Here is a 53,193-nt window from a genome sequence, read left to right as displayed (position 1 = left end):
GTTCAGGGGGCCGGTTTGAGCCGGACGCGGACGGCCGCAGCGGCACAGAGGATCACGGCGAGGGCGCCGATCAGGGTGGTCCAGGTGAGCGCCTCCCCCAGCAGCAGCGCGGCCCAGCCGATGCTGAGGACGGGCTGGAGCAGCTGGATCTGGCTCACCTGCGCCATGGGGCCAATGGCCAGCCCCCGGTACCAGGCGAAGAAGCCAAGGAACATGCTGACCACGGCGAGGTAGGCGAAGGCAGCCCACTGGACGGGTGTGGCCGACGGCGGCTGGTCCAGGACCGACACTACGGCGAGGACCAGCATGGCCGGCGCGGCAAGGACCAGCGCCCAGGCGATGGTCTGCCACGAGCCCAGCGTGCGCGCCAGCAGGCCGCCCTCCGCGTACCCCACCGCGGCGCAGGCCACGGCGCCGAGCAGCAGGAGGTCCGCCCAGTACAGGTGCCCCACGCCGTCTGACTGGAGGAAGGCGAAGGAGATGGCGGCCAGCGAGCCGAGCGCCATCACCACCCAGAAGGCGGCCGGGGGCCGCTCTCCGGCGCGCAGGACCGCCACCGTTGCGGTGGCGGCCGGCAGGAGGGCGATCACCACGGCTCCATGTCCCGCCGGTACGGCAGTGAGGGCATAGGACGTCAGCAGCGGAAAGCCGACGACGACGCCGCCCGCCACGAGCGACAGGCGCAGCCAGGTGCGGGGCGGGGGCAGCCGCTGGCGGGTGATGGCAAGTGATGCGATGGCGAGGGCAGCGGCCACGACGGCCCGGCCGGAACCGATGAGCAGCGGCGGGATGCCTGCCACGGCCACGCGGGTGAACGGAACGGTGAAGGAGAAGGCCGCCACGCCGAGCAGGCCCCACCAGATTCCGGTGGCCTTTCGCGGCGATATCACTGGGCGATTCAGGACAGTAGCGCTACTATGCTCTTTCATGAATAACGATAGCAGTTCGCGGATCGTTGCGGCACTCCGGCAATGGGTCGGCGGCGCGTCTCCGGGGGCCCGGCTGCCGTCCACCCGGCAGCTCGTTGCCGAGTACCAGGCCAGCCCGGTGACAGTGCAGAAGGCGCTGCAGGCGCTGACCGCCCAGGGGCTGATTGAAAGCCGGCCCGGCGTTGGAACGTTCGTCCGTGCCGTGCGCACCGCCCGTCCGTCGGACTATGGCTGGCAGACGGCTGCGCTGCGGTCGCCGTCGTCCCCGCTGCCGTCGTCGTCGGGCACCATGCGCAACGTTCCCGGCGATGCCATTTGGTTCCATTCCGGCTACCCGGACCGCGAACTGCTGCCGGAACGGCTGGTCCGCGCCGCGCTGGCCCGGGCTGCCCGGGGCGACGCCGCACTGTCGCGGCCGCCGGCGGCGGGCATGCCGGAGCTGCAGCAATGGTTCGCGCAGGAACTGGGGTCGGCCACCCCGGTGGGCATCACGCCTCCCACCCCGAATGATGTGGTTGTGCTGCCCGGAAGCCAGAGCGGGCTCAGCTCCATCTTCCGTGCGCTGGTGGGCGCGGGACAGCCGCTGCTGATGGAGTCGCCGTCGTACTGGGGCGCCATCCTTGCCGCCGCGCAGACCGGGGTGCGGGTGGTTCCGGTGCCCACCGGCCCGGACGGGCCGGATCCCGCGGACGTGGACCGCGCCTTTGCCGAGACCGCGGCGCGGGCGTTCTACGTGCAGCCCAACTATTCGAATCCCACGGGCGGGCAGTGGGCGGCAGGGCGCGGCGACGAGATCCTGGACGTGGCCCGCCGGCACGGCGCCTTCCTGGTGGAGGACGACTGGGCACACGATTTCGGCATCACCTCCGACCCCGTTCCGCTGGCAACCCGCGATGATTCCGGCCACGTGGTGTACATCAGGTCCCTGACCAAGAGCGTGTCCACCGCCATCCGGATTGCTGCCGTGATCGTCCGGGGACCGGCGCGCGAACGCATCCTGGGCCAGCGCGCCGCCGAGTCGATGTACGTCAGCGGGCTCCTGCAGGCCGCCGCGCTGGACGTGGTGACGCAACCCGGGTGGCAGACCCACCTGCGGAGCCTCCGGCAGCAGCTCCAGTCACGCCGCGACCTGCTGGCCACCAGCATCCGGGAGCACCTCCCCCAGGCGCACCTCGATGTCCTGCCGAAGGGCGGCCTGAACCTGTGGCTGCGCCTGCCCGACGCCACGGATCTGCCGCGCCTGGTGCGGGACTGCGAGGATGCCGGCGTGATCATAGCCGCCGGCACGGAGTGGTTCCCGGCCGAACCCGCCGGAGCCTTCATCCGGCTCAACTACTCGGGTCCGAATCCGGGCGCCTACCCGGAGGGTGCGCGGCTGATCGGTGGGGCGCTGGCCAGGCAGGGCTGACCTCCGCACAACCGGGAGCTTCAAGGTTGGTGCAGGAATACATCAAGATTTGCGCTTAAACCGTTCCGGCCATCCCGGCGTAGCTACGCTGGCCGTGCACATCGCATCCAGCACACGCACTTGGGGGAACCATGCCTGCCGTCCAACGCTTTTCCGCGCCCCGCACCCGCCGTCGGGAACCCGCGCTGACCCCAGGAGCCGCCGGGCGGAAGGGCCCGCACAAGGTGCTGGGCGCCGGGGCCGCCGCCGTCGTGCTTCTGCTGACCGGGTGCGGTGCACCCCAGGCCTCCCTGAGCGCCGCTGCCGGACCCGCCAGCGAATCCGCCACCGCAACGCCCATTGCCGGTACACCGTGCACCGCCGCAAACGGGCAGCAGGTTTCGGCCGGCACCACCTACGTCTGTACCAAGGACGGGTCGGGCAGGCTGGTGTGGCTGGAAGCCGCGGAGTCCAAGCGCGTCACGGAGAAGCTGGCAGCCGCTGCCGCAGCGAAGGCGGCCGCCGACCAGGCCGCGGCGGAAAAGGCAGCCGCCGAGAAGGCGGCAGCTGACAAGGCCGCTGCCGACAAGGCCGCCGCTGACGCAGCCGCTGCAGAAGCTGCCGCCCGGCAGGCCGCCGAGGCGAAGGCGGCACAGGATGCTGCGGCAGCAAAGGCCGCCGCCGAAGCAGCCGCGAAGGCGGCAGCGCCGCCCGCTCCCGTTGCGCCTCCGGCCCCTGTTGCCCCGGCCATTCCGGGCACCAATCCCGGCTGCGACCCGAACTACTCAGGGTGCGTCCCCATTGCCTCGGACGTGGACTGCGCCGGCGGAAGCGGCAACGGACCGGCCTACGTCAGTGGCCCCCTCCAGGTTATTGGCAGGGACATCTACGGGCTGGACGCCGACCACGACGGCGTTGCCTGTGAGCGTTAGGGCTGGACGAAGGCCTTGACCAGCTCATCACTCTTGTCCCACAGCCCGCGCGCCAGTTCGGCGTCGTAAGCCTGCGGGTTGGCCTTGGCCAGGGCGCGCTTGGCGTAGTAGGCCCCGGAGATCCAGTCCGTGCCGGGGGTGCCGTTGATGAGCCACAGCATGGTGTCGGCACCCTGGTCCGGGCTGAGCATGAAGCGGTTCAGCAGGGTCTTGTAGGCATGCCGGAAGGGGCTGGTGGAATCTGCCGCGAAGTTGGTGCGGACAACGCCGGGGTGGAACGCCGCCGTCGTGATTCCCCGGTCATGGAAGCGGCGGTGCAGCTCGGACGTGAAGAGGATGTTGGCGAGCTTGCCCGTCCCGTAGGCGCGGTAGGTGCGGTACCCCTGCTCGGCCTTGAGGTCGAAGAGGTCCATCTTTCCCGAGTAGTTTGCGGCGCTGGCGGTGTTGATGATCTTCGCGTTGCTGGCCGCCAGCGTGTCCATCAGCAGGGTGGTGAGCAGGAACGGCGCCAGGTGGTTGACCTGGAACGTCAGTTCGTTCCCGTCCACCGTGAGCGTTCGCTTGCCCATCATGCCGCCGGCGTTGTTCGCCAGGACGTCAATGCGGGGGTACTTTTCCTCAAGTTCCGTGGCCAGGGTCCGGACCTGCGAAAGGTCGGCGAAGTCGGCGAGGTAAAAGTCTGCACCAATCTCCTCCGCCAGGGCGCGGGTCTTTTCAGCGGAACGTCCGACGACGACCACCTGCTCCCCCGCCTTTGCCAGTGTCCGGGCGGCCGCAGCGCCGATGCCGTCGCTGGCGCCGGTGATCACGATGGTGCGAGGAGTCAAGGGGTGTCCTTCGGTTGGCGGGTGGCGCGCATGGAATGCACGCCATGGGGAACAACGACGGCGGGGCGGCCGGTGTTCCCACCAGGGGCGGACCTGACGCATAAAGGGGCCCGGACGCGTTCCGCTCCGCAAAGAACTGGACTGGGTCCGGGCCCAATTTATTATGGGGGTGCCGATGGGCACCCTGCCGAATTACGCCTTAGCAGGAAAGTGCTACTGTCCCGGTGAGCCCGTTCGGGTCGGTAGCGGTGCAGCGGAAGATCACTGTACCTACCGGTTGCTCGATCACGAGCGTGATGGACGTGACCGTCAGAACCGGGTTGATGCCTTTCCAGTTGCTGTTCGGGCATCCCGCTTCAGCCGCAGTGACCTCGTTCTTGGCGGTCAGGTCGACCGGGTTGGTCACGAGGGTCAGGTTACCGTTCTTGATCGCCGAACTATCGATGAAGGTGGGTTCGCTGACAGGCCCTTCCAGGACCTTGTTCTGACCCGGGGCAACGTTGCCGCCCTGGTTCTGGCACTGGTAGACGGCGAAACCGGAAACGGTGACCGTGGCCTTGAGATCGGAATTTCCGAGGCCCGCGAGCACGGCGCGACAAGTGGTGGTGGATGTTGACCCGTTGGCGGTCACGGTACAGACCGGTTCGCCGCCTTTTTTGAAGTGTGGACTGGCGGCTTGGGCGGAAAGCCCGGTCGTGAACACGATGACGATTGCTGCGAACAGCATGAACAGTGGTCGGAGATAAGATCTCATGATTGCCTCTAGGGTGGCGGTCCGTCTCCGAACGATCATCGAAGGCGGGACTTTAGTTGATGGCCATCGGACTCTTCGCTGATGGCGAGATGAGCCGCTCTGTTGACCCCCAGCTACCATGGGCAAAGCCCTGCGCCCCGCGTTACGCGGGGTCCCCGAAACGGCAACAGCAGCATCCTAGGCCCTGCATGGATCTGCAATTGCAGCTAAAGGATACTGCCCTCGGCGGACAGCGTCCATGGCCCGGACTCCCCTACAATCCCCCTTTTTTGGCGGATATTCCCCCTGTTAAGCCACTCGGATGGCCACCCGAAGCAAGCGCATTCGATTCAGGCTCCCGCCAGCTTCTCGCCTGAATGCAAGAAGCGCCAGCCTCCGGTCAGAGGCATCTGACCGGAGGCTGGCGCCACATGTTTGGTGGGTTGCTTAGCCCCCTATACCGGCCACCATGAATATGACCGCGGCGACGGCGAAGCCCATCACGCCGATCAGCGTTTCCATCACGGTCCAGGTCTTCAGGGTGGTCTTGACGTCCATGCCGAAGAAGCGGCCAACCAGCCAGAAGCCGGAGTCGTTGACGTGTGAGACCACCACTGAGCCCGCAGCCACGGCGATGACCAGCGCCGCCACCTGCATGCCGGTCAGCCCCGCGGTGGCCACTGCCGGGGCGATGAGGCCCGCGGTGGTGGTCAATGCGACGGTGGCCGAACCCTGGGCGATGCGCAGGATGGCGGAGATGAGGAAGCCGGCCAGGATCAGCGGGATGCCCAGGTTGCCCAGGACAGAAGCCAGCGCCGCGCCGATGCCCGAGGTGCGCAGGACGCCGCCGAACATGCCGCCGGCGCCGGTAATAAGGATGACAGAGCAGACCGGGCCCAGCGAGGACTCAAGCAGCTTCTCCAGGGCACCGGCGTGGGTTCCGCGGCGGGCTCCGAGGACATACATGGCCACCAGCACGGCGATCAGCAGCGCCACCGGCGTTTCACCCACGGTGCGAAGGAGCTGGAACCACTGTTCCTTCTTCACGGCGTCGGACAGCACGCCGGAGGAGGCCAGGGTGTTCAGGCCGGTGTTGAGGAAGATCAGGACCAGTGGCAGGAGCAGCAGGCCAATGATGGTGCGGAACCGGGGCGGGTGGGACTCGGCCTCCGCGCTGGCGTGGCCCAGGATTTCCGGCACGGGCAGGACCAGCTTCTTGCCGGTCCAGAGGCCATACAGGTAGGCCGTGACGTACCAGGTGGGAATGGCGGTGATGAGGCCGGCGATCAGCACCAGGCCGATGTTGGCGTCAAAGAATGCAGCGGCCGAGACCGGCCCCGGGTGCGGCGGCAGGAAGATGTGCATGACCGAGAACGCGCCGGCGGCCGGAAGTCCATACCGCAGCACGCCGCCGCCAAGTCGGTGGGCTACGGCGAAGACGACGGGCAGCATGACCACCAGGCCGGCGTCGAAGAAGATGGGGAAGCCGAAGATCAGGGAGGCCAGGCCCAGGGCGAACGGTGCCCGTTTCTCGCCAAAGACGCCGATCAGGTAATCGGCCAGGACTTTGGCGCCGCCGCTGGTTTCCACGATGCGGCCGAGCATGGCGCCGAGGCCGACGAGCAGTGCCACGGTACCCAGGGTGGTGCCGAAGCCGTTGATCAGGACCGGAACCACCTGGTTGGCGGGGATTCCGGTGGCGAAGGCGGTGGCGAGGCTGATGAGGATCAGTGCCACCAGCGCGTGCATCTTCAGCCGGATGATGAGGAACAGCAGCACAAGAATTGCCGCCGCGGCGATGAGCAGCAGGGGGCCTGCACCCATCGTCTGGGTCCATCCTTCGATGGTCATGGTTCTCCTTTGAAACAGGGTTGGGGACTACGGGGTCAGGACGCTTTGGGCGCCTGGCCGGCGGGGAGGTTCAGGGCCCGGACGACGGCGGCGACCAGCTCTTCGGGTGAGTGCGAGATATCGAGGCGGAGGCTGCCGGCGTCGAGCTCTTCCTGGCTGAGCGGTTCAAGGGTGGCCAGCTGGCTGGGCAGCAGGGCGGGCGGCATGAAGTGGCCCACCCGGCCCTGCATCCGCTGGCTGATCAGGTCCGCGCCGCCGTCGAGGTGGAGGAAGATGACACGGCCTTCGGCGCCGGCGAGCAGCTCCCGGTAGCCGCGCTTGAGCGCGGAGCAGGTGAGGACGGTGCTCTTGCCGGCGGCGGCCTGCGCGGTCATCCAGCTGCGGATCTCATCGAGCCAGGGCCAGCGGTCCTCGTCCTGGAGCGGAATCCCCTGGCTCATCTTGGTGATGTTCGCTTCTGGATGGAACTCATCCGCTTCGGCGCAGGCCCATCCCAGCTGCTGGGACAGGGCGGCCGCCAGGGTGGATTTGCCGGAACCGGCAACGCCCATGACCACCAGGTGCGTGGCTGGATACTGCATGTCATACCTCCGGAGAAGACGTCTTTGGCTTTCGAAGAAGCTCGCTGCGGGCCCGGTGTTCATCGAACCAAGCGATAAGGTATCACCTTTTTGAGCAATAGATACTATCTATTCGTGTCACAAGTCATACCTTTGGTGGTTAGGGGGCTATTCTTGAGGGGCGCACCGGCGCGTAAGGGAACGGGGAAAAGAATGTCGACGGCGACAGTCCAGGACGGCGATGAAGTGCACGACGGCGGGCCTGCCCCAGCCACGCAGGGCCGGGTTATTGAGGCAGTGGGGGTAGCCATAGCCTCCGGGAAGCTGGCCCCGGGCACCCGCCTCACCCTTGAAGGGCTGCAGCACGACTACGGCATCTCCCGGACCGTTGCCCGGGACACCATGAAGGTCCTGGAATCGATGAACTTGGTCTATTCGCGGCGTCGCGTGGGCATCGTGGTGGAGGAACCGTCCCTGTGGAATGTGTTTGACCCCAACCTGGTGCGCTGGCGGCTGGCCTCGGATCGGCGGGACCTGCAGTACAGCAGCCTGACCGAGCTGCGCATCGCCGTCGAACCCATCGCGGCCGCCGGGGCGGCACGCCGGGCCAGCGCAGCAGAACGTGCCCAGCTCGTGGCCCTGGCCGCTAACCTCCGCAAGCTGGGCGAGGCTGGTGATCTTCAGGCCTTCCTGGCCGCCGACATCGCCTTCCACCAGCTGCTGCTGCGAAGCTGCGGCAATGAAATGTTCCGTGCGCTGGAAGGAATGATCGCAGAGGTCCTGACCAGCCGGACCCGGCAGGGGCTCATGCCGTTCAAGCCGAGGAACGAGGCGCTGAAGGCGCACGAGGACGTGGCCTCAGCCGTGGCCGGCGGTGACACGGCGGAGGCTGAACGGGCCATGCACCACATCCTCGATGAGGTGCGGGAGGCCATGGGGCTGCACTGACCCGGAAAACGCAGGTCCGGCCGGGGCAACCGCCCCGGCCGGACCGTGTAGCCGGCGTTAGTCGACCACTCTCACCTTGCCCACCATGCCCATGTAGTCATGGAGTGCGCAGATGTACTCGAACGTTCCTTTGGACTTGAACGTTACTTCGAATGTGCCGCCACCGGGCGGGATGATGCCCGAACTAAGGTCGCCGCCGGTGAAATGCTCCGGGTCGCCGGACGGGGCGAAAATGTTCGCCGGTTCAGTGCCGAAGGTGACCGTGTGGGGTGCGCCCATGCCATCATTGACGAACTCCACCGTCTCGCCCACGTGCACCGTCACGGTGGGCCGCACGAACCGCATGACCATGGCCACGCCGTCGTCACCGCCTGCCATCACCTTGTGGTTGGATGCCTCCTGTGCCAGGGATGCGTCCAGTTGGTGCCCGTCCCGGAGGATGGCCCGCTCCTGCGCCCGTGATGCCTTGTCGTAGTCAGCTTGGCTGTACGGGTAGTCGGTGCCCCGGTCGCGCACGTGCACGGTCCCCTTCATCATCGTGCCGTGGACCAGGCAGTAGTAGGTGAAGTTTCCTTCCCGGGGGAAGGACAGGGTGTAGCTCCTCGCATCCGGGAAGCCAGGGACGTCCACGTTGGCCAGGATGCCGGAGTTGTAGTACGACTTTCCGTCGTAATAATCCTTTCCGCGCTTCTGCAGCTCATCGTCGCTGAACGGATTGAACGGCTGCAGCGACTGGCCTGCCGCTAGGAACGTCACGGTATGTATTTCTGCGGAGTTTGCCTGCCAGGTGATGGTGTCCCGCTCATTGATGTAGATCTCTGAGGGAAGGAAGGCCATCCCCTGGATCTCCTGGTCGCTGGACTCAGAGCCCACCTGTACCTGCCAGGTCCGGTGGCCCCCTCCGTCGGCTGACGCGGGGCCGGCTGCAGCCAGGGAGGCGAGCAATGCGACAGCGAATGCCACAATCAATGCCAGCTTGTTGGATCTCGGTTTGATTCCCCGATAGTGCTTCATGGCGATGCTTTCTTGAACGGCGATCTGTTAAATGCCGATTTGCAGCTGCGGCCGATTCAAACCCATTGCATGACTGGCCCAACCGGCCACTGTTTTTTCGGAGTGAAGGTGCCGGCTGCCGATGCCGGGGAGCGCGGGCAGCCAGTGCCGGCCGGTGATCGGGGCCGGATATGCACCACCCCAACTGGTGCCGCGCAGGTTCAATTCTCTTCCCAGCCAAGGCGCTGGTTCCGCACGTCAGAGGCGTGCGCAGTACAAGAGTGCTCCTGCAATTCACATTTGTCGAGACGGTTCTTCCAAGGAAGATGCTCGCCCAACGCTCAGCCCTGGGGCAGGCCCAACCCGGGGAACTGGCACACATGGGTTAAACAAAAAGCAGGGCCTGCCGATAAACGGCAGGCCCTGCTTGGAAACCTAACGGTCCCGGAACTCTAAGGAATTAGAGAGCCTGGATGTTGGTGGCCTGGGGACCCTTGGGGCCCTGCTCGGTGTCGAAGGAAACCTTCTGGTTCTCTTCGAGGGAGCGGAAGCCGTTGGAGTTGATCGCGGAGTAGTGCGCGAAAACGTCCTGCGAGGAGTCGTCCGGGGAAATGAAGCCGAAGCCCTTTTCAGCGTTAAACCATTTGACGGTACCAGTAGCCATTATTTTTGTCCTTCGTGAAGGTGGAGGGAAAATCCCGACTTTCGGGCCCTCCGGCGTGGGGTGTTCAAAAACCGCTACTTCAGAAGAACACGGACTTTCGACCGCGCGTACTGCCTGAACTACCAACTGCATAAACACAACAACAGTCTCAACACTACAGGAGTTTCCGCCCACACCTAATCCCGCACCGGTTGGGCGCCGCTAAACCTGGCCGCCGCCGTCCAACGCCGTGCTGTAGCGGGTGTATCCCGGCCGGAGCCGGACTGAGTGCGGCCCCACCATCGATATGTCCTCCCACAGCACCAGGAACGAGCCGCGGTGCCGCCACCGGAGGATCCGGGCCAGCAGCCAGGGCCGGGTGAGGCCGTTCCGCTCGTAGCCCAGGAACGATGCGACACTGTGCGGGCTGACCACCAGCCCCAGCAGCCGCGGCTCCGCCATCAGCTGGTGCGGGGCTCCGTCCAGCACGAAACGGGCGTCGGCAACGCGGCCCAGCCGTCCGCCGTCGGCATCGTGGACCGGTGTGCCCAGCAGGTCACCGAGGATCATGGCGGCCTCCCGGTATCCGCGCAATGATCTTGTCCCGCACCCACCGTTCCACCCAGCCGGCGTCCAGCGGCTCCCCGCTCACGCCAAGGCGCACCACCACACCCACTTCCGCCACGTCCTTCCACGGGATGCGGATCAGCCGGGACGACGGCGGCCTGCCGCCAAAGATCCGCGTGCCCAGGACCGCGCCGGTCAGCAGGGCGGTGATGGCCGGCGGTGCCGTCCCCGCCGGAATCTCCACGTCCAAATCAGGCCCGCCCACCTCAAGGTCGTCCACGGTGGTGACCGGGACGCCGTCGTGGTCCAGGACCTGCCGGTCCATGAGGTGCAGTTGCGCGTCCAGGATGCGGCCGCTTACGCGCGGAACCGGCGGCAAAGGACCGGATGGCGATGTCATGAGCCGGCTCCTGTCACAATCATGAGCGGGATGGCGGCAAGCGAGGCCACCAGGATGATCACCAGGTAAACCATTCCCAGCACGTTCACGGCCCGCCCGTTCACATGCTCGCCCATGTACTGGGGATCATTGGCCACGATGAGGACCGGCAGGTACGTGAGCGGCAGGGCGATGGCGGAGAACACCACCGAGTATTCGGTCACCAGCACCGGGTCCACGCCGGTGGCCAGGACGGCCATGCCCACCAGGAGGCACACCATCATCGACAGGTGGAACCGCGCGGCCTCCGCCGGCCGGCGGAACTTCCCCCAGGACCAGCCAAAAAACTGGGCCAGGGTGTATCCGGACGAGAGGGTGGTCTCCAGGGCGGCGCCGAACGTGGCGGCCACAATGCCCACCAGCACAAACGCCAGCCCGACCTTCCCGCCACCCTCCGCCACGGGCAGGACCACCTGGGACAGCGACGTCACCGAAATACCGGCGGGCAGGAGGACGACGGCGGCGCACCCGGCGATCGCCACGGACAGCAGGCCGCCCAGCGGGAAGCCGACCAGGACGTTGATGCGCTCCTGCAGCAGGTCCTTCACGGTCCAGCCTTCCTCGACGGCCCCGGAGGAGAAGAAGAAGACCTCATAGGGGGTCATGGCAGCGCCGAACAGCGCGATCGCGTAGTAGCTGTAGGTCCATACCGTTTCCTGCTCCGGCACGGCCGGCGCCAGCTGCCCGGCGAGCGCACCCCAGTCCGGCTTGAGCAGGAACAGCGCCACCGCAAAGACAATCAGCGTCAGCCCCAGCAGGCCCGTGACGTTCTCCATGATGGAGAACCGCACCCGCCAGATCACCAGCCACACTGCCACCGCGGCCACGGGAATCCACAACAGGTAATACACACTGCTGGCCAATTGCAGGGCCAGGGCCACGCCGCCGATCTCCGCCGTGACCGTCATGAGGTTGATTAGGAACGACGCCGAGAGGTTGGCCAGCCCGGCCCGGGGCCCCAGGCGTTCGCGGATCACTTCGAACGTGGCGCGGCCGGATGCGGCCGCCACCCGGCCGGACATGTTGGCGAAGAGGCAGATGCCCAGTACGCCGACGGCCACCACCCACACCAGCGACAGGCCGAAGCGGGAACCGACAACGGCGTTGGTCACCAGGTCCCCGATGTCCACGAACCCGCCGATGGCGGTGAGGATCCCGAGCGCGACGCCGAGGAGCCGCTTCACGGTTCCGCCCTCATTGTGACCCCACCTTGCCTTCGAGCTGCTTCAGGGCGTCCTGCGCGTCCGCGAGCGCCTTGTCACCGTCCGCGAGGGAGGGGGCGCCGCCGTCGTTCCCTGCCAGGGCGGCGCGCGCCACGGCGAACCCCGCGGCGCAGTTGTCCAGCACGTCCAGTGCCCGCTTCTGGGTTTCGCGGTCCTCCTGCGTTGCCGGCGAGAGGTTGAGGACGGTGTTCCGGCTCCCCTGGACTTCTTTTAGCTCATCGTCGAGGGCGGTGGAGGTGGCGGCGCGGGTCAGCTTGCCGTCCATATCCTGCCGGAGCGCGATCCGGGCTGTGGCCACCGCGGAGGAGCTGTCCTTCACGGCGGTGGCCACCGACTGGCTGGTGCCGCCGCTGCAGCCGGTGAGGAGGGCGAGCGCGGCGAGGGCAACGAACGCGAGCCGGGGTGCGGCGGCGGGACGGTTGGCCGGGCGGCACCGGCTTCCTGCAGCCGGGGCGGAGGCCGGCGTGTTCAGCACCGTTGCCTCCAGCCCCCGGGACAATCCCGGATCCATGCGACCTGGCGGGGCAGCCACAAAATAGTTGCCTTGAGCTATATATAGCACTCCGCCGGGAAGTTTGACCTGCTCAGGACGGGATTTATTGCCGGCTGGGCGCATGCATCCCGGACCCTCGACCCCGCCTCCGAATAGGCATATCCTGCATCCAGATCCTGCGGATACACCCTGCCACCGGGAGATGAAGCCATGGAGATGCCCAAAGCCACCGAGGAAGACAAAGAGCGGTTCCGGCGCGTGGTTCCCGACCATCCGGGGGTGGTGGTGAAGCCGATGTTCGGCAACCTTGGCGCGTTCGTCAACGGCAACATGTTCGCCGGGCTGTTCGGTTCCACCATCGGCGTGAAGCTCTCCCCGAAGGACAAGGAGGTGCTGGAGTCGTCCGAGCGGACCGTGCCGTTCGGGCCGGCCGAGCGGCCCATGGGCGGTTACACCGGGCTGCCGGAAATGTGGAATGAAGAGGGCGACGGCGATGACACCCGGGCGCGGGCCTGGGCCGGGAAGGCGCTGGACTACGTCGCGTCCCTGCCGCCCAAAGGGCCCAAGGAACCTAAAGCCCGTGCCTCCAGGACCTCAAAGGCGGCGCAGTAGCCATGTCCGCCCCCGCGGTTTCCCGCCATGAGACCAACACGGTGGTAGTGGGCGCCGGACAGGCAGGCCTGGCCACGAGCTACTGGCTGTCGCAGCGTGGCGTGGAACACCGGATCCTGGAGCAGCGGCCCGGCCTGGGCGGCGCCTGGCAGGACCGGTGGGATTCCTTCTACCTGAACACCCCCAACTTTTCAGTCTCCCTGCCGGGGAAGCCCTACGACGGACCGGAACCGGACGGGTTCATCGCCCGGGACGCCACCATCGACTTCTTCCGCCGCTACGCCCGGGACATCCATGCCCCGGTGGAGCTGGACACGACGGTGACCCGGATCGCCCCGGCGGATGCCGGGTTCACCCTCGAAACGGACCGGGGCACGTGGGCCGCCCGGAACGTGGTGCTGGCCAGCGGCGCCTTCCAGCGCCCACGGACCCCGCCTGCCGCCGTCGGCCTCTCCCCCGAAGTCCTGCAGCTGCACAGCCACGACTACCGCAACCCCGCCCAGCTCCCGCAGGGTGCGGTGCTGGTGGTGGGCACCGGGCAATCGGGCGGCCAGATTACCGAGGACCTGCTGGACGCCGGCCGCACCGTGCACCTGTCCGTGTCCAGCTGCCCGGAGGCGCCCCGGCGGTACCGGGGGCAGGACATCTTCCACTGGATCGTGGAGGTGAACGTCCACGGCCCGGAGTACGGCATCAACGCGCTCCAGGTGGACGGGCTGCCCTCCCCCGCCGGGCGCTTCATGTGCAATCCGCTGCTGTCCGGCAACGACGGCGGCCACAGCGTGCACCTGCGTGAACTGGGACGCCGCGGCGTCCGGCTGCACGGCCGGTTCGAGGGAATCGACGACGGTGTCCTCGTCTTCACCGACGACCTCGCCGAGCGCCTGGCACTGGTTGAGGCAGGGTTCGGGCAGCGGCTGGGACGGCTGTCCGATGCGTACATCAAGGCTGCCGGGATCGACGCTCCGGAGGCGGACGTGCCGGAGGAAGACCACTGGCTGCCCGCAGAGCCAGGCGCCCGGCTGGACCTTAAGGCGGAAGGGATCACCTCCATCATCTGGTGCACGGGCTACGCGCTGGACTTCAGCATGCTGGACCTTCCCCTCCTGGACGAATGGAACTACCCGCGCCACACGAAAGGCGTGACGGAGCACCCGGGCCTGTACGCCGTCGGGCTCCCCTGGCTCACGCGCCATATCTCCGCCACCCTCGTGGGGGCGGGCCCGGACGCCGAGTACGTGACCGGACATCTGGCAGCGCGCCGCTGACCGGCGCCGGCGAAAGACAATGCCATGGAACCGCTCCGCGTGATCCTGCTTCCCGGCAGCGTCCTTCCCGCCGGCCCCGCCTACGGCGCGCTGCTGCAGGTCCTGGGACCCGGAGTGGACGCCATCGCCAAGGACCTGGAGCTCTACGCCGGGGATACGCCGCCGCCGGGATGGAGCCTGGATGCAGAGGCGGACGGCGTGCTCCGCGAGGCCGACGCCCATGGCTGGGACACCTTCCACCTGGTGGGGTATTCCGGCGGCGGAGCTGCCGCGTTGGCCCTCGCCGCCTCACATCCCGGACGGCTCCGCAGCCTGGCGCTGCTTGAGCCGGCCTGGGCGGGAAACTGGGACTGGAGCCCTGCCCACACCGAACTGTGGCAGCGTTACGGCCAGTTGTCCGCCCTGCCGCAGGACGAGTTCATGCCGGCCTTCATGAGGCTGCAGGTAAAGCCCGACGCCGTCCTGCCGGCACCGCCGCCCGGCCCGCCGCCGCCGTGGATGGCCAAGCGGCCGGCAGGCATCAACGCCTTCCTCCAGGCGTTCAACACCTATAACCTGGACCGCGGCCGCCTTGCCTCCTTCACGAAACCTGTGCTGTTTGTGCTGGGCGGCATGAGCAGTCCGGACGAGCAGGGCGACAACGCCGCCCGGCTGGCCCGCGTCTTTTCCGATTACCGGCTGGAAGTCTTCCCGGGCCGCCACCATTTCGACCCCCCGCACCGGGCTGAGCCGCAGAGGGTCGCCGCACTGCTGCGTGGGCACTGGACCCGGGCGGAGGCGGCCTCCTAGCTGCAGACGGGGACCTTTTCCCCTGTTTCTGCCCTCCCCCAGGGACTGCACTGGAGAGACAAGTGCAGGGCACCCCGGCGCTTGCCGAAAAGGAGATGGAAAATGACCAGGAACGTTATTTGGAGCATTAGGATCCAGGCCCCCGTGGACAGGGTGTTCTCCTTCCTGAGCGACCCCGCGAACTGGATGAAGGCCTTCCCCGGGGACAGCGACGTCACCCAGCTGGACATCAAACCCGAGGGCAACGGCACCTCGGCGCGCTGGTCCGCCAAGATGTGGGGCCTGCCCATGCACGTGACCCACGAGTACCGGGAAGTGGTTCCGAACAAGCGCATCGTTTCCGGAACGTCCGTGGGGCCCACCCTCACCTTCACGCTGGAGCCGGTGGATGACGGAACCGAACTGACGGTCGAGGAGAGCCTGGACATCCCGGCGCCCGTGGTCCGGGTGCCGGCCCAGGCCCTGTTTGCGCGGTGGACGGAGGCCGACATCAAGGGTATGGCGGCAAACGTCAAAAGCCTGGTGGAAACAGGGATGAAGACGACCCCCGAAAGCGAGGCAAAATTCACCCAGAACCTGACGTGGTCCGGGTCCGTCATCATCGATGCCCCGCTGCCGGCGGTCTTCGAACTGGTCCGCGACCCAAGTGTCTGGCTGGGCCCGGATGTGCAGATCACGGATTTGAAGACCACCCCCGAGGGCGTGGGAACCACCTTCCAGGCGGCCTGGAAAGTCCTTGGCATCCCGCTGAAGACAACGCACGAGTACACCGAGTTCACCCGGAATGAGCACTTCACTTCCAAGGCCGCCCTTGGCCCGGTGTTCACGGTGGAAGTGGCCCCTGCCAACGGCTGGACCCGGCTCAGCATGCGATCGGACGTGGTTCCGCGGAACATGGCGGAAGCGGCAGTTGACGCCCTGGTCATGAAGATGGGCGAGCGCGGCCAGACCGAACTCCTGGCCAGCATCAAGGCGACGGCGGAAGCCCAGGCCGGGGCACGGTAGCCCGACCAGGGAACGGCGCTGACCGGCAGGTGCGAACCGGCGGGGGCTAGGGCGGCAGGTCCGCCAGCACCTGCCGCTTCGTTTGCCTGGGCCCCTTAGCCTGCCCGGGGCCCGGGGCCGTGCGTCTTCTGCCGTCCGTCGCGGTGGGCGACGTAGGCGTAGACCATCAGCGTGATTCCCGCCAGGATCATGATGGCCGGGAAGGCGAAGTCCAGGGAAATGAACACCACCGTGGCCTGGAGCGCAAAGATCAAACCCATGACCGTCAGGACCGCCGCGGGGATCAGCGGCCAACTCATCCTTTCGCTGGGGTGGTCGGCAGCGTGCCCGGAGCTACGGACCGGGACCAGGGAGAGCGCGCCGAAGGTGGCTGCCAGGCCCAGGAACAGGACGGCCGCGGTCGGCATGCCCTGCAGTTCCTGCGGGAGTGCCACGATGACAGCAAGCGTCAACATGACGCCCGCCGGGATCAGGGCCCACCAGTTGGTGCGCTCGCGGAGGAACACGGCGGCGAACCCGCCACCCATGAAGAGGAAGAGGAAAGATGCACCCCATGCGCCGTTGGTGAGCTGCGTGGTGGTGATGACCGCTGCCAGGCCCAGGAACACGGACCCGGGGATGGCCGCCCACCAGTTCTCCCGGCGCTGGACGAACAGGGACAGGAACAAAACCCCTATGGCCGCGAAGATCAGCGGTGCGACAAAAGCTGCCGTGTCCATGACGCCGAGCCGGTCCAGCAGTAAGAGCCCACCCAGCCCAATAAGGACAAGGCCTGCAATAATGCTTGCGTTCGCCGATTTCACCGTGTGCCTCCCGGATCCGGCAGGCGGCCTTACGCCGCCCTGCTGATTTCAGGCTAGGGCCGGCCCCGCAACCGGAAACAGGGCACAAAGCCCCCGCCTTCCAAGGGAACCAAACCTCCAAACCTTCCACGCGGGAATCCGTACCCGTCCTCCCCCATGCCGGGACTTTCAGCCCTACAGCGGGAGCCCAGACCCTTGGCATCCTTGTAGGGGCGCCGTCCGGGTCCTCAGGTTTGCGAGGCCGGAGTGGCTTTCCCCCTGACGCCCCTCCCCTGAGACCCAGTTCCCTTGCACACAGTTCACTTGCACACACTTCCCTTGCCGCTGAGGCATTACCGCATGTCACCGCAGATGATGCCCCCGCAGGCACATGCTGCAAGCTCGCTGCATTTTGAAAGGACCAGCATGCCTGACATCCGCACGCTCCGTCCCGCCCTGAAAGCGCCACTGGGGCCCGCGCGGCTGTCGCGGGAGGACGCCTCCCGCCGTCGGGCGATGCTCCTGCATCCTGCCAATTTCAAACCCTCAACATCCCCGGGCAGCGAAGCCGGCGGGAGGGCCGGGGAACTCAGCAGCAGGTTCGAATGCCTTCATGCGGACCTGGTGGGCCGCGGTTTGGCGGAGAAGGATGCGCGGACGGAAGTGGCCCGGATTGCGGCCCGGGAGGTTTGGGACGGGTTTGCCGCCCAGCTGCGCCGTCACCGGGCCGCGGGCCGGCAGCTGGACGCAAACGTGCTTGCTGTCGCACTGGCATCAATGCAGGGCATGACGCTCGCGCTGCTCCGGCACCGGGGCGACCTGGGATACGCCATCCGTGCCGTGTCCACCGCCCTCCGCCGCCTCCGCTACAACGGTGGCCTGCTGGAGCGCCTGCACCCGCATGGCAGCCCGGCCTTCACTGACGCAACCATCACCCTCCAGTCATTGGAGGCGTTTCTCGCCCGCCCGCAAACCAAAGCTGCCTGATCAGGGAGGCACCGTGGCAACTTCTGAAGAGTACAGGGCCGTGTACGGTCAGGAAGCGCCTGGCGGCCAGGCCCCAGCGGAAATTGGCGATGGGGGGTGCAACATCATTTTCAAGGACAACGGTGCCGTCGTGGGACGCTGGAGTTCCTGGGAGAAAGCCAGCGTGGCACTCAACCGGCTGCAAAAGCTTTCGGGCTGGCTCGAGTACCGGCTGGAGGAATCGCACCGGTGGGTCAGGGCAAAGGGGGCCGGAGACACCATGAGGTGCTCTGGCTGCAGCGCCCTTCGCCAACTTCAGGAGGCAGCCGGGCCATTGGCTCCCCGTGGCTTCGGCTGGTGACGAATCAGGAACGGACTTTTGGCCCTGCTGGCACAGCAGAGGGACGCGAAATGATTGAACGAGGATCCTTCCGACCGGGGCGGCTGCATCAGACGGGCAGCCGGGGAGGGCGTCGAATCAATGAGAGCGTCGTCATGGAAACACCCGCAGAACCCCGGGATGTCTTTCAGTCCCCAGCCGGGACCGCCCGGATCTTCATCCTCAATGACCATGAACTGGTGCGGCGGGGCCTGAAGGACCTGCTCGAAAATGATGGGTTCACGATTGCCGGAGAGAGCGGATCGGCCGCAGAGGCCCGGCGCCTGATCCCCAGCCTGAAACCCGATATCGCTGTGTTGGACGACAGGCTGCCGGACGGAACCGGGATCGAGGTCTGCCGCGACCTCCGCGCCACGGCCCCCGGGGTCCGATGCCTGATCCTGACCGGCTGGGACGAACAGCATGCCGTGCGGGCGGCGGTGCTGGCGGGCGCGTCCGGGTACGTCCTCAAGCAGGTGAGCAACAACAAAGATCTGGTGGACAGCATCCGCTGTGCCGCCGCCGGCGCATCACTGTTCCGGCCGGAGGTCCGGGAAAGGGTTGCCGAAAGCCTGTACGCAGCCGCCTCTGCCTCCTGGCTGCAAGGCCTCACAGGGAGGGAGCGGAACGTGCTTGCCTTCATGGCCCGCGGCCTGACAAACCGGCAGATCGGCCAGGAGCTGGTGCTCCCCGAAGATGCGGTGGTTGGCACTGTGTCCTCGGTACTGCAAAAGTTGGGATTCCGACGCCGCAGCCCGTTGATCCCGGCTCCCATCCCGCGCGCGTGGGAAATGCTGTCCTGAGAGGGCACGCCGCCGTCAGGCCGGAAGGGGCACCCGCCAGGTCACGCTGGTGCCTTGGCCGGGGGCGCTCTCAATGGTGCAGGTCCCGCCCAGCCGGCTGGCCCGGCTCTTCATGTTGTTCAATCCGCTGATCCGGCCGGGATCGGCAAATCCGCAGCCATGGTCCTGGACGGTGAGGACCACGTCGCCGTCCTGAACGGCGAGGAGGACGTAAATTTCTTCAGAGCCCGAGTGCCGCACGGCGTTGCTGACGCTTTCAGACAGCACCGGCAACAATTGTTCGGCCACGTCCTCGTCCACGATGTCATCCACTGGGCCCGAGAGCTGGATCCTTGGCAGGAAGCCACCGGCGTTGGCTGCTTCCTGCACGGCGCGCAGGACGCGGCCGCTGAGGAGCTCCCGGTCGGGTTTCCTGGCCTGCAGTGAGTAAATCGTGTCGCGGAGCTGGTGGATGCAGTCATCCAGTTCAGTGGTGATATCGGCGATGCGGCGCTCATGGGCAACGGTGTCGGAGGTGTAGCGGCGCAGGCCTTGGATACTCAACCCGGCTGCGAACAGCCGCTGGATGACCAGGTCGTGCAGGTCCGCCGCAATCCGCTCGCGGTCGATGAACAACGCGTGCTCTTCCCGCAGCTGGTTTGCCTTGAGCAGGTCCAGCGTCAGGCCGATCCGCGAGGCAAACACGGCGCTCTGCTCAACATCCACGTCCGTGTAGCGGCTTCCAACGGTCCCCCGGGCCAGGATCAGCACACTGTCCCGGTGTCCGTCACTGTTGCTTCCCAGGGCGGCAACCAGGACCGGCCCGAGTTTCTCTGCCAGCTCATGGTCGAATACCAGGGACGGGTCTGCCAGCGCCCTGGACTCCCCGCTTTCCAGGACTTCGGATAACACGTCAGAGGCTGGCAATTCCTGCCCGCCAGGCATCGATTGCACGCCCACCGATGTACGGCACCTGACGGTTCCGTCCCCGCCCGCGGATGCGATTACCCCCAGGACCGAAGCGGAGGCTTTAACGGCCCGTTCCGCGATCATGTCCAGGTTTTCGGTATCCGAGCGTGGCCGGTCCTTCAGGCAGTCACTGACCTCCATGCCCGCCTCAAGCCATTTTTGGCGCCGCTTGCTGTCATCAAACAACTTAGCGTTCTGGATGGCCACGCCGGCAGCAGAAGCCAGGGCTACTGCCAGGTCTTCGTCTTCACCCGAAAAATCCTGGCCGCCGATTTTTTCCGTCAGGTACAGGTTCCCGAAGACCTCGTCCCGGACACGGACCGGAACACCCAGGAACGTGCTCATCGGCGGGTGGTTGGCGGGGAAACCGACGGCAATGGGAAGCTCGCCGAGATCGTGGAGCCGCAGCGGTTTGGGTTCGCGGATCAGTTCGCCAAGCACTCCGTGGCCGGTTGGAAGGTCACCGATGAGGCGGGCTCCCTCGTCATCAATGCCTACGGTGATGAAGTGGCTGAGCTGCTGGTCATCACCGATGACGCCCAGAGCCCCGTAGCGCGCTCCCACCAGTTCGCAAGCAGACTGCACCACCCGGTCAAGCACCGCTTCCAGGCTGAGGTCTTCGGTCAGGGACACCACTGCACCGAGCAGGCCTTCAACGTGTTCCTGTGCCCGGACAAGGTCATCAGCCCGTTCTACGAACTCCCGCAGAAGTTCCCGGGTCCGCCGCCTGATCGGTTCACGCCACATGAGAGTACACCCCAAAGTTCGAACAGCATGATCCAAGGCGGCCTTCATCACCCTGCTTTGAACATCTCAGCGAAAGCCCCAGCTTCTCTCTCCTCCATGCTAACCCCGGCGTCGCCACAAGGGTTATGGGTTACGGACAGATCTCTCCTGCCGCGCCTTGCTCCGCCCAAGCCTGGGCACGCCTGAGGGGACCGCGGGCTTGGGGACCTTGACCGGGATGCTGTACCTCGAGGCCCTGCGGGCGATGTGGTGCGTGGCGTGCCGGCGCTTGACGGGAGGTGGCGGGGCGGGCAGCTGCTGGGCGCTGCGGGCAAAGAACCATCGTTTGGCCAGTTCCACCAGGACCAGATACACCACCACCATGCCCAGCAGGGCCAGGAAGAACGGCACAGGCAGCGGGTCGAAGCCGAGCAGGCCGGCCAACGGCGAGAGCGGCAGGAAGATCCCCAGCGCCACCACGCCGAGCGACGCGGCAATCAGGCCGGCTGACGGCCGGCTGCGCAGGAAGGGAACACGCCGTGTGCGGATGGCGAAGATGATCAGCGTCTGGGTGGCAATGGATTCGATGAACCAGCCGGCCCGGAACTCCCCCGGCGCAGCGGTGAACACGAACAGCATCAGGGCGAAGGTGGCGAAGTCGAACAGCGAACTGATGGGCCCGAAGAGAAGCATGAACCGGCGGATGAAGGCGATGTCCCAGTGGGACGGCGCCCGCAGCTGCTCCTTGTCCACCCGGTCCCCCGGAATAGCCAGCTGCCCGGAGTCATACAGCAGGTTGTTCAGCAGGATCTGGCCCGGCAGCATGGGCAGGAAGCTCAGTACCACGGAGGCTGCTGCCGCGCTGAACATGTTGCCGAAGTTGCTGGACGTGCCCATCAGCACGTACTTGATGGTGTTGGCGAAGATCCGCCGCCCCTCCATCACGCCGTCCGCCAGCACTCCCAGGTCCTTGTCCAGGAGGACGACGTCGGCCGCGTCCTTGGCAACGTCCGTTGCCGTGTCGACGGAGATGCCGATGTCCGCCTTGTGCAGTGCCAGGGCATCGTTCACGCCATCGCCCATGAAGCCCACGGAGCCGCCGCTGAGGCGCAGCAGGCCGATGATGCGCGCTTTCTGTTCGGGCGAGACGCGCGCAAAGATAGTGGCTGTCCGCACGGCGGCGGCAAGGTCGGCGTCGGACATCTGCTCAACCTGGGCACCGGTGAGGGTGCCGCCGGAGATCACGTCCAGGTCGGCACAGACTTTCTCCGCCACCTTGGCGTTGTCCCCGGTGGCGATCTTTACCGAAATACCCAGGGCCTCCAGCAGGTCCAGGGACTGCCTGGCGTTGGTTTTGGGCCGGTCCAGGAAAACGAGGAACCCGGCCAGCGTCAGCCCATGCTCATCAGCCGGGGCCAGCTTCTCCAGGTCTGCAGCCGGACGGGTTGCCACGGCGACCACCCGGGAGCCGGCGTCGAACTGATCGTCCAATAGCGCCTGCACCGCGGGTGGGGTTGGCCCACACAGGGCGAGGACGTCCTCGGGGGCGCCCTTGGTCACCAGGCGGGCGGGGCCGCCGTCTTCACGGACCAGAGCGGTGGTGCGGCGGCGCTGGTGATCGAAGCCGATCATGTCCAGGCGCTGATGACGCTTCGGTTCAAAGGCGGCGGCGCCGGGGCTGTCCCAGAGGGCGGCGTCCAGCGGGTTCTGCCCTGCCGGGGCTGCATTTCCTTCCGAGTAGTCGGCCTCCGTGGCGAGCAGGCCCAAAGTGAGCAGGTCGTCTTCGGAAACGTCCTGCGTCACCGGAAGCGCGCTGGTGAAACTGATCCGCCCCTCCGTCAGGGTGCCGGTCTTGTCCGTGACCAGGATGTCCATGTCCCCCAGGTCCTCGATGCACACCAGCCGCTTGACCAGCACTTTCCGCTTGGCCAGCTGCCGGGTACCGGTGGCCAGGGACGTGCTCACCACGGCGGGAAGCAGCTGCGGGGTGATGCCTACGGCGATTGCCAGCGAGAACAGCAGGGATTCAATGAGCGGGCGTTGCAGCAACAGGTTGGCCACGAAAATCAGCGTGGTGAGCACCATCGCCACCTGCAGCAGCAGGAATGAAAAGCGCCTGAGTCCCAGCTGGAACTCGGTTTGCGGCTGCCTCTCCCCCAGGCCCAGCGCGATGCGGCCGAACTCAGCCCGGCCACCGGTGGCCACCACAACCCCGGTGCAGCTGCCGGACTGGATCACCGTGCCCATGAACACGCAGGAGGCGAGGTCGCCCAGTGCCGCGCCTGCGGCCACGGGAGCGGGGTCCTTGGCGGCGGGCTGGGACTCGCCCGTGAGGATGCTTTCATCGCAGAGCAGGTTGTTGGTGGCGAGGAGCCGGATGTCGGCGGGGATGATGGCACCCAGGGAGAGATGGACGACGTCGCCCGGCACCAGGGCGGTAACGTCCACTTCCCTGGTGGTTCCGCCCCGAAGGACCACGGCGCGGTGGGTGACACGGTCGTGCAGCGCCTCGGACGCCCGCTCCGCGCGGAATTCGTTCGTGAAGCCAAGGCCCACGCTGACCAGCAGGATCACGCCGATGACGATCGAGTTGGTTGCGTCACCCAGGAACAGGGACAGCCCGGCGGTGACCAGCAGAAGGATGAGGATGGGGCTGGCGAACTGCCGGCCCAGCACGGCCCAGGCGTTGGCGCGGTGCGTGCGGACGGCATTGGGGCCAAGGCTGCCAAAGCGGGCGGCGGCTTCCTCCTCCGGCAGGCCGTCCGGGCCGGAGGCCAGGCGCGCAAGCGTCTGTCCGGATGTCAGGCTCGCGGCGTCAGTGATCGGCAGCTGGAGGGAGCTCCGCTCCCGGACATTGAGCTCTGTCATGCCGCATCCGTTCGGACGTTTTGCTTTCGTGGCGTTAGCTTAGGGCAAGGGTACGACGGCGTGGCCTCGCCAAGGGCCCAGGGTCGAGGTTGGCCAGGCGGACCGGGGCGTTCAGACGCTCAATGACATATCAGTGCGGCGCGCCAGCGGGGCGCGTCAGCCCGGCGGTCCGGGGCTGGTGGCCGTGCCCAGGATGTGGGCAAGCCGAGGGTTCAGCCGCTGCACGGCGAAGCCGAAGCGCTGGTTGTCCTGGATCGTGAAGCCTGCTGCGGTGATGGCGGCGAGGGTGTCCCGGTTGAGGTGGCATCCGCCCATGAACCGGCCCCAAAGCGGAGTCAGGAGGTCTTCTGCCCTGGCCAGGACCGGGTGCCGGGACCGGACATGCTCGTAGTAGGCCAGTGTTCCGCCGGGTCTCAGGACGCGGCGGATCTCCGCAAGCACGGCGGCCTGGTCCTTGACGCTGCAGAGAACCAGGCTGGCCACCACGGCGTCGGCGCTGCCGGTCTCCGCGGGGATGTTCTCTGCGGCGGCGGCAACCACCGTTACGGGGACGCTGGCCGTGGCGGCCTGTTTCTGCGCCAGGGCCCGGAGGTAGTCATCGGGTTCCAGGGCCAGGACGCGGGTGACGGCGGGAGGGTACAGCGGGAAGGAGGAGCCGGCCCCGGCCCCGATTTCGATGACTGATCCACGCAGGCCGGCCAGGGCGCGGCGGCGGTGGTCGGCTGCCCCGCGGCGGTCCATGCCGCCCACGGCCCGGGCAAATGCCCGGGCAAAGAATGGATGCTGCAGCGGGCCCGGCCCCACCCCGCCCTCCGTGCCGCCAGGTGTGCGGTCCATCCGGATACCTCCTTGGGACTGTCTGGCTCTCATCATGGCACGGCGCGTGGGTGCCGGGGCCGGGCGCGGCTGGTCAAGGCGGTCCGGGCTACAGGCAGCTGGGCTGGTACGCGGGGTCCGCAGGGCCGGAGGCCTGGCCCAGCGCGTTCGCCACAAACTGGTGCACCACGGGATCGTTGGGTGTCTGGTCGTGTTCGAAGACATCGGCAGGACACTTGTCCTGGATGGTGACGTTGGTGACCTGCCTGGCCGGTCCCGCCAGGAACTGGCTGTTGTAGGGAATCACCACTTCGTCATAAACGGTGGAGATCACGGTGTACGACGGGCCGGCGACGGTATCGCCCTTGGCGTTGAGTTCCTGCATGAACGCCGACCCGGCCTGCTGGTCCGCGCATGCTGCGCAGCCCAGGGTGGTGTAGGCGGGATCCGGGACGGCATCCGGCGGCGGCACGATCAGGCCCTGGGTGCCGTGGTTGGATGGCGCAATGCCCACCAGGTGGTGGACGTACTTGGCGCCGCCCAGCAGGTGCATGTAGTAGCGCGGCATCATGCCGCCCTGGCTGTGGCCCACCAGGTCCACTTTCGGCGCACCCGTGGCGGCGCGGACGGCATCAACAAACGGGGCGAGTTCCTTCGCGGAGTCGGCCACCGGGGCGGTTGCGTAGACGCCGTTGGTCTCGCCGTAATTGAGGGCGAAGACGCAGTATCCGGCGCTCTTGAGGTAGGGCGAAAGCGTGGACCAGTTTTTCGCCATGCTTTCGAAGGTTCCGGGCACCAGGACCACGGGGTACGGGTGTTCGGCGGAGGGCTTGCAGGACCAGTCGTTGGCGCCCGGCGGCGCGATGTCCAGGGTGTCGGCCTGGGCGGGAGCCGCGGAGAGCGAGCCTGCCAGGACGGCGGCTGCGGCAACGGACAGGGCGCGTTTCAGCAGTGACATATAAACCTCTTTGTTCGCGTGTCAGCAGGGGTTCCGCGGCCCGAGGTGCCAGCGGCGGTGTGCCTGCCGGTGCCCGGGGTGCGGTCCTAGAAATGCTAGGCAGCCTGGACCCGCAGGTGGACCCGCCTGCACGAACGTGCGGGGAATTGGTCCGCGTCCGGCCCACCGCAACCCGGCCGGCCCCAGCACGCCGGGATATTCATTGTTACTGGTGAGTAGCTATAAAGCGCGGCCGAGGCCCCCGTGGCCTTTGGAGCCGGCACCGTTCCGACAGCACCGCCCTAACTGCACGAATGTGCAGATGGCGTGAGACTCTCGGCCGGGCGTACAGGTCTGCTGCCGTACGTTCTGCCCAGGATCGCTACTTGAGGCTCAGTACCTCGTCGATGGGACGGCCGTTGACGAACACCTGCGCGCTGGTGGCACCGGATGCCGTCATGGCCGTGTATTCCAGTTGGGCCTTGGCGCGTGGGATGTCGCACACGCCGCCGAGCATGAACTGCCCGGAAAGCCAGATGGTGATGGTGCTGCCGTTCAACTCGCCACCAAGATAGGTCAAGCTCGACTGGTACAGGACGTTGATGAGGCCGGACAGGCCGATGTCGCGGCTCTTGTTGGCCAGCAGGGTGTTGATGCTGGGGCCCACCTGGTCGGTGAAGCGGACGGGGGCCGTGGTGGTGGCCACCAGGCTGTCACCGCAGCCGATCGCGGGCCCGGAGACGCCGTTGTCACCCACGGCCACGTAGTAGATGGTCAGCGGGGCCACCTGCTCGGGCAGCCCGGTGGGCGTCGGTTCCGCCGTGGGCGGCGGGCTGGCAGGAGCGGACGACGGCGGAGCGGCGGCTGACGTGGTGGGCGCGGCTGAGGTGCTGGCAGGGGTGGTGGGGGTGGCCGATGCGGTGGGGCTCGCCGTCGTGCTTGGGGACGCGCTGCTGGGGCTGGCGCTGCTGGCGGTGGGGCTGGGGGCCGGGGAACTGCTGGAAGGGGCCGGGGCGGGAGGGCCGAAGCACCCCGTGAGGAGCAGCAGGCTGCTGAACCCGAGAATGCTGAGTGCCGAATGCCTGGGCCTGGTCATGACGCCCCCTTGACTGCTCGCCCCGCGGTTGCGGGAACCACTTTCAAGCTACGCCTGAGGGTTAGTCCAGAACAGGGACTAAAGTCCGAGTCCCCGGAGACTCACCATACCGAGTCGCCGCGCAGGACAACATCGCTGCCGCCGTCGACATAGACGATCTGCCCGCAGAGGTGCGTGTTCTCCTCGCTGTTGAGCCAGGCCAGCAGGCGGGCCACCACAATGGGCTCGGCGATGCCGTTCAGCGGCATCGGGACCACTTCCAGCAGCGACCTTCGTTCCTCTTCGGTATCGATCAGGTCCGCCGTCATTGGGGTGGCGATGACGCCCGGCGCCACCGCGTTCAGGGGGATCCCGGTGCCGGCCCACTCTGCCGTTGCGGCCTGGCGGCGGACCCAGCGGGAGAGCGCCAGCTTGGTGGAGGCGTAGATGAGCTGGCCCGTGGTCGCTGGTTCCTTGGCCATGACCTCGGCGCGGGCCATGGCCGCCGGTTCATCCCCGGCGGCCAGGAGTGCAACAAGCTCGCTGTCGCTGGCCAGGAGGGCGGCCATCGATGAGACCGCGACGGCGCGTGGCGCGTCCGACCCCGCCAGAAGGGGCCGGAGCCTTTCCAGCGTTGCCACCGTCCCGAAAAAATTGACGGCCACGGTGGCGGGGGCCGGAACGGCGAGGCCGGCATTGGCGTAGATGGCATCGATCCTGCCGCCGCTGACCTTCCTCACCGCATCCGGCAACGCGTCGCGTCCCTCGGCGGTGGACAGGTCGGCCACCACCTCGGCATCGTGGAGATCCACCCCGATGACGCGTTCGCCGCGCTGCTCAAGCAGTTCCCTGGTGGCTTTGCCAATGCCGGAGGCTGCGCCGGTGACGACGGAGGTGCGGGGCATGATGTCCTCTTTCCCTGGCTTCTTAGGGTTGTGAGCCATTCTGCCTGCGACCCCGCGTCGGGGCCAGAGTCCAAAGGCCCTGCGCCGCATCCCGCTCTGGCTCCAGCGTCGGCGGATCCATCAACAGGTTTTGTCACGCCGTTAACCGGCCATTCATATCCTCCTCGAAACCTGTCCAACAGCTGGAAATAGCGTGGAAGCCATGGACAACATCTCCCGCAGAACCCTCATCTCCGCCGGCATCGGAGCCGGCATCGTCGCCGCACTGCCAAGTGCCGCCGTCGCCGTTTCCACCGCGGACGACGCCGGTCTTCGCACCGATCCCTTCATGCTCGGCATCGCGTCGGGTGAGCCGTGGCCGGACGGCTTCGTCCTGTGGACCCGCCTGGCCGTGAACCCGGTGGCCGAGGACGGGCTGGGCGGCATGCCGTCGCGCCCGGTGGCCGTGCAGTGGGAAGTGGCCGAGGACCAGGGCATGCGGAAGGTGGTGGCCCGCGGCGTGGAGCAGACACGCACCGAGACCGCGCACTCGGTGCACGTGGAGCTGCGCGGCCTGCAGCCGGGCCGCGAGTACTTCTACCGGTTCCGCACCGGCAAGTACATCAGCCCCGTGGGCCGCACCCTCACCAGCCCTGCCCTGCACGAGACGCCCGCCGCGCTGGCCATGGCGTTCGCCAGCTGCGCGCAGTATGAGCACGGCTACTTCACCGCGTACCGGCGCCTGGCAGAGGACCACCCGGACCTGGTACTGCACCTGGGCGACTACCTTTATGAATACAAGAAGGGCAGCTACGTGATCGGCGGAGGGAACCCCCGTGACCACGAGGGCCCGGAGACCGTCACACTGGAGACGTACCGGCAGCGCCACGCCCAGTACAAGGCCGACGCCGACCTGCAGGCAGCGCACGCAGTCGCACCCTGGGCGGTGGTGTGGGATGACCACGAGGTGGACAACAACTGGGCGGACGACGTTCCGGAGAACCACGACGCCGCCCAGCTGAACGACAGCGTGGAGCACTTCCGGCAGCGCCGCGCCGCAGCCTTCCAGGCCTACTACGAGAACATGCCGCTGCGCCCGTCCTCGCTCCCCGCCGGGCCGGACATGAAGATCTACCGCCGCATCCAGTGGGGCCAGCTCGCCAACTTCCACATGATGGATACACGGCAGTACCGGGACGACCAGCTTGCCGGCGACGGCTGGAAGAAGAACGTCACAGAGCGGCTCGCCGAAAACCGGACCATCACCGGCGCCGAGCAGGAGAAGTGGCTGCTGGACGGATTCAGGAACTCCACGCAGCGGTGGGACATCCTGGGCCAGCAGGTCTTCTTCGCCGAGCGCGACCGGAACAAGGCACCGGAGATCGACGACGTTTCCATGGACGGCTGGGACGGGTACGCGGCCTCCCGCCGCCGCATCACCCAGGGATGGACCGACGCGAAGGTGCGCAACGCCGTCGTCCTCACCGGCGATGTGCACCGCCACTGGGCCAACGACGTGAAGGTGGACTACAAGGACCCCGCCTCCCCCGTAGTGGGCTCGGAACTGGTGTGCACGTCCATCACCTCCACGGGTGACGGCACGGGCTCCACCACGGACGCCACCATGGCCTGGAACCCGCACCTGAAGTTCTACAACGACAACCGCGGCTATGTGAACACGCGCATCACCAGGGACTCCATGACGGCGGACTTCCGCGTGCTGGACCACGTGACGACGCCGGGCGCACCCGTTGCCACGAAGGCCTCCTTTGAGATCCGCGACGGCGTGCCGGGGCTGCAGGCGCGGGCCTGACGCCTCGCGGCGGGCGTTTGCGTGACTTTTCTGCGTGGCCCGGGCGGCGGGACCTTCGGCACTTTGCGTGCCGGGGGTCCCGTGGCATGTTGCGGCTATGGCCGGACTGCGATATTTGCGACGGACGGACGGCGGAGCTAATCGGCGCAGGCGCCTGCAGCTCCTGGCGGCGTCGCTCGGCGTACAGATCACGGCATATCTGCTGTGGCGTCCGGCCATGCTGCGCTGGGGAACCGAGGGCACGGAAGCCGTGGAGCGGCTGCCCGGCGACGAGCTTGAGCCCCAACCGGTGATCCAGAGCACCAGGGCCATCAGCATCGACGCCCCGCCCGAGCGCGTGTGGCCGTGGATCGTGCAGATGGGAATCTACCGCGCCGGGTTCTACACGCATGACCGGGTCGAGCGTGCCCTGTTCCATGCCCGGTACGTCGAGGGCAAACAGTCTGCAACCCGAATCCACCCGGAACTGCAGGACCTCAAGGTGGGCGACAAGGTACCGTATGGCGGGGGCGTGTACGCGACCGTCACCGCGCTTGAGCCCAAGCGGCACCTGGTGGCGGGAGAACAGTTCATCCTGCGGCCCCTGCCGGGGAACCGCACCCGGTTGATCATCCGGTACCGCGGCAAGGGGTACCTGAGCGCCGCGGCGCGCGGTGCCGGGCCCGACGCTCCCATGGCCACCCGGGCTTTGGCCTTCACCCTCCAAAACGTTCCGGGCGCGATGCTGCTGGCACGCGCCGTCGACCTTTTCATTGGCGACCCGCTGCACCACTACATGGAAGTTGGCGTGCTCCGCGGGGTCAAGCAGCGCGCGGAGTCCTGAAGAACTCCATAGCTCTGCCGGAGACCAGTTCCGGCCGGTGGTCGGCGATGAAGTGCCCCTCACCCGGCACGATCTCGGTGGTGACGTTGCCGCCCCGGCCGCGGCGGTGGCCCATCCGTTGCAGGGTGGCCGATGGTTCCATGGATCCGACAAGGACGAGGGTGGGGACCGTGAAGTCGCGCCGGCCGTACACCCCGAAAATGATCTTCAGGAAGGCTGGCAGGATGGTGCCGCGGTAGAGTGCCGAGCCCGCTCTTGCCCTGGCAGGCTTTGCGGCTGCTGCGCTGTAGAGGTTCATGTCCGCCTCGGATACCCCCCCTGCGGGTTCAAATGCTGTGAAGAGGTGCTGCATCACCTTCCGGCTCCGCTGAATCCGCGGGCCGATAAATGGAACGGCCAGGGCGAAGGCGTGCCACAGCTTGGGAAAGACCAAAACCAGCCGGGCATTGGGCCTGATGTGGACGTCGGGGGCACCTGTAACGATGAGTGCCTCAACAAGATCAGGCCGCTGCATGGCGAGTAGCTGCCCCACGATGGCACCCCAGTCGTGGGTGAGGAAGCGGGCTCGGCTGATGCCAAGCTTTGCCATGAGTCCGATGACGTCCTCCACCAGCAACCCGGCTGAGTATCGGCCCTGTGGTGCATCACTCCAGCCGAAACCCCGCTGGTCCGGCGCGATCACCCGGTAATGTCTGGCCAGCAAGGGCATCACGCCGTGCCATTCCCACCAGTTCTGCGGGAAGCCGTGCAGGAGAACCAGGGGATCCCCGCTACCTGCCTCAGCGATATGCAATCGGATGCCGCGGATGTTCATCCATCTGTGGGTGACGCCATCAAGCTCCGGCATCGCAGCGACCTTGCCTTCCATGAACCTAATTTACTACTTAAGTAGTACCGGTGTCAGGACCTGCCGCGCAGCCCCTCCGGGTGCACCGGGCCCTGCACGCATTAAGGCCTGGTCCGTCGCCGTCGTACTTCTGCAAAGCCGTTGTGCGCCGTGGAGCCCGGGGCTACGATGCTCCCGGGGAGAGGTCCTTTGTCTCGCGAGACTGGAAAGGGCCACGCACATGACCGACTTCTTCACAATGCAGCCCGGCGAGACGGCGCCTCCCCTGCCGGCGGGACCCGTCCTGTGCGCGGGGACGGCAGCGATGCGGCGCATCCACCGGTTCTTCCTCTGGGCCTACGGCGAGGCGCCGGGACTGGTGCGCTCCGCCGCCGCCGGCGACACTGCCCGGGCAGCCTACGTGGGCGAAGTGCTGGGCAACTTCGACAAGGTGCTGCATATCCACCACGAAGGCGAAGACCTCCTGATGTACCCGCAACTGAAGGAGCGGGCACCGGCATGCGCGCTGCATGTGGGGCAGATGCTTGAGCAGCACAGGCAGGTCACGCAGAGACTGGAGGCCATCGAGCCGGTCCGGCTGCGCTGGATGCAGACGGCGGATGAGGAGTCCGGCGCGGAACTCGCCGCCCGCTATGAAGACCTGTCCGGCGTCCTCAACGTACATCTGCGCCGCGAGGTCACGGAGATGATGCCGGTTGCTGACAGGGTGATGACGGAGAAGGAAGCTGCCGCGGTGGGGCAGCACGGGATCCAGGAACTCGACAAGAAATTCCTGGTGGGCTACCTCGGCATGGTGCTGGCTACCAACCCGCCGGCGGACCGGAAAGAACTGTTCAAGGAAATCCCTCCCCCGGTGCGGCTCGCCTACCGCCTGGTGGGACGGCGGATGTACCGGAAACAGTACTTAACGCTGTTTCCCGGACGCCCGGTTCCCGAGACGCTGTAGGCGTTCTGTTGCGGCGCCAAGCTGCGGTGGCGGCGGTCAGGGCCGTCCACACGCTGGCGTGGTTCTCCATCGAGTCCTGCGTCATCTACGTGCTCTACACCGGCCTGGCCGGCCGCACGGACAGGCGGGTGGGGTGGGCGGCCGCCGTGGTTGCCGCCGAATCACTGGTGTTCGCCGGAAACGGGTTCCGCTGTCCGCTCACCGGACTCGCGGAGCGCTACGGCGCCGAGCGCGGCTCCGTCACCGACATCTACCTGCCGCGATGGTTCGCGCACAACCTGCCCGCCATCCACGTTCCGCTCCTGGTGCTGATGGTGTACCTCCATGCCCGGAACCTCCGGCACGGGCGCCCGCCGGGCTGAAGTAAGCCGCACTGCCTCCACGACGTCGCTGGCCCGCAGCAGATGCGTCGTTGCCTGGACCGCATCCCAGCGTCCGAAATTTGCCGGATCCAGGAAGTGCTCCCAACTCCGCTCGAGATCCCTCCGTACGTCTGCCGGCCACTCCCTGAATCCCTTGCCCAGAACACCTGCACCATCGGCGCCGGGGACGCGTTCTGCGCCGCCCTGGTCCTGGCGCTGCAGCGGGGCCTGGACTACACCTCGGCACTTTCTGTTGCCAACCTGGTGGGTGCCGACGCTGTCGGCGACCCTTCCTCCCAGCCCGATTTGGCACGGCTGGGCTACTATCTGGAGCGGATTGCCCCGGCCGTGGACGCACGGTGAGCGTGGCACTGCGGCGGGCGGCGCCGTCGGACCTTCCCGAGGTCATGCGCATCACCCGGGACGCGTACCTCCGGGCCGGGCACTTCGCGGCAGACCATCCCTACATGGGCGTGCTGGAAGACGTGGAGCACCGCGCCGCCCATGCCGAGGTGTGGGTGGCGGAGTCCGCCGGGAAGGTGGTGGCAGCGGTGACGCTGACATTCGCCGGCCAGCCGTACATCGAGGCCATCAGCATCACCAGCGCCACTTTCATGGAGCGCGCGCACGCCCTGTACGGGTCACTGGGCTTCCGCCGTGCGCCGGAACGGGATTGGCATGTGCCCGGCGAGGACGTGCTGCTGTGGGTGTTTACGCTGGAACTCGGCGGCTGAGCCTGCCCGCTAAACCCTCGTGGCCAGCTGGGAGTCTTGATCGGCCAGGAGATCAGAATGCCGGTGGACGATCCGCCAGGCACCCTCTTCGCGGCGGTAAATGTGCGTTGTGCGCATCGTGTAGACGGCGGGGATGCCATCCACCACGGCGCTGCTGTGCTCAAGGCCGACCGTGTAGGCGAGGCTTCCGCTGGCACCCGCGGCGACGAGCTCGAACTCAGATCCGGCAGATCCCGTAAACCGGCGGGCCTCCTGGCGGAACTTGGGTTCGAGGTCCGCCCAGCCTGCTCCGGAGATGTGTGCACCGAACAACGTCACGGGGGTCCGGTGTGACCACAGGGCCAGGCGGGGTGCCACGTCTCCCCTGTGCAGCGCCAGCGTCATGTCCCGCTGCTTTGGCAGGATCTCCGCCAGGAACGCGTCCGTTTCCTTGTGCATGGCTTCTTTGTGCATGACTTCCTTGTGCATGGCCCGCCCGCCTTTAGGTGCCGGTCCGGGCGCCAGGCAAAGGAACGGTGGCCTCCCCCGGCGGGAAGTCCGCATGCCGGTGCACGATCCGCCAGTTCCCGTCCTCCCGGCGGTAGACGTGCGTTACCCGCAAGGTGTACTGGAGCGGTGTTCCGTCGACGGTGGCGGAGGTGTGCTCGTAGCCCACGGTGTAGGCGAGGTCGCCGCTTGCTCCGGCAGCGATGATCTCCAGGTCGAAGGAGTCTGCGTGCGTGAACCACGAGGCCACGCTGTGGAACATCGGCTCCACCTCGGCCCAGCCGGTGCCGCTGAGCCGCGCCCCGAAGAGCGTCACAGGATCGTCCTGCGACCAAAGCGCGATGCGCGGGGCGACGTCACCGTTGTGGATGGCGGCGTCCGCGGCCCGCTGCCGGGGAATCATTTCGGCCAGGAATGCATCCGTTTCGGTGGACATGACCAACTCCATTACAGTCATACTGTTTTGAATACAGCTATAATGCATCCAATGGAACGGAAGATCAAGAGGCAGTACGATTCCCGTCGCCGCCAGGAGCAGGCTGCAGAAACCCGGCGGACCATCATCGCGGCGGCGAACGAACTCTTCATTGCCCAGGGATACGGCCAGACCACCATCAAGCAGGTGGCCGCGCGCGCCGGCGTCTCCGTCGAGACCGTATACGCCACGTTCGGCACCAAGGCATCGCTGCTCAGGCACGTTTGGTATGTCGATTTCCGGGGGGATGAAGCGGACGTGGCGCTCTATGACCGGCAGGAGATGCAGTCCATCCTGGCCGAGCCGGACCTGTCGGAGAGGATCCGCCGCCACGCCGTCTTCGTGACGGCGAGCAACCGCCGCATCTTTCCGCTCCTGGACGCGCTTACCGGAGCTGCTGCGAGCGAGCCCGACGCCGCCGCCATGCTCGCCGAGTGGGCGGACCGGCGTCTGGACGTGGCCACCCGCTACGCGCACGCCGCGGCTGCGACCGGCCAGCTGGGCGTCAGCGAGGAGGAATGCAGGGACGTGCTGGTCGCCACCATGGACGGCACCCTGTGGGCCCAGCTGGTGGGGCAGCGCGGCTGGAGCGACGAGAGGTTCTCAACCTGGCTCGGCGCGACGTGGATCGGTGCGCTCGTCCGGGCAAAGTAGCGGTCAGGGCTTCAGCCGGCGGTCAGGGCTTCAGCCGGCCGGTTTCCCTGCGGATCCTCCGGCGCGGCCTTTCCTCCGGAGCATGAACCTCGCAGTGAGCGCAGCGATGAGGCCGGCGAGAGTCACCAGCTGCACTTCGTCGAAGGACAGCCCGTCAATGTTCGGCTGCAGCTCCTCCTCGGTAGCCCAGCCGAACCAGGCTTGGCTGACCAGGATTCCGGCAACGAAATAGGCCAGGGCCGCGTAGAGCCAGAGCCAGCGGGTCACGTGCCTGCCGACAATCAGGTGGGCCACCAGGCCGAAGGCGAGCGACATGGCCGCCAGCAATAACAGGCCGGCAATTCCCAGATCCCACTGCGGCACGGCGAGCCACCTCCCTGCTCCGCACTTCCTGCCATCCAGTCTGCTTGCCAGGCGTCGGTGGATGTAGAGGCGAAGGTCACCGTGGTTCTATATCCATGGGTGCAGCCCTAGGGTGCGGAGCGGGTTCCCGAGTCCTTGCTGGATCCGGTGGTGGGGACGAAGTTCCAGTCGAAGGACCCGTCGCCGTGCAGAGTCAGCCGGAGGAAGCCGCGGGTGTCACTGAAGCGCTTGGCGATGTATTTTGGCTTGCTGATGAACGGGCGCGTATCGATGCCTCCGGTGGACACCTGGAATGCCGTCATCCCGTCGTTGACGCACTTGTCCGCGTTGTTCACCGGGCAGGACCGTTCGTAGTTGTGCTGCGACCCCGACAAAGTCAGCCGGACCCTGTACTTCCACATCAGGTCGATCCACGGCTTCTGGTCACCGGCCCGCCCGTGCTCCTCCGTATCCGAGGTGAAGTAGGGCTCGTGGTACACGACAGCCAGGTACTTCCCCGCCTTTTGGGCGGCGGCGAGGTCCTTGTCCAGCCACGTGGTTGCAGCCGAAGCTTCCGCTTTGTCGTACCGCCACAGCGCGGACGACAGGAAGGCGAAGTGCCAGTTGCCGAAGTCCTTCGAGTACGGTTCGCCGTTCGGGATGAATCCACGCTCCTGGTTGATCGCCGCCTTCTCGGGAGATCCCGGGCATTGGCCGTTCATGAACTTCGCCAGGTCTTCGTTGCGGCCGGGTTCCCAGTCGTGATTGGGCGCGGACACCCAATACAGCTTGGGTTTGGTGCCGCCCCACAGCGGTGTCCAGGTCTTCACGTAGTTGTCGCAGTATCCGGTCTCGTACTGGAAGTCCCCCAGCCCCAGGAACGCGTCAATCTCATTGTTCTCCACAAGCTTGGTTATCGCCGCGCCGTTCCGCCCGGACGGGCTGTCAGGGTCAACGTTGTCGGCGGGGTTCATGTCGCCCACCGCGGCGATATGGACATCGGGCCCGGGAGGCGCTGGCTCCGGCGGCTTCGGCGTGCAGGCCGTGGCAGAGAGCGCCAGCAGGACTGCGGAAACTGCGGCTACATGCCGGAAGGGTTTGTGGCGAGGGAGTGCTTGCCGCATCCCGTATCCCCTTTCGAGCAGCGAAACCGCAGGTCGGCGTGCATTAGGCAGCCACGCGCACCGGCACCTTGATCCTCCTTACGCGTTGGACCGGCTGTCAAGGGTGGAGTGCTGTGAATCCTGCGGGGGGCGGCGCCCAGGAATGCCGAAGGCCTTTCCCAGCTATCCCCGTTGTCGGCGGCCCCGCGCCCAGATAACCTCAGCAACGCCGCCCAGGGCCAGTGGGAACGCAACGACGGCGGCCAGGAAGCGCATCAGGTTGTAGGGCCCCACCAGTGCCGCCCAGCCCACGAGCACACCCGGCAGCCCCACGCAGACAGTCACCCAGACGGGGTTGCCACGACGGTGCGACCAGATGGCGGTCGCGATCGACATCACGCATCCGCCGTAGGTGAAGCGGTTACCGACCCAGGACTCCTCCATCTCCGCCGGAGTGGGCAGCCAGAAATAGAAATCGGCGCGCACAATCCCATAGCCGATCAGGACCATCGAGGCGAGGACGAACAAAATCCACCCAATGGTTCCGGTCCATCGTCGGCGGGCCTCCCGGACAGCAGCCTGACTCATCGCGGCGGGCTATTCAGGGGTCGCGGCTCGATTGGAGGTGTGGACCTAGACCAGGCTCTCGAAGACCATCGTTGCCTGGATGCGGTCACCGCCGCCAAGTCCCTTGCTCCCGCTGCTGGACGTGGTGATGGTGTGGAGCCGGTAGCCCTTCGCGGCCTGGTCGTTGATGGCTTTTTCCAGCGAGGTCAGGTTGCCCGAACCGGTTCCCCACAGTTTCTCCTTGAGGATCACCTGCATGACGACGTACTGCATGGCGCTGCTTCCTTCCGACGCTGGTCAAGTGGCAGCAATGCTACTCGCGGGAAGCGTGAGACATCGCTACGCCGCGATGCCGGCATCCAAGATGCTGCGCGGTTCACGCAAGTTAGCTTGCGCTAAACGCGCAGCGCGGCATATGATCTACATCATGCTTCGAGCTGACTGCTCGGCCCCTCTCCCCCAACAACAATGAGGTTGATTCATGTCTGTCCCAATCAAGGCCACCATGGAAAAAGTTCCCGGCGGCATGATGCTGATTCCCCTGCTGATCGGTGCCCTTCTCGGCACCTTCGCCCCGGATTCCGCCAAGTTCTTCGGCTCCTTCACCGGCGCACTCTTCACCGGTGGCACCACCATCCTTGCGGTCTTCTACGTCTGCATGGGCGCCAGCATCGATATCAAGGCCACCCCGTACATCCTGAAAAAGGGCGGGGTGCTCTTCGGCAGCAAGGTCCTGTTCGCGATCATCATCGGCGTCATCGCCGGCAGGTTCCTGGGCGAACTTCCCATTGACGGCGGGATCCTGTCGGGCCTTTCTGTCCTGGCCATCCTGGCGGCCCTCAATGACACCAACGGCGGAATGTACATGGCCCTGATGGGCCAGTACGGCAAGCCCAAGGATGTAGCGGCCTACTCCGTCATGACCCTGGAATCCGGCCCCTTCCTGACCATGGTGACCCTCGGCGTCGCCGGACTGTCCGCCTTCCCGTGGCAGGCCCTGGTGGGTGCCATCATCCCCCTGCTCCTCGGAGCCATCCTGGGCGCCCTGGATCCGGCCATGCGCAAATTCCTGTCCTCCGCGGCCCCCGTCCTCATTCCGTTCTTCGCCCTCGCGCTGGGCTTCGGCCTGAACCTGGGACAGGTTGTCAACGCGGGACTGCTGGGAGTGGCGCTCGGCCTGTTCGTCCTCATCGCCGGCGGCGCCGTGCTCTTCCTTGCGGACAAGCTGACCGGCGGCTCGGGCATTGCCGGCCTGGCGGCAGCCACCACGGCCGGCAACGCAGCCACCGTTCCAATGCTGGTGGCGGCAGCCAATCCGGCCTACGCTCCCGCAGCCGGCCCCGCCACCGTGCTGGTTGCCGCCTCCGTGGTGGTCACCGCCATCGGCTGCCCCCTCATGGTCGCTTGGTACGCTAAGCGCCTGAAAGCCAAGCAGACCGTGGGGACTCTCGAGGTGTCCCCAGCAGTATGAACACCAACGCAGCCATGCGCTGGGCAATCATTGCCGACGACCTGACGGGAGCGGCGGATGCGGCCGCAGCCTACGGGCCCACGCACAGCAGTTCCGTCATCCTCGACATCGACAGCGCTTGGCCCGACGCCGAGATCCTCTCGATCAATACCGAGAGCCGCTACCTGCCTCCCGCGGACGCAGCCAAGGCCGTCACGGCGGCGGCCGGCCGGGCCCTGGGCCAGCACCGGCGGGTCTTCAAGAAGATTGATTCACTGCTGCGCGGCAACGTGGGCGTGGAAGTGGCGGCAACACTGGCGCGGCTCACCCAGGGCCGCGGCAAAGGCCTGGCCGTTGTTGCCCCCGCGTTCCCGGGCACGGGACGGACCACCCTCGGCGGCATCGTGCACGTCAACGGTGTTCCCAACACCGCAGGGAACTTTGACGGGGACATCGCCGCGGCACTCGCCGCCGGAGGCCTCACCGCCGAAGTCGCCGGAACAACCGGACGCACGCCGGAGGAAATCGCGCGGCACCTGCGGGACGTGCAGGAACGCGGAATTGACGCCGTCGAACTGGACGCCGTCTCCGATGATGACCTTAAGGCCATCGCGGCTGCCGCGGACCTGCTGGACTTTCCCGCCCTCCTGGTCGGTTCCGGCGGCCTGGCAGGGCACATCGCGGACCGGGAAGAACGTGCCGGTGCGCAAAACGCGCAGCTTCGGCTCGTCAGCCGGACCCTGACCGTGATCGGCAGCTACTCCGCCCTTGCCCGGCAGCAGATTGGTGAGCTGGTCGCGGCCGGGGCTGAACACATCACCCTGGACCACGCCACCCTGGACGGCACTGCGGTTCCGCGCCTGGTTGCCCAGGCGATGGGGCGGACAAACGTTGTGCTGACCCCGGACCCCATGGGCGCCGTGGACAAGTCGCAGGCACTTGTTGTGGCGGCGGCCCTGGCCCGTGCCACCGCGGCGGGCATCGGGCACTGCGGCGCCCTGGTCCTCACCGGCGGGGAGACGGCCACGGCGGTCCTGAAAGCCCTTGGCGCCGGCAGCTTCACCGTCCTCGGGGAGATTGAGCCCGGCGTCGTGATGAGCCTGCTTCCCGGGTCACTTCCCCTGCTGGTCACCAAGGCCGGCGCGTTCGGCGACGCCGGGACCCTGGCCCGGACCACCAACTTCCTTACTGCCACCACGACTGAAATGAGTATCAAATAATGGGACGCCCGATTGTTGCCATCACCATGGGCGATGCGGCCGGCATTGGCCCGGAAATCATCGTCAAAGCGCTTGCCGACGCGGAGCTTCGGTCAAAGGCGCGGATGCTGGTCATCGGCGACCTCCGCCGGATGCGGCTGGCAGCGGACATCGTCGCCAGCCCGCTGACCCTGCGCCCGGTCCTGGAGCCGTCCGAGGCTTTGTTCGAGGAAGGCACCATCGACGTGCTGGACATCGACTGCATCCCGGAGGACCTTGCCTGGGGCGAGCTCTCCGCCGCCGCCGGACACGGGTCCTACCTCTTTATCGAGAAGGCAGTCCAGCTGGCCATGGACCGGCAGGTGGACGCCATCTGCACCGGGCCGCTGAACAAGGCGGCGCTGCACGCGGCCGGGCACAAGTTCCCCGGCCACACCGAACTCCTTGCCGAACTGACCGGCACCGAGGAAGTGTCCATGATGCTGACGGCGCCCAAGATGCGCGTCATCCACGTGACCACCCACATCGGCCTGATCGATGCGATCGCCAAGATCAACGGCGACCTGGTGTACCGGACCATCAAGCGGGGCTATGAACTGCTGCGCGCGTCCGGCATCGAGAATCCGCGGATCGCCGTGTGCGCCATCAACCCGCACGCGGGCGAGAACGGGCTGTTCGGCTACGGCGAGGAGGCGGAGAAGATCCAGCCGGGCATCGAGAAGGCCCAGGCGGACGGGATCGACGCCTTTGGCCCGCTCCCGGCGGACACCCTGTTCTTCCTGGCCGGCCGCGGCGACTTCGACCTGGTGGTGGCCCAGTACCACGACCAGGGCCACGGCCCGGTGAAGGTTTTGGGCCTGGAGAACGGCGTGAACATCACGGTGGGCCTGCCCGTGGTGCGCACGTCCGTGGACCACGGCACGGCGTTCGACATCGCGGGCAAGAACATCGCGGACCATGAGTCGCTGCTGGAGGCACTGCGGCAGGCAGTTGACCTGGCGCCGTCGCGCGACGAGGCCCCCTAGCCGCACGGAAGAATCGGCCGGTCAGCGTAATATTGCTGACCGGCCGTTTTGCCGGCTCTGGGCTGCGGAACTTGCCGGAGCCGGAACTAGCATGGTTAGCACTGCCACCGCCATGCCCACGGGAGGAGACCGGGAATGCTGAGCGCAAACGCGCGGCGCGAGGAGATCTACCACCTTGCCGTGACCACCGGGCTGGCCTCCGTGGAGGAGCTCTCCGCCCGGTTCCAGGTGACGGCCTCCACCATCCGCCGCGACCTGGCTTTGCTGAACGGACAGGGCCGGCTGGCCCGCACCTACGGCGGTGCCATGGCACTGGGCGCCCACCCCGAGGCGTCGCTGCGGCAGCGCACCGGCGAGGCGTTCGAGCAGAAACACGCCATCGCCCGCTGGGCGGCGGCCCTGATCCGGCCCGGGGAAAACATCCTGCTCGACGCCGGCTCCACAGTGGGTGCCCTGGCCCACGAACTGCGCGGGTTCGGGAAGCTCGCGGTCACCACGCCGGGCATCAACACCATGCAGGAACTGGCCGAGTCCGAGGGCATCGAGGTGGACTGCCTGGGCGGCCGGCTGCGCAGCCTTTCGCAGAGTTTTGTGGGTCCGCTGGCGGAGGCGGCGCTGGAGCGGATGAGCTTTGACCGCGTGTTCCTGGGCGCCGACGCCGTCACGGCCGAGGACGGCATCTGCGAAGCCGACCATGCCCAGACCCGGCTCAAGGAGCTCATGGCCCGGCGCGGCCGGGAAGTCTATGTTTTGGCCGACTCCTCCAAGCTGGGGCTGCGCCCCTTCCACGCCTGGGTGCGGCTGGCGCTGCCATGGACTTTGGTGACGGACGACGGCGCCAACCCCGCCCAGGTGCAGAAGTTCCGGGACGCAGGGGTACAGGTTGAGGTGGCTGCCGTCAGTCGTGAGTCCTAGGCTTCGAAGCGAATGCTACGATTGCTACGGAGGTGTGCCATGACAACAATCCCCCACCGCGAGCTAAGGAATCAAAGCAGCAAAATCCTGGAGCGGGTGAAAAACGGCGAAACCATCGATGTTACGAATAACGGCGAAGTTGCCGCCACCCTTATCCCGCCTGCAGCCTCACCCTTCGAGCGCCTGCTCCTGTCCGGCAGCGTGCGGCAGGCCGCGGAAAGCCTGGTCGACTTCCAGTTGCTCCAACGCGTGACGTCTGATGTGGGCACGGCCGACATAATCGCAGACCTCCGCGGCGACCGGTGATTCTGTACGTCGACACGTCGGCGGCCCTGAAACTGGTGGTCGAGGAACCTGAGTCCGGTCCCACTGCGGAGTTTCTTTCAACGGCGGCGCAGCGGGGTGACCGACTTGTTGCCTCGATGCTCCTTCACACGGAGTTGCACTGCGCCGCCAACCGCCGCGGCCTGCCGCCGGAACTGGTTAACGCGGTGTTGACCGGAATCAACCTGGTGGACCTGACGCGTTCAGACCTCCTGTACGCGGCCGCACTGCCAGGTAAATTGCGCAGCGCGGACGCGATCCACCTCGCGGCTGCGATCAGGCTTGAAGCAGACCGGTTGATCGCCTTCGGCAAGGAACTGCTGGGGGCAGCAACCCGAGCAGGACTTCACACGATCTCCCCGGGCAGCTAGCCAGCTGCCTCGCACCCCTACTCCGCGATGTCCTCGGCCCACAGCTCCGGGTGGTCGGACTGGAAGGTGCGCATCATGTCCACGCAGCGCTGATCGTCCAGCACCACCACCTCAACCCCGCGGGACCGCAGGAGCTCCAATTCGCCGTCGAACGTGCGTGCCTCCCCCACCACCACGCGGGGGATCTTGAACTGGATGATGGTTCCCGCGCACATGGCACAGGGTGCCAGCGTGGTGTAGAGCGTGGTGTCCCGGTAGCTCTTTTGCCGGCCGGCGACGCGCAGCGCGGACATCTCGCCGTGCGCGATCGGATCGGCGTTCTGGACCCGCTCGTTATGCCCGCTGGCAACCACCACGCCGTCCCGGGCGAGCGCCGCCCCGATGGGGATCCCGCCCTCGGCCAGGCTCTTTTGGGCGGCCTGGTAGGCGGCTTCGAATGCGGGGTGGGCGGCGCGGTCCGGTTCCGGCGCGGTGGATTCATGCTGCTCATGGGTCATGGCGCCATTGTTGCACGCGGCTAGGCCAGAGATCCCGGAGCACCTGACGCCTCGAGGACCTGCTGCAGCCCGGTGACCGGGATGTCGGGAAACTCGGCCCGCGCTGGGCCAAACTCGAACGCCGCCGCCCCCGATTCCTCCCAGGCCGCGGCACCCGCCACCCGGGCAAGGAACGGTGAAAGCGGCCTGGCCGCCACGGACAGCAGCCGGACGGCGGCGGCCGGAACCCGCTGGATTGATCCATGGCCGGCCCGGGCAAGCAGAGCCTCCGCCACCTCATGTGCGGGGAGCGTCTGCGAGCCCCATTCGATGACGCGGTTCCGCAGCGCCGGGTCGCGGAGGGCACGGACCACGACGGCGGCCGCGTCCCGGACCGAGGTATAGGTCACCGGGGCGGACCCCGAGCCGAACACGGGCACCTTGCCCTTCGACTCAAGCGGCGCCGTCATGATCTCCAGCCGCTGTTCCAGGAGGGCGCCGATCCGGACGATCGTCCAGTCCATGCCGGAGGAGCGCACGGCGTCCTCGGCCGCGGCTTTGCAGCGCAGGAAATCGATGGGCCCGTCCGCGGCAGCGCCGGGCATGGACATCATCACCACGTGCCGCACTCCGGCCGCGGCCGCCGCGCGGACCAGCCGGATGGCGCCGTCGCGGTCAACCGCGCGCGGGCTGGAGTCCTTGATCCCGAACCCCGACGCCGCGAACACCACCTCACTGCAGCCAGCCACCGCCTGCCTGCAGTCCGCGTCAGAGCCGAGGTCCCCGTGAAGGAGTTCGACGCCGTCGCCCATCTTTTGCGGGAAGGGCTGGGACTTGCCCCGGGCCATGATGCGGACCTGTTGCCCTGCGGCAACGAGCAGGGGAACCACGGCGCGGCCAAGGCGGCCTGTACCGCCGACCACCAGGATCATGACCGGTCACCTCCGGCTGCCCCATGGACTGCCTCGCTGACGGCCTGGTTCACGTCGCCGGAGTCCTGGTCCACGGGTTCGAGGTAGAACTGGGCGGCGGCGATTTTGTCGTCGCGGAGGGTGAAGATGGCCACCCCTGCGGCTTGCTGCACGGATCCGTCCGGCCGGGTGCCGCGGTTGCTCCATTCCATCCAGACCTTGCCGTCCGGTCCGGTGGCCGCGTCATGGACCGTCAGGGTGAGGTCCGGAAGGCCGGCAAAGAGTGCCGTCCAGTTCTTCCGGACCTGCGCGGAGCCCGTGAAGCTGCGGGCCGGGTGGACGGGGGTGGTGTTCCGGTAGTCCTCCGCGAACTGGGACACCATGGCCTCGAGGTCATGGCGGTTGGCCGCGGCCAGCATGCGCCGGACCGGACCTTCGGGGACGCGCCCGATTCCTGAAGCGTCCATGATCTGCTCCTTAGGTTCCGTCGCGGGAGGCGGAGAGGCTGGTACGCTGAATTTGATACAGTCAGCTGTATCTAACTGATACAAGGAGCTTAAGCCCGATGGGACCCGCGGTCAATGGTGCGCCACCCCGCCCCCGCAGCTACGACGCCCGGCGCCGGCAGGAGGCTGCCGGGGAAGCCAGGAAACGGGTGCTGGCCCAGTCCCGCGCGCTGTTCCTGGCCCACGGCTACGGCCGGACCACCATCGCCGCCATCGCCCACGCGGCCGGCGTCTCCAAGGAGTCCGTGTACAAGGGGTTCGGCGGAAAGCCTGGGCTGGTGCGTGCCATCTACGAACAGAGCCTGCTGGGCGCCGGCGGCCCGCCAGCGGAAGAGCGGTCGGACCGCGCCCAGGCCACGGTCACCGATCCCCGCGAACTCATGGAGCAGTTCGGCCGCTTCATTTCCGAGGTGAGCCCGCTGGGCTCCCCCGTCTACCTCCTCATCCGGGACGCCGCGGCGAGCGGAGACCAGGACATGGCCGCGCTCCTGCGCGACGTGGATGACGGGCGGTACCAACGGATGCTGCACAACGCGCGCCAGGTGCTCGGGAGGGGATTCCTGCGGCCGGGCCTGACGGCGGAGGAGGTGGCCGACGTCTTCTTCATGAGCACCTCGGCCGAGCTCTACGAAACCCTGGTCCTCAAGCGCGGCTGGAGTGCCGAGCATTTCGGACGATTCATGGCCCGTACCTTGGCGGCCAACCTCCTGCCGGAAGGCTGAGGCAAACGGGAACCAAAAGGCGGCTCACTCCTCCAGGCTGGCAGCAGTGGGCGAGCAGCCCCGGAACCTCCAGATGAAGACCCCGGCCAGCCAGGCGAGAACAAACAAGCCAACCACGGCGTAGCCAAGCCCCGTCAGATCGATGCCGCCGATGGCCGCAAAGACCCCGGAAACCGCTCCCGTATTCGCCGTGACCACGGACAGCAGTTCCACGGTCCCCACACCCAGCGCCACGGTGGCCGAGAGCCCGGTCAACAGCAGGTTGTACAGCAGCCTCCGGCGCGGATGCTCAAACGCCCAACCGTAGGCCGCATTCATGAACCATCCATCCAGGCTGTCAAGCAGGCTCATGCCCGCCGCGAAGAGGACGGGCAGGGTAAGGACGGCGTACCAGGGAAGTTCCACCGCCGCCGCTCCCCCGGCCACAACCAGCAGCGCCACCTCGGTGGCCGTATCGAATCCCAGGCCGAACAGCAGCCCCACCCAATACATCTGGGCGGGCCGGGTGATGCTGCGCAGGACCGGGCGCAGCAGGCGGACCAGAAGGCCCGGGACCTCGACAGTCGTCCCCAATCCCGGCTGCCCCGCCCGCAGCCGGAAGTCCTTGGCGACGCGGACCAGCAGGGCAAGGTTGAGGAAGGCCAGGAGGTAAAGGAACAATCCTGAGATGGTGGCGCCCACTGGCCCCAGGACCTCCCGCCACCACGAGGCGCCATCTCCGAGCTGGTTTCCCAGGCTGCGGGCTCCCGCAGCCAGCAGCAGGCAGAGGCCAAGGACGATGCTGGAGTGGCCAAGGGAGAACCAGAAACCGACGGAGACGGGCCGAAGGCCCTCCCCCATGAGCTTTCGGGTGGTGCCGTCGATCGCGGCGATATGGTCCACGTCGAAGGCGTGGCGCATGCCCAGCAGGTAGGCACCCAACCCGATCCCCAGTCCGAAGACCTGGCTGGAGCCGAGGAGGAGGTTCTGCGGGACGACGCCCAGCACCAGCACACCCCAGCCCACCACGTGCAGCAGAAGTACGACGGCGGCCATTCCGGCCAGCGGCGCGCCCGGCTTCTGCGCGGCGGGGCCACGTCGCCGTCCCGTTCGGTAAAGGGGAACCTGGAGGCCCATGGCCTTCCCGTCAGCCCATCGGTGGATTTAGCCCGTACCGGGCGATGATGTCCGGCAGCCATGGCGCCTCGCCGAACTGGAGGCCGTATTCTGCGGCCAGTTTGCCGATGGCTTCAGGGTCCGGCGGTCCGGCTTCAAGCTGGTCGGCCAGTCCCCAGAAGAAATGCTCGAACCCGGCCGGGCTGATGACTTCGATCATCCGCGCCGGAACTTTCCCCGCATTCCACATGGTGTGCAGTTCGCCGCGCGGCTTGGTGATGTAGCCCCCGGCGCCCAGCACTGCCTCGCGCTCACCGGACCGGAATCCGATCTCGCCTTCCAGGACGATTGAGTATTCGTCCTCGCGGCTGTGCATATGCACTGGAACCAAGGCCCCCACCGGAAACGGGTGTTCCACGATGGAAATCTGCTCGTTGGTGTGTTCACCGAACAGTTTGAAGACAACCCCGATACTTCCGAGACTGCCCTGGCGTCCCTCCCCAGGCTGCACGACTGTCAGCCGCGGAGCCTCCTCAGCGCCCATGGCATCCATCCCTTTCAATTTCGATATACAGTGGTGTATATCGAATTGTCAGCCCACGCAGGACCGGTGTCAATACTTTGAGTGAACAGCAGCGTTCAGCCAAAGCACGCAAGTACCAGATGAACAAGCGTGCCGAGCAGGTGGACACCACCCGGCAGCGCATCGTGGACGCGGCGGTGGCGCTCCACGGGTCAGTCGGCCCTGCCCGGACCACCATTGCGGGCATCGCCGAGCAGGCCCAGGTCACCCGGCTGACGGTCTACCGTCATTTCGCCGACGAGGAAGCGCTGTTCTCCGCCTGCTCCTCGCACTGGCTTTCACAACAGCAGCTGCCAGATCCTTCGGCGTGGTGTGAGCACCCGGACCCCCTCCAACGCCTCCATGCCGGACTCACAGACCTGTACCGGTTCTACCGCGACGGCGAGCCAATGCTCAGGAACATCTACGGCGATTGGGCCGCCCTTCCGGAAAAGCACCGCACAGGCCTCCGGGAGCGCGACACGTTCTTCCGTGACCGCCTCCTGGAGGCATTTCCGGAGCCAGGCAGCGCCAGGCTGCGCGCCGTCGTCGCCCACGCGGTGTCCTTCTGGACCTGGCGTTCCCTCTGCCACGAGAACGGGCTCGCAAATGAGGACGCCGTCCACGCCATGACGGACTTGGCTGGGGTGTCGGCCGGCCTGCGGCGGGGCGCCGGCGCCCCCGTGCCAGGACAGTAGGGCCACCCAAGCGGGCAAGGCCCTACCGCTCATGCCCCTTAACCTTCCCCGAAACGCCTGGTTCGAAAGGCTACCGGCTCAGTCCTCTTCCAATTCGCCGCAGACAAGCCGCCGCGTAACGTCCGTCAACAGTTCGACGCCGCGCAACGCGTCGTCGTCGCGGGTGTACTCCGCTTCGTTGTGCGAGATGCCTTCGACGCTGGGAACGAAGAGCATGACGGTCGGAACCACATCCTTCATGTTGGTGGAATCGTGCCCGGCGACGGTCATCACGTCCCTGTGGCTGTAGCCCAGACTCTCTGCGCTTACCCTGCCCAGGGCCGCGCCCTTGGACTGGTAGGACACCACACCCCAGTTGTGCGTCAGGTCCAGGCGGATCTCCGTCCGGGAATCTGCCTCGGCGTCGACAATCCTCTTGCCCAGCCGTTCCATGGCGAGGCCCAGGACGGACTCATCGGGGGAACGCAGGTCCAGGTTCATCAGGACCTGGCGGGCGATGGTGACCGGTGAGTTCGGCAGGACATACAGCTCGGATACCGATGTGTGCAGCAGCCCGGGCTCGAATTCCGCAGTCAGTTCACGAGCGGCGGCGATGACCAGCGCGGCCCCGAAGAGGGCGTCACGGCGGTCCTCCATGCGGGTGGAGCCAGTGTGTGACTGGGCTCCGTCCACGGTAACCCGGTACTTGCTGGCGGCCCAGGTGCGGTCCACGATCCCCACTTGGGTGGCGGTTTCTTCCAGGCTCCTGCCCTGCTCGATGTGGATCTCGGCATAGCGTGCAACCTCGGCGAGGACCGGGGCGTTTCCTTGCGAAGTGCTGTGTCCGGCGGCCAGGGCTTCCGCCACTGTGATTCCGGCAGGGTCTGCGGTGGCAAGCGCGTCCTCAAGCGGCAGCTTCCCGGTGAAGACAGAGCTTCCCATCATGCTGGGCGCGAAGCGGCTGCCTTCCTCGTTGAACCAGTTCACAACGGCCAGGTTGTAGGTCGGGCGGAGCTTTCCGGCCTGGACTTCCGCAGCGACGCGGGCGCCTGCATGGGCCGCTGCGAGCACGCCATAGGCCCCGTCGTATCGTCCGGCCAGCGGCTGGGAGTCCAGGTGTGAGCCGACCAGCACATAGGGGGCGCCGGCGACCAGGTCCAGGGTGCCGAACTGGTTGCCTGCCCCGTCCACTGATTCGGTATAGCCGTGCTGGGCCAGCCATTGGCTGAACCATGCCCGCGTGGCATGGTCTGCGGCCGTGCCGGCCTGCCGGTCCACGCCTCCCCCGGGCGTGGCGCCGAAGCCAGACATCGTGGCGAAGTCTGCGAGGAACTCGTCGTGTGCGGTGCTCATGGGGTTTCCTTCCCTGTCAATGCTGCCTCAAGGTCTGTGGCGCGGACCGGCGCCGGCAGATTTTCCTCGCCGAAACGGATTTGCCCGCCCACCATGGTGGCGAGCACGCGGGTGGCTGAGATGTTTGAGGGGTCCACGGCGGTGGGGTCCTGGTCCAGGAACACGAGGTCCGCCAGGTACCCCGGTGCCAAGCGGCCCTTGATGTGCCCGGTTCCCGTGGCGGCGGCCGATCCCGTGGTATAGGCTGCCAGCGCTTCGGCCGCGGTGATCCTTTCGGCCGGGCCGTACACGTCGCCTGAAGGAGTCAGCCGCTCCACGAACGACTGCATGACATCCAGGGGCCGGCCGTTGGAGACGGGGCGGTCTGAACTTCCCGGCAGTGTAACTCCTCGCTTCAGCAGGCTTTTGGCGGGATAGGACCACGAGGTGCGTTTGGGGCCCAGCAGGCGGGCCATACCGTCTCCAAACTCGGTGATGAAGTGCGGCTGCGGGACCAGCACGATGCCGGCCCGGGCTATCCGGTCAAGCTGATCGGGGCGGACCACGCCGCCGTGCTCGATCCGGTTGGGCTGTGCGTTGGAACCGAACCTTTCCTGCGCCTCAGTGATGATGTCAATGGCGTGGTCGATCGCGTGGTCCCCGATGGCATGCATCGCAATCGCCCAGCCCGCCCGGTAGGCGCTGAGCGCCGACTCGCGCAGCTGGTCCGCGTCCATTTGCAGGTAGCCGTGGTTGTGGGTGCAGCCGACATAGTCCTCGGTCATGTAGGCGGTACTGCCAAGGAGCGAACCGTCGCTGAAGATCTTCACTGGTCCCAGGCGCAGCCAATCGTCGCCCAGGCCGGTGCGGATTCCGGCGTCGAGGCTTATGGAGGCCGGGTCATCGGCGTGGCCGGGCACATCGTGGAGGGCATCCATAACCAGCATTGGCTGCATCCTGACGCTCAGCATCCCCTTGTCGCGGGCATTCTGGTACGCGGCGAACTCCCGCGGCGAATAGCCGATCCAGCCACCGGCGATGCCCGCATCCGTGACGCTGGTAATTCCTTCGGAGAGGTAGTGTGACGTGGCCAGATCCAGTGCGCGTTCAATGGTCTCCAGCGGATACGGCAGCAGGATGTCCTGCACCAATCGCATGGCGTTTTCCTCCAGCAGCCCCGTCGGCAGGCCATCTTCGCCCATGACGACGGCTCCGCCTTCGATCGGTGCACTGAGATCGGCCTGGGCGGCTACGAGCTCCAGTGCTACGCCGTTGACCGTGCAGGCGTGGCCGGAGGAGTGTTTGATCCACACTGGACGTCCCCCGGCCGCCGCATCCAACCGGTCCCTGTCCGGTTGCTGGCCGTCGAGCAGCAGCGGGCTGTAACCGGATGCCACAACCCACTCCCCCGGGGCCATTTCGGCGGCGGCCTCGGCGATGATCTGGTACAGCCCGTCCAGATTTGCCGCTGCCCCTGCGTTGGCCTCCATGAGCCCCAGACCGAACCAGACACTGTGCGCGTGGACGTCATTGAACCCAGGGACAATCGTGGTTCCGGCGGCATCAATGGTCCAGAGGGCGTGGCCGCAAAGGCCGGCGTCGGGATCCACATCGAGGATTCTGCCGTCGTGAATGAGCAGGCTTGTCGCGGTGGGGCGGGAGGCATCCTGGGTCAGTATGCGTGCATTGCGAATCAGGAGATCGAAGGGCATGGATCCTCTTTGCTAGGGTCCCCGGGCCTTTCCGAGGAGTTAGGGCCGCGGCCTGAAAGTGCGGCTCCGTCCATTCAACTCTGTGATATCGCTGCCTTCAATGGATATAGAACGCTGTTTCATGGTCAAACTTTAGGCTTTTGCATAAAATGCCTGCATGACAGCAAATGATGGTGACGATGCGCGATCCTACGGTACGACCGCCAGGGAGTTCCGTCCCGGCCGTCCCACCGAGCCGGAATGGACCGAGTTGCTGGAGAGTCTCTGGAAGGATCGATCCCTGCTGGTGGACGACTTCCTGGAGCGTTTTTCCTCCATTTCCTATGGTGAAGCAGTGGTTCCCAAGGAGGACATCTACCGGACCGCAGCGGACACCATGGACATGTTCCTCTATCAGATGGCCGGGTTGGAGCTCCCCCCGGACCTGCAGACGCTTCCCCGCGAGGTGGCCGCCCGGCGCGCCCGCCAGGGCGTTCCCCTCGACGCGTTCCTGGTAGCCATCCGCAATGACTTCCGTGTTCTCTGGAAGGGGCTGGAACGGGTCGCGCGGGACAAGGGGATCGGTGTCCTGGTGGCCAACATGGACCGGGTCCTGGACGCCGTCGAAGGCTACGTGACCAGCATCCAACAGGCCTATGCCGAGGAAGAGGCCCGCCTGGCCCGCAACAAGCAGTTGTACCGCCAGCGCCTGCTTTCCCGGCTGTTCAATGCCGGACCTGGCACCCCACGTGAAGTCCAGGACCTTGCAGCGGCCCTCGAAGTGCAGGCCACCGGGACCTTCGAAGTGCTCGCAGTGACCTTGGACGCCGTATCCCAGGCCCAGCAGCAGTTCGAGTCCGACCACAGCATCTACATGTACGAGAACAGCGGAGTCCTGTATGTCTTCCGGCAGCAGCGGAAGGGGCTGACCTGGCGTCACGAACCGCCGGCCTTTCCTGCCGGGTACGTACCGGGAGTGGAGGGACTGGATGCCGTTCCCTCCGCTGCGGCTTCGGCACTTGTGCTGGCACAGCAGAAGCGCCGCGGCACCCGGCTGGCCACGATGGAGGACGCATGGATGGGAATCGCCAGCGGCCTCCTGGAGCAGAAGTTTCCAGGCTTTTCCACCTCCATAAAGAACGCTCTGGACAAGTGCACGCCCGTCGAACGCCAACGCCTACTGGAGGTGGCACGCAGCTATGGGCGGACCGGATCCATCAAAGAAACGTCGGAGGAGCTGTTCTGCCACCGCAACACCGTAGTGAACCGCCTCCACAGCCTTCACGAGGCGATCGGCCTTGACCTCACAGTGCCGGGCGAGGCCGCGCGGGCACTCATCGCCCTCAGCCGCTACAGCGAGTTCACCGACTAGTTTGTGAAAATGCCTAAGAAAGGGGCCGAAAGTGGGTGGAAATTATCATTGTTTAGGGCGTTATCACTCACCTACTCTCGAATAATCACCGCAGCAGTGCAGGCCATCGCCCTTCGCCCGCCGCGGGACCCGAGATGCAAGAACTCAACCCCGCTCGAAAGGGCCCACGCAGTGACCACCTCAAATTCACTTTCCCCCGCCGCAGGTGCTCCTCCGGTGATCTCCGGCAAGGACGCAGGAAAGATTGCCCGTGCCGCCTTCGTCGGGACCGCGCTGGAGTGGTACGACTACTACCTCTTCGGCACGGCTGCGGCGCTGGTCTTCAACCGGCTGTTCTTCACCAATATGGACCCCACCGCGGCGCTGCTGGCCTCCTTTGCCACGTTCGGCGTCGGCTTCGCAGCCCGTCCGATCGGGGCCATGATCTTTGGCTACATCGGCGACCGTTACGGACGCCGGCCCGCGCTGCTGATGACCATCGTCATGATCGGCGCGGCCACGGCCTTCATCGGCCTGTTGCCCGATTTCGGCAGCATCGGCCTGGCGGCGCCCATCCTGCTCGCCGTCTTGCGGCTTGTCCAGGGCCTGGCTGTCGGCGGTGAATGGGGCGGTGCGGTAACCATGGCCGTCGAGCATGCCCCCGTTGAAAAGCGGGGCCGGTACGCCGCCTTGGTACAGGTCGGTTCGCCGGTGGCTACGCTGCTGGCCTCGGGCGCCTTCTCGCTCGTCCTCCTATTCCCGTCGGAAGCTTTTGACGCCTGGGGCTGGCGGATTCCATTCCTGCTGGCTTTCCCCATGCTCGGCATCGCGCTCTGGATCCGCCTCAAGGTGGAAGAATCCCCCATCTTCAAGGATCTGCTCGCCCAGGGTGAAACGTCCAAGGTTCCGGCGTTCGAGGTCTTCCGCCACGCCTCCGGCCGCTTGCTCGTGGCCGTACTCGCGGCCCTCCTCGGCGTGGGTGGCTTCTACATGATCACCACCTTCGCGGTGAGCTACGGGTCCAACACCCTGAAGGTGGACCGGAACGTCATGGTCAACGCAACACTGGTTGCCGCCGTGGCCCAGATCGGAGTCACGTTCCTCATGGGCCGGCTCGCAGAGAAGATCGGGCCGGGCAAGGTCACCATGTGGGGCGGTATCGTCAGCGCCGTCGCCGCTTTCCCCCTCTTCGCCATGATTGACACGAAATCCCCACTGCTGATTACGCTGGCAATCACCGTCGGGATCATGCTTATAGCGGTGGCGTACGCCGTCAACGGTGCCCTGCTGACCGAGCTGTTCCCGCCGAAGCTGCGCTACTCCGGTGTGGCCCTGGGCTATAACATCGCAGGTGCCACCAGTGGATTCATGCCCTTGCTGGCCACGGCCATGCTGGGCGTCTCCGGTAACCAGTCGTGGGGTGCGGCCCTGATCCTGGCGATCATCTCCCTGCTCACCGCCGTCGGCGGGTTCTTCGGCGAGCGCCTGCGGGTCCAGGACAAGAAGCTTGTCGCCGGCAGCTAGGGCCGGCCGCAGACAGTAGCCCAAGCTTTACCCTCTTTCGAATGCTCAACCACCAGAACGGGGAGCCGTCCACCGGACGGCTCCCCGTTTCGTTAGGAGACAAAATTGCTCAGTGACGACCAAACACTCCGCATCCTGGAGGCCGTCGACGCCGCCTTCGATGCCCAGCTGACCTTCACCCAGGACCTGGTCAAGCACCCGTCGCTGCGCACCCGGGAGGGCAGCGCCCAGGACCTGATGCATGCGGCCATGGCAGGCCGTGGCCTGGAGATGGACCGGTGGGAGCTGGACGCCGATGACCTGTCCGCCCATGAGGGCTACGGGCCCACAACGGTTTCCTATGCGGGCATGACCAACGTGGTTGGCACGTACCGTCCAGCCTCCGAGCAGGGCCGATCCCTTATCCTTAACGGCCACATCGACGTCGTCCCCGAGGGTCCGTCCGAGTCCTGGTCCCGCTACCCTTGGGACGCCCCCATCATCGACGGATGGATGTATGGCCGCGGCGCCGGAGACATGAAAGCAGG

The 53,193-nt window shown here is 66.7% G+C and carries 60 protein-coding genes and 1 pseudogene (1 of these 61 only partly in view); 29 read left to right on the top strand and 32 right to left on the bottom strand.

What is annotated here, in order from left to right; all coding sequences use genetic code 11:
- Nucleotides 1-2: 2 nt before the first annotated feature.
- The gene (locus tag ACEN9K_RS06905; RefSeq protein WP_495635453.1) at nucleotides 3-929 is read right to left on the bottom strand and encodes a DMT family transporter; all 927 of its coding nucleotides are present in this window, start codon (nucleotides 927-929) and stop codon (nucleotides 3-5) included.
- Between ACEN9K_RS06905 and ACEN9K_RS06900 the strand changes: the two genes are divergently transcribed.
- Both ACEN9K_RS06900 and ACEN9K_RS06895 read left to right on the top strand, forming a co-directional pair.
- Nucleotides 928-2,337: an aminotransferase-like domain-containing protein gene (locus ACEN9K_RS06900; RefSeq protein ID WP_495635452.1), complete on the top strand. Its 1,410-nt coding sequence runs from the start codon at nucleotides 928-930 to the stop codon at nucleotides 2,335-2,337. The genes ACEN9K_RS06905 and ACEN9K_RS06900 overlap by 2 nt on opposite strands.
- A 131-nt stretch (nucleotides 2,338-2,468) precedes the next feature.
- Complete coding sequence (locus tag ACEN9K_RS06895; RefSeq protein ID WP_495635451.1) at nucleotides 2,469-3,248, top strand: hypothetical protein; 780 nt, start codon at nucleotides 2,469-2,471, stop codon at nucleotides 3,246-3,248.
- Here the strand turns inward: ACEN9K_RS06895 and ACEN9K_RS06890 are convergent.
- From ACEN9K_RS06890 to ACEN9K_RS06875, 4 genes are all read right to left on the bottom strand, one after another.
- Nucleotides 3,245-4,075, bottom strand: coding sequence for an SDR family NAD(P)-dependent oxidoreductase (locus ACEN9K_RS06890; protein WP_043425583.1), 831 nt, complete (start codon nucleotides 4,073-4,075; stop codon nucleotides 3,245-3,247). The two genes, ACEN9K_RS06895 and ACEN9K_RS06890, sit on opposite strands and share 4 nt — an antisense overlap.
- 199 nt (nucleotides 4,076-4,274) lie before the next feature.
- Complete coding sequence (locus ACEN9K_RS06885; protein ID WP_056393377.1) at nucleotides 4,275-4,802, bottom strand: hypothetical protein; 528 nt, start codon at nucleotides 4,800-4,802, stop codon at nucleotides 4,275-4,277.
- Between the two features lie 453 nt (nucleotides 4,803-5,255).
- On the bottom strand, nucleotides 5,256-6,659 hold the full coding sequence (locus tag ACEN9K_RS06880) for a GntP family permease (RefSeq protein WP_018771829.1): 1,404 nt from the start codon (nucleotides 6,657-6,659) through the stop codon (nucleotides 5,256-5,258).
- 35 nt (nucleotides 6,660-6,694) lie between these two features.
- Nucleotides 6,695-7,240, bottom strand: coding sequence for a gluconokinase (locus ACEN9K_RS06875; RefSeq protein WP_056393373.1), 546 nt, complete (start codon nucleotides 7,238-7,240; stop codon nucleotides 6,695-6,697).
- A 192-nt stretch (nucleotides 7,241-7,432) separates the two neighbouring features.
- On the opposite strand from ACEN9K_RS06875, the gene ACEN9K_RS06870 reads away from it, so the two are divergent.
- Complete coding sequence (locus tag ACEN9K_RS06870; protein ID WP_495635450.1) at nucleotides 7,433-8,167, top strand: FadR/GntR family transcriptional regulator; 735 nt, start codon at nucleotides 7,433-7,435, stop codon at nucleotides 8,165-8,167.
- Nucleotides 8,168-8,224: 57 nt separating this feature from the next.
- Here ACEN9K_RS06870 and ACEN9K_RS06865 read toward each other — a convergent pair whose 3' ends face one another.
- The 6 genes from ACEN9K_RS06865 to ACEN9K_RS06840 form a co-directional block, all read right to left on the bottom strand.
- The gene (locus tag ACEN9K_RS06865; RefSeq protein ID WP_134164598.1) at nucleotides 8,225-9,181 is read right to left on the bottom strand and encodes a plastocyanin/azurin family copper-binding protein; all 957 of its coding nucleotides are present in this window, start codon (nucleotides 9,179-9,181) and stop codon (nucleotides 8,225-8,227) included.
- 439 nt (nucleotides 9,182-9,620) lie between these two features.
- Nucleotides 9,621-9,824 carry a cold-shock protein gene (locus ACEN9K_RS06860; RefSeq protein WP_009372930.1) on the bottom strand — a complete coding sequence of 68 codons (204 nt, stop codon included), beginning with the start codon at nucleotides 9,822-9,824 and terminating at the stop codon, nucleotides 9,621-9,623.
- Between the two features lie 201 nt (nucleotides 9,825-10,025).
- On the bottom strand, nucleotides 10,026-10,373 hold the full coding sequence (locus tag ACEN9K_RS06855) for a PRC-barrel domain-containing protein (protein ID WP_495635449.1): 348 nt from the start codon (nucleotides 10,371-10,373) through the stop codon (nucleotides 10,026-10,028).
- A complete protein-coding gene (locus ACEN9K_RS06850) occupies nucleotides 10,360-10,770 on the bottom strand; it encodes a hypothetical protein (protein ID WP_495635448.1) in 411 nt (136 codons plus the stop codon). Before ACEN9K_RS06850 ends, ACEN9K_RS06855 begins: the two co-directional genes overlap by 14 nt.
- Nucleotides 10,767-11,993, bottom strand: coding sequence for an Nramp family divalent metal transporter (locus ACEN9K_RS06845; protein WP_495635447.1), 1,227 nt, complete (start codon nucleotides 11,991-11,993; stop codon nucleotides 10,767-10,769). The genes ACEN9K_RS06850 and ACEN9K_RS06845 overlap by 4 nt, the downstream gene beginning before the upstream one ends.
- 10 nt (nucleotides 11,994-12,003) lie before the next feature.
- Entirely contained in the window at nucleotides 12,004-12,543 is a 540-nt protein-coding gene (locus tag ACEN9K_RS06840; protein WP_495635446.1) for a hypothetical protein, read from the bottom strand.
- 192 nt (nucleotides 12,544-12,735) lie between these two features.
- On the opposite strand from ACEN9K_RS06840, the gene ACEN9K_RS06835 reads away from it, so the two are divergent.
- The 4 genes from ACEN9K_RS06835 (at nucleotide 12,736) to ACEN9K_RS06820 (ending at nucleotide 16,199) form a co-directional block, all read left to right on the top strand.
- Complete coding sequence (locus ACEN9K_RS06835; protein ID WP_495635445.1) at nucleotides 12,736-13,137, top strand: TfoX/Sxy family protein; 402 nt, start codon at nucleotides 12,736-12,738, stop codon at nucleotides 13,135-13,137.
- Between the two features lie 2 nt (nucleotides 13,138-13,139).
- Nucleotides 13,140-14,405, top strand: coding sequence for a flavin-containing monooxygenase (locus ACEN9K_RS06830; protein WP_495635444.1), 1,266 nt, complete (start codon nucleotides 13,140-13,142; stop codon nucleotides 14,403-14,405).
- A 24-nt stretch (nucleotides 14,406-14,429) separates the two neighbouring features.
- Nucleotides 14,430-15,194: an alpha/beta fold hydrolase gene (locus ACEN9K_RS06825; protein WP_495635443.1), complete on the top strand. Its 765-nt coding sequence runs from the start codon at nucleotides 14,430-14,432 to the stop codon at nucleotides 15,192-15,194.
- A 102-nt stretch (nucleotides 15,195-15,296) separates the two neighbouring features.
- On the top strand, nucleotides 15,297-16,199 hold the full coding sequence (locus ACEN9K_RS06820; protein ID WP_495635442.1) for an SRPBCC family protein: 903 nt from the start codon (nucleotides 15,297-15,299) through the stop codon (nucleotides 16,197-16,199).
- A gap of 95 nt (nucleotides 16,200-16,294) precedes the next feature.
- On the opposite strand, the gene ACEN9K_RS06815 is transcribed toward ACEN9K_RS06820, so the two are convergent.
- Complete coding sequence (locus tag ACEN9K_RS06815) at nucleotides 16,295-17,002, bottom strand: hypothetical protein (RefSeq protein WP_056393356.1); 708 nt, start codon at nucleotides 17,000-17,002, stop codon at nucleotides 16,295-16,297.
- A gap of 405 nt (nucleotides 17,003-17,407) precedes the next feature.
- Here ACEN9K_RS06815 and ACEN9K_RS06810 point away from each other — a divergent pair, with 405 nt between their 5' ends.
- From ACEN9K_RS06810 to ACEN9K_RS06800, 3 genes are all read left to right on the top strand, one after another.
- Complete coding sequence (locus tag ACEN9K_RS06810) at nucleotides 17,408-17,968, top strand: hypothetical protein (RefSeq protein ID WP_495635441.1); 561 nt, start codon at nucleotides 17,408-17,410, stop codon at nucleotides 17,966-17,968.
- Between the two features lie 13 nt (nucleotides 17,969-17,981).
- Nucleotides 17,982-18,308 (top strand): hypothetical protein, encoded by a 327-nt coding sequence (locus ACEN9K_RS06805; protein WP_235509873.1) that lies wholly within the window; start codon nucleotides 17,982-17,984, stop codon nucleotides 18,306-18,308.
- A 134-nt stretch (nucleotides 18,309-18,442) separates the two neighbouring features.
- Nucleotides 18,443-19,129: a response regulator gene (locus ACEN9K_RS06800; protein ID WP_495635440.1), complete on the top strand. Its 687-nt coding sequence runs from the start codon at nucleotides 18,443-18,445 to the stop codon at nucleotides 19,127-19,129.
- A gap of 15 nt (nucleotides 19,130-19,144) precedes the next feature.
- Here ACEN9K_RS06800 and ACEN9K_RS06795 read toward each other — a convergent pair whose 3' ends face one another.
- The 5 genes from ACEN9K_RS06795 to ACEN9K_RS06775 form a co-directional block, all read right to left on the bottom strand.
- Nucleotides 19,145-20,824, bottom strand: a complete 1,680-nt coding sequence (locus tag ACEN9K_RS06795) for a GAF domain-containing sensor histidine kinase (protein WP_495635439.1) — start codon at nucleotides 20,822-20,824, stop codon at nucleotides 19,145-19,147.
- Nucleotides 20,825-20,947: 123 nt separating this feature from the next.
- Nucleotides 20,948-23,671, bottom strand: a complete 2,724-nt coding sequence (gene mgtA, locus ACEN9K_RS06790) for a magnesium-translocating P-type ATPase (protein ID WP_495635438.1) — start codon at nucleotides 23,669-23,671, stop codon at nucleotides 20,948-20,950.
- Between the two features lie 156 nt (nucleotides 23,672-23,827).
- The gene (locus ACEN9K_RS06785) at nucleotides 23,828-24,508 is read right to left on the bottom strand and encodes a class I SAM-dependent methyltransferase (RefSeq protein WP_495635437.1); all 681 of its coding nucleotides are present in this window, start codon (nucleotides 24,506-24,508) and stop codon (nucleotides 23,828-23,830) included.
- An 88-nt stretch (nucleotides 24,509-24,596) separates the two neighbouring features.
- Nucleotides 24,597-25,445 carry an esterase/lipase family protein gene (locus tag ACEN9K_RS06780; RefSeq protein ID WP_495635436.1) on the bottom strand — a complete coding sequence of 283 codons (849 nt, stop codon included), beginning with the start codon at nucleotides 25,443-25,445 and terminating at the stop codon, nucleotides 24,597-24,599.
- Between the two features lie 361 nt (nucleotides 25,446-25,806).
- Nucleotides 25,807-26,211, bottom strand: coding sequence for a GerMN domain-containing protein (locus tag ACEN9K_RS06775; protein WP_056393347.1), 405 nt, complete (start codon nucleotides 26,209-26,211; stop codon nucleotides 25,807-25,809).
- Here ACEN9K_RS06775 and ACEN9K_RS06770 point away from each other — a divergent pair.
- The gene (locus tag ACEN9K_RS06770) at nucleotides 26,195-26,533 is read left to right on the top strand and encodes a hypothetical protein (RefSeq protein ID WP_142068197.1); all 339 of its coding nucleotides are present in this window, start codon (nucleotides 26,195-26,197) and stop codon (nucleotides 26,531-26,533) included. The two genes, ACEN9K_RS06775 and ACEN9K_RS06770, sit on opposite strands and share 17 nt — an antisense overlap.
- 88 nt (nucleotides 26,534-26,621) lie before the next feature.
- Here ACEN9K_RS06770 and ACEN9K_RS06765 read toward each other — a convergent pair whose 3' ends face one another.
- Nucleotides 26,622-27,404: an SDR family oxidoreductase gene (locus tag ACEN9K_RS06765; RefSeq protein WP_018770428.1), complete on the bottom strand. Its 783-nt coding sequence runs from the start codon at nucleotides 27,402-27,404 to the stop codon at nucleotides 26,622-26,624.
- 202 nt (nucleotides 27,405-27,606) lie between these two features.
- Between ACEN9K_RS06765 and ACEN9K_RS06760 the strand changes: the two genes are divergently transcribed.
- Together ACEN9K_RS06760 and ACEN9K_RS06755 are read left to right on the top strand one after the other, a co-directional pair.
- Nucleotides 27,607-29,196, top strand: coding sequence for an alkaline phosphatase D family protein (locus ACEN9K_RS06760; protein WP_495635435.1), 1,590 nt, complete (start codon nucleotides 27,607-27,609; stop codon nucleotides 29,194-29,196).
- Between the two features lie 97 nt (nucleotides 29,197-29,293).
- Nucleotides 29,294-30,019, top strand: coding sequence for a hypothetical protein (locus ACEN9K_RS06755; RefSeq protein ID WP_495635434.1), 726 nt, complete (start codon nucleotides 29,294-29,296; stop codon nucleotides 30,017-30,019).
- Here ACEN9K_RS06755 and ACEN9K_RS06750 read toward each other — a convergent pair.
- Nucleotides 29,997-30,887, bottom strand: a complete 891-nt coding sequence (locus ACEN9K_RS06750) for an alpha/beta fold hydrolase (protein WP_495635433.1) — start codon at nucleotides 30,885-30,887, stop codon at nucleotides 29,997-29,999. The two genes, ACEN9K_RS06755 and ACEN9K_RS06750, sit on opposite strands and share 23 nt — an antisense overlap.
- A gap of 199 nt (nucleotides 30,888-31,086) precedes the next feature.
- On the opposite strand from ACEN9K_RS06750, the gene ACEN9K_RS06745 reads away from it, so the two are divergent.
- The 4 genes and pseudogenes from ACEN9K_RS06745 (at nucleotide 31,087) to ACEN9K_RS06730 (ending at nucleotide 32,908) form a co-directional block, all read left to right on the top strand.
- Nucleotides 31,087-31,812 carry a hemerythrin domain-containing protein gene (locus ACEN9K_RS06745; RefSeq protein WP_495635432.1) on the top strand — a complete coding sequence of 242 codons (726 nt, stop codon included), beginning with the start codon at nucleotides 31,087-31,089 and terminating at the stop codon, nucleotides 31,810-31,812.
- Between the two features lie 8 nt (nucleotides 31,813-31,820).
- Nucleotides 31,821-32,174 (top strand): hypothetical protein, encoded by a 354-nt coding sequence (locus tag ACEN9K_RS06740; RefSeq protein ID WP_268002757.1) that lies wholly within the window; start codon nucleotides 31,821-31,823, stop codon nucleotides 32,172-32,174.
- A gap of 171 nt (nucleotides 32,175-32,345) precedes the next feature.
- Nucleotides 32,346-32,537 (top strand): annotated as a pseudogene (locus ACEN9K_RS06735) (PfkB family carbohydrate kinase); the annotation flags it as partial.
- Nucleotides 32,534-32,908: a GNAT family N-acetyltransferase gene (locus ACEN9K_RS06730; RefSeq protein WP_495635431.1), complete on the top strand. Its 375-nt coding sequence runs from the start codon at nucleotides 32,534-32,536 to the stop codon at nucleotides 32,906-32,908. The pseudogene ACEN9K_RS06735 and the gene ACEN9K_RS06730, both read left to right, overlap by 4 nt.
- A gap of 9 nt (nucleotides 32,909-32,917) precedes the next feature.
- On the opposite strand, the gene ACEN9K_RS06725 is transcribed toward ACEN9K_RS06730, so the two are convergent.
- Both ACEN9K_RS06725 and ACEN9K_RS06720 read right to left on the bottom strand, forming a co-directional pair.
- Nucleotides 32,918-33,361, bottom strand: coding sequence for a nuclear transport factor 2 family protein (locus ACEN9K_RS06725; protein ID WP_261377388.1), 444 nt, complete (start codon nucleotides 33,359-33,361; stop codon nucleotides 32,918-32,920).
- Nucleotides 33,362-33,389: 28 nt separating this feature from the next.
- On the bottom strand, nucleotides 33,390-33,830 hold the full coding sequence (locus tag ACEN9K_RS06720; protein ID WP_495635430.1) for a nuclear transport factor 2 family protein: 441 nt from the start codon (nucleotides 33,828-33,830) through the stop codon (nucleotides 33,390-33,392).
- 51 nt (nucleotides 33,831-33,881) lie between these two features.
- Between ACEN9K_RS06720 and ACEN9K_RS06715 the strand changes: the two genes are divergently transcribed.
- Nucleotides 33,882-34,523, top strand: coding sequence for a TetR/AcrR family transcriptional regulator (locus ACEN9K_RS06715; protein ID WP_495635429.1), 642 nt, complete (start codon nucleotides 33,882-33,884; stop codon nucleotides 34,521-34,523).
- A gap of 30 nt (nucleotides 34,524-34,553) precedes the next feature.
- Here ACEN9K_RS06715 and ACEN9K_RS06710 read toward each other — a convergent pair whose 3' ends face one another.
- The 4 genes from ACEN9K_RS06710 to ACEN9K_RS06695 form a co-directional block, all read right to left on the bottom strand.
- A complete protein-coding gene (locus ACEN9K_RS06710) occupies nucleotides 34,554-34,886 on the bottom strand; it encodes a hypothetical protein (protein ID WP_495635428.1) in 333 nt (110 codons plus the stop codon).
- Nucleotides 34,887-34,993: 107 nt separating this feature from the next.
- Nucleotides 34,994-35,989 carry a metallophosphoesterase family protein gene (locus tag ACEN9K_RS06705; protein WP_056393326.1) on the bottom strand — a complete coding sequence of 332 codons (996 nt, stop codon included), beginning with the start codon at nucleotides 35,987-35,989 and terminating at the stop codon, nucleotides 34,994-34,996.
- Nucleotides 35,990-36,151: 162 nt separating this feature from the next.
- Complete coding sequence (locus ACEN9K_RS06700) at nucleotides 36,152-36,556, bottom strand: hypothetical protein (protein ID WP_495635427.1); 405 nt, start codon at nucleotides 36,554-36,556, stop codon at nucleotides 36,152-36,154.
- A gap of 45 nt (nucleotides 36,557-36,601) precedes the next feature.
- Complete coding sequence (locus ACEN9K_RS06695; protein ID WP_018770442.1) at nucleotides 36,602-36,808, bottom strand: DUF4177 domain-containing protein; 207 nt, start codon at nucleotides 36,806-36,808, stop codon at nucleotides 36,602-36,604.
- A 208-nt stretch (nucleotides 36,809-37,016) separates the two neighbouring features.
- Here ACEN9K_RS06695 and ACEN9K_RS06690 point away from each other — a divergent pair, with 208 nt between their 5' ends.
- The 6 genes from ACEN9K_RS06690 to ACEN9K_RS06665 all read left to right on the top strand — a co-directional run bounded on the left by ACEN9K_RS06690 (nucleotide 37,017) and on the right by ACEN9K_RS06665 (nucleotide 41,819).
- Complete coding sequence (locus tag ACEN9K_RS06690) at nucleotides 37,017-38,006, top strand: 2-keto-3-deoxygluconate permease (RefSeq protein ID WP_495635426.1); 990 nt, start codon at nucleotides 37,017-37,019, stop codon at nucleotides 38,004-38,006.
- The gene (locus tag ACEN9K_RS06685) at nucleotides 38,003-39,205 is read left to right on the top strand and encodes a four-carbon acid sugar kinase family protein (protein WP_495635425.1); all 1,203 of its coding nucleotides are present in this window, start codon (nucleotides 38,003-38,005) and stop codon (nucleotides 39,203-39,205) included. Before ACEN9K_RS06690 ends, ACEN9K_RS06685 begins: the two co-directional genes overlap by 4 nt.
- Nucleotides 39,205-40,209 (top strand): 4-hydroxythreonine-4-phosphate dehydrogenase PdxA, encoded by a 1,005-nt coding sequence (pdxA, locus tag ACEN9K_RS06680; protein WP_056393322.1) that lies wholly within the window; start codon nucleotides 39,205-39,207, stop codon nucleotides 40,207-40,209. Before ACEN9K_RS06685 ends, pdxA begins: the two co-directional genes overlap by 1 nt.
- Nucleotides 40,210-40,344: 135 nt before the next feature.
- Nucleotides 40,345-41,124, top strand: a complete 780-nt coding sequence (locus ACEN9K_RS06675; RefSeq protein WP_495635424.1) for a DeoR/GlpR family DNA-binding transcription regulator — start codon at nucleotides 40,345-40,347, stop codon at nucleotides 41,122-41,124.
- A 39-nt stretch (nucleotides 41,125-41,163) separates the two neighbouring features.
- On the top strand, nucleotides 41,164-41,430 hold the full coding sequence (locus tag ACEN9K_RS06670) for a type II toxin-antitoxin system Phd/YefM family antitoxin (protein ID WP_224084365.1): 267 nt from the start codon (nucleotides 41,164-41,166) through the stop codon (nucleotides 41,428-41,430).
- Nucleotides 41,427-41,819 (top strand): type II toxin-antitoxin system VapC family toxin, encoded by a 393-nt coding sequence (locus tag ACEN9K_RS06665; RefSeq protein ID WP_224084364.1) that lies wholly within the window; start codon nucleotides 41,427-41,429, stop codon nucleotides 41,817-41,819. Before ACEN9K_RS06670 ends, ACEN9K_RS06665 begins: the two co-directional genes overlap by 4 nt.
- 17 nt (nucleotides 41,820-41,836) lie before the next feature.
- Here ACEN9K_RS06665 and ACEN9K_RS06660 read toward each other — a convergent pair whose 3' ends face one another.
- From ACEN9K_RS06660 to ACEN9K_RS06650, 3 genes are read right to left on the bottom strand one after another with little or no spacing between them, the layout of a single operon-like run.
- A complete protein-coding gene (locus ACEN9K_RS06660) occupies nucleotides 41,837-42,316 on the bottom strand; it encodes a nucleoside deaminase (protein WP_224084363.1) in 480 nt (159 codons plus the stop codon).
- Nucleotides 42,317-42,336: 20 nt separating this feature from the next.
- Complete coding sequence (locus tag ACEN9K_RS06655) at nucleotides 42,337-43,227, bottom strand: NAD(P)H-binding protein (RefSeq protein ID WP_224084362.1); 891 nt, start codon at nucleotides 43,225-43,227, stop codon at nucleotides 42,337-42,339.
- Complete coding sequence (locus ACEN9K_RS06650) at nucleotides 43,224-43,673, bottom strand: nuclear transport factor 2 family protein (protein WP_495635423.1); 450 nt, start codon at nucleotides 43,671-43,673, stop codon at nucleotides 43,224-43,226. Before ACEN9K_RS06650 ends, ACEN9K_RS06655 begins: the two co-directional genes overlap by 4 nt.
- Before the next feature lie 98 nt (nucleotides 43,674-43,771).
- On the opposite strand from ACEN9K_RS06650, the gene ACEN9K_RS06645 reads away from it, so the two are divergent.
- Nucleotides 43,772-44,434 carry a TetR/AcrR family transcriptional regulator gene (locus ACEN9K_RS06645; protein ID WP_495635422.1) on the top strand — a complete coding sequence of 221 codons (663 nt, stop codon included), beginning with the start codon at nucleotides 43,772-43,774 and terminating at the stop codon, nucleotides 44,432-44,434.
- A gap of 24 nt (nucleotides 44,435-44,458) precedes the next feature.
- Here ACEN9K_RS06645 and ACEN9K_RS06640 read toward each other — a convergent pair whose 3' ends face one another.
- The gene (locus tag ACEN9K_RS06640) at nucleotides 44,459-45,469 is read right to left on the bottom strand and encodes a HoxN/HupN/NixA family nickel/cobalt transporter (protein ID WP_495635421.1); all 1,011 of its coding nucleotides are present in this window, start codon (nucleotides 45,467-45,469) and stop codon (nucleotides 44,459-44,461) included.
- A gap of 91 nt (nucleotides 45,470-45,560) precedes the next feature.
- Complete coding sequence (locus tag ACEN9K_RS06635) at nucleotides 45,561-46,073, bottom strand: cupin domain-containing protein (RefSeq protein ID WP_495635420.1); 513 nt, start codon at nucleotides 46,071-46,073, stop codon at nucleotides 45,561-45,563.
- A gap of 77 nt (nucleotides 46,074-46,150) precedes the next feature.
- On the opposite strand from ACEN9K_RS06635, the gene ACEN9K_RS06630 reads away from it, so the two are divergent.
- Complete coding sequence (locus ACEN9K_RS06630) at nucleotides 46,151-46,789, top strand: TetR/AcrR family transcriptional regulator (protein WP_495635419.1); 639 nt, start codon at nucleotides 46,151-46,153, stop codon at nucleotides 46,787-46,789.
- A 78-nt stretch (nucleotides 46,790-46,867) separates the two neighbouring features.
- Here ACEN9K_RS06630 and ACEN9K_RS06625 read toward each other — a convergent pair whose 3' ends face one another.
- Nucleotides 46,868-48,121: a M20 family metallo-hydrolase gene (locus tag ACEN9K_RS06625; RefSeq protein ID WP_495635418.1), complete on the bottom strand. Its 1,254-nt coding sequence runs from the start codon at nucleotides 48,119-48,121 to the stop codon at nucleotides 46,868-46,870.
- The gene (locus tag ACEN9K_RS06620) at nucleotides 48,118-49,812 is read right to left on the bottom strand and encodes an amidohydrolase (protein WP_495635417.1); all 1,695 of its coding nucleotides are present in this window, start codon (nucleotides 49,810-49,812) and stop codon (nucleotides 48,118-48,120) included. The genes ACEN9K_RS06625 and ACEN9K_RS06620 overlap by 4 nt, the downstream gene beginning before the upstream one ends.
- A gap of 157 nt (nucleotides 49,813-49,969) precedes the next feature.
- On the opposite strand from ACEN9K_RS06620, the gene ACEN9K_RS06615 reads away from it, so the two are divergent.
- The 3 genes from ACEN9K_RS06615 to ACEN9K_RS06605 form a co-directional block, all read left to right on the top strand.
- Nucleotides 49,970-51,163 (top strand): helix-turn-helix domain-containing protein, encoded by a 1,194-nt coding sequence (locus ACEN9K_RS06615; protein WP_223994294.1) that lies wholly within the window; start codon nucleotides 49,970-49,972, stop codon nucleotides 51,161-51,163.
- 171 nt (nucleotides 51,164-51,334) lie between these two features.
- The gene (locus tag ACEN9K_RS06610; RefSeq protein ID WP_018770459.1) at nucleotides 51,335-52,666 is read left to right on the top strand and encodes an MFS transporter; all 1,332 of its coding nucleotides are present in this window, start codon (nucleotides 51,335-51,337) and stop codon (nucleotides 52,664-52,666) included.
- A gap of 105 nt (nucleotides 52,667-52,771) precedes the next feature.
- Nucleotides 52,772-53,193: the beginning of an ArgE/DapE family deacylase gene (locus ACEN9K_RS06605; protein WP_018770460.1), read on the top strand. Its footprint extends 871 nt past the window's final position; only the first 422 of its 1,293 coding nucleotides appear in the window; it begins with the start codon at nucleotides 52,772-52,774; the stop codon falls past the right edge of the window.

It is taken from the genome of Pseudarthrobacter sp. Pseusp20, assembly GCF_059492155.1.
Note: the sequence above shows the minus strand (reverse complement) of the source record. Positions and strands in the feature narration are given on the sequence as shown.

Excerpts from the sequence above, each read along its gene's own strand:
- ACEN9K_RS06880 (WP_018771829.1), bottom strand. The coding sequence starts at position 6,659 with ATGACCATCGAAGGATGGACCCAGACGATGGGTGCAGGCCCCCTGCTG.
- ACEN9K_RS06830 (WP_495635444.1), top strand. The coding sequence starts at position 13,140 with ATGTCCGCCCCCGCGGTTTCCCGCCATGAGACCAACACGGTGGTAGTG.
- ACEN9K_RS06625 (WP_495635418.1), bottom strand. The coding sequence starts at position 48,121 with ATGAGCACCGCACACGACGAGTTCCTCGCAGACTTCGCCACGATGTCT.
- ACEN9K_RS06660 (WP_224084363.1), bottom strand. The coding sequence starts at position 42,316 with ATGACCCATGAGCAGCATGAATCCACCGCGCCGGAACCGGACCGCGCC.
- ACEN9K_RS06770 (WP_142068197.1), top strand. The coding sequence starts at position 26,195 with ATGGTCAGCGGGGCCACCTGCTCGGGCAGCCCGGTGGGCGTCGGTTCC.
- ACEN9K_RS06635 (WP_495635420.1), bottom strand. The coding sequence starts at position 46,073 with ATGGGCGCTGAGGAGGCTCCGCGGCTGACAGTCGTGCAGCCTGGGGAG.
- ACEN9K_RS06835 (WP_495635445.1), top strand. The coding sequence starts at position 12,736 with ATGGAGATGCCCAAAGCCACCGAGGAAGACAAAGAGCGGTTCCGGCGC.
- ACEN9K_RS06780 (WP_495635436.1), bottom strand. The coding sequence starts at position 25,445 with ATGTCACTGCTGAAACGCGCCCTGTCCGTTGCCGCAGCCGCCGTCCTG.
- ACEN9K_RS06765 (WP_018770428.1), bottom strand. The coding sequence starts at position 27,404 with ATGCCCCGCACCTCCGTCGTCACCGGCGCAGCCTCCGGCATTGGCAAA.
- ACEN9K_RS06615 (WP_223994294.1), top strand. The coding sequence starts at position 49,970 with ATGACAGCAAATGATGGTGACGATGCGCGATCCTACGGTACGACCGCC.
- ACEN9K_RS06895 (WP_495635451.1), top strand. The coding sequence starts at position 2,469 with ATGCCTGCCGTCCAACGCTTTTCCGCGCCCCGCACCCGCCGTCGGGAA.
- ACEN9K_RS06795 (WP_495635439.1), bottom strand. The coding sequence starts at position 20,824 with ATGTGGCGTGAACCGATCAGGCGGCGGACCCGGGAACTTCTGCGGGAG.
- ACEN9K_RS06905 (WP_495635453.1), bottom strand. The coding sequence starts at position 929 with ATGAAAGAGCATAGTAGCGCTACTGTCCTGAATCGCCCAGTGATATCG.
- ACEN9K_RS06755 (WP_495635434.1), top strand. The coding sequence starts at position 29,294 with ATGGCCGGACTGCGATATTTGCGACGGACGGACGGCGGAGCTAATCGG.
- ACEN9K_RS06670 (WP_224084365.1), top strand. The coding sequence starts at position 41,164 with ATGACAACAATCCCCCACCGCGAGCTAAGGAATCAAAGCAGCAAAATC.
- ACEN9K_RS06810 (WP_495635441.1), top strand. The coding sequence starts at position 17,408 with ATGCCTGACATCCGCACGCTCCGTCCCGCCCTGAAAGCGCCACTGGGG.
- ACEN9K_RS06715 (WP_495635429.1), top strand. The coding sequence starts at position 33,882 with ATGGAACGGAAGATCAAGAGGCAGTACGATTCCCGTCGCCGCCAGGAG.
- ACEN9K_RS06825 (WP_495635443.1), top strand. The coding sequence starts at position 14,430 with ATGGAACCGCTCCGCGTGATCCTGCTTCCCGGCAGCGTCCTTCCCGCC.
- ACEN9K_RS06645 (WP_495635422.1), top strand. The coding sequence starts at position 43,772 with ATGGGACCCGCGGTCAATGGTGCGCCACCCCGCCCCCGCAGCTACGAC.
- ACEN9K_RS06650 (WP_495635423.1), bottom strand. The coding sequence starts at position 43,673 with ATGGACGCTTCAGGAATCGGGCGCGTCCCCGAAGGTCCGGTCCGGCGC.
- ACEN9K_RS06640 (WP_495635421.1), bottom strand. The coding sequence starts at position 45,469 with ATGGCCGCCGTCGTACTTCTGCTGCACGTGGTGGGCTGGGGTGTGCTG.
- ACEN9K_RS06885 (WP_056393377.1), bottom strand. The coding sequence starts at position 4,802 with ATGCTGTTCGCAGCAATCGTCATCGTGTTCACGACCGGGCTTTCCGCC.
- ACEN9K_RS06820 (WP_495635442.1), top strand. The coding sequence starts at position 15,297 with ATGACCAGGAACGTTATTTGGAGCATTAGGATCCAGGCCCCCGTGGAC.
- ACEN9K_RS06865 (WP_134164598.1), bottom strand. The coding sequence starts at position 9,181 with ATGAAGCACTATCGGGGAATCAAACCGAGATCCAACAAGCTGGCATTG.
- ACEN9K_RS06655 (WP_224084362.1), bottom strand. The coding sequence starts at position 43,227 with ATGATCCTGGTGGTCGGCGGTACAGGCCGCCTTGGCCGCGCCGTGGTT.
- ACEN9K_RS06725 (WP_261377388.1), bottom strand. The coding sequence starts at position 33,361 with ATGCACAAAGAAGCCATGCACAAGGAAACGGACGCGTTCCTGGCGGAG.
- ACEN9K_RS06685 (WP_495635425.1), top strand. The coding sequence starts at position 38,003 with ATGAACACCAACGCAGCCATGCGCTGGGCAATCATTGCCGACGACCTG.
- ACEN9K_RS06870 (WP_495635450.1), top strand. The coding sequence starts at position 7,433 with ATGTCGACGGCGACAGTCCAGGACGGCGATGAAGTGCACGACGGCGGG.
- ACEN9K_RS06750 (WP_495635433.1), bottom strand. The coding sequence starts at position 30,887 with ATGGAAGGCAAGGTCGCTGCGATGCCGGAGCTTGATGGCGTCACCCAC.
- ACEN9K_RS06705 (WP_056393326.1), bottom strand. The coding sequence starts at position 35,989 with ATGCGGCAAGCACTCCCTCGCCACAAACCCTTCCGGCATGTAGCCGCA.
- ACEN9K_RS06840 (WP_495635446.1), bottom strand. The coding sequence starts at position 12,543 with ATGGATCCGGGATTGTCCCGGGGGCTGGAGGCAACGGTGCTGAACACG.
- ACEN9K_RS06850 (WP_495635448.1), bottom strand. The coding sequence starts at position 10,770 with ATGACATCGCCATCCGGTCCTTTGCCGCCGGTTCCGCGCGTAAGCGGC.
- ACEN9K_RS06695 (WP_018770442.1), bottom strand. The coding sequence starts at position 36,808 with ATGCAGTACGTCGTCATGCAGGTGATCCTCAAGGAGAAACTGTGGGGA.
- ACEN9K_RS06745 (WP_495635432.1), top strand. The coding sequence starts at position 31,087 with ATGACCGACTTCTTCACAATGCAGCCCGGCGAGACGGCGCCTCCCCTG.
- ACEN9K_RS06620 (WP_495635417.1), bottom strand. The coding sequence starts at position 49,812 with ATGCCCTTCGATCTCCTGATTCGCAATGCACGCATACTGACCCAGGAT.
- ACEN9K_RS06785 (WP_495635437.1), bottom strand. The coding sequence starts at position 24,508 with ATGGACCGCACACCTGGCGGCACGGAGGGCGGGGTGGGGCCGGGCCCG.
- ACEN9K_RS06690 (WP_495635426.1), top strand. The coding sequence starts at position 37,017 with ATGTCTGTCCCAATCAAGGCCACCATGGAAAAAGTTCCCGGCGGCATG.
- ACEN9K_RS06860 (WP_009372930.1), bottom strand. The coding sequence starts at position 9,824 with ATGGCTACTGGTACCGTCAAATGGTTTAACGCTGAAAAGGGCTTCGGC.
- ACEN9K_RS06720 (WP_495635430.1), bottom strand. The coding sequence starts at position 33,830 with ATGTCCACCGAAACGGATGCATTCCTGGCCGAAATGATTCCCCGGCAG.
- mgtA (WP_495635438.1), bottom strand. The coding sequence starts at position 23,671 with ATGACAGAGCTCAATGTCCGGGAGCGGAGCTCCCTCCAGCTGCCGATC.
- pdxA (WP_056393322.1), top strand. The coding sequence starts at position 39,205 with ATGGGACGCCCGATTGTTGCCATCACCATGGGCGATGCGGCCGGCATT.
- ACEN9K_RS06760 (WP_495635435.1), top strand. The coding sequence starts at position 27,607 with ATGGACAACATCTCCCGCAGAACCCTCATCTCCGCCGGCATCGGAGCC.
- ACEN9K_RS06675 (WP_495635424.1), top strand. The coding sequence starts at position 40,345 with ATGCTGAGCGCAAACGCGCGGCGCGAGGAGATCTACCACCTTGCCGTG.
- ACEN9K_RS06900 (WP_495635452.1), top strand. The coding sequence starts at position 928 with ATGAATAACGATAGCAGTTCGCGGATCGTTGCGGCACTCCGGCAATGG.
- ACEN9K_RS06875 (WP_056393373.1), bottom strand. The coding sequence starts at position 7,240 with ATGCAGTATCCAGCCACGCACCTGGTGGTCATGGGCGTTGCCGGTTCC.
- ACEN9K_RS06700 (WP_495635427.1), bottom strand. The coding sequence starts at position 36,556 with ATGAGTCAGGCTGCTGTCCGGGAGGCCCGCCGACGATGGACCGGAACC.
- ACEN9K_RS06800 (WP_495635440.1), top strand. The coding sequence starts at position 18,443 with ATGGAAACACCCGCAGAACCCCGGGATGTCTTTCAGTCCCCAGCCGGG.
- ACEN9K_RS06855 (WP_495635449.1), bottom strand. The coding sequence starts at position 10,373 with ATGATCCTCGGTGACCTGCTGGGCACACCGGTCCACGATGCCGACGGC.